The 56,749-nt window shown below is 36.8% G+C and carries 58 protein-coding genes and 2 tRNA genes (2 of these 60 cut by a window edge); 28 read left to right on the forward strand and 32 right to left on the reverse strand.

The window, feature by feature from the left end; all coding sequences use genetic code 11:
- From Q763_RS01090 to Q763_RS01105, 4 genes are all read right to left on the reverse strand, one after another.
- On the reverse strand, positions 1-1,323 hold the 5' portion of the coding sequence (locus tag Q763_RS01090; protein WP_035130174.1) for a S9 family peptidase. Its footprint begins 669 nt before the window's first position; only the first 1,323 of its 1,992 coding nucleotides appear in the window; the start codon lies at positions 1,321-1,323; its stop codon lies off the left edge, out of view.
- Between the two features lie 162 nt (positions 1,324-1,485).
- Entirely contained in the window at positions 1,486-2,772 is a 1,287-nt protein-coding gene (locus Q763_RS01095) for a hypothetical protein (RefSeq protein ID WP_035130176.1), read from the reverse strand.
- A gap of 189 nt (positions 2,773-2,961) precedes the next feature.
- Positions 2,962-4,293, reverse strand: coding sequence for an APC family permease (locus Q763_RS01100; protein ID WP_035130178.1), 1,332 nt, complete (start codon positions 4,291-4,293; stop codon positions 2,962-2,964).
- Between the two features lie 102 nt (positions 4,294-4,395).
- Positions 4,396-6,003: a DUF6377 domain-containing protein gene (locus Q763_RS01105; RefSeq protein ID WP_035130180.1), complete on the reverse strand. Its 1,608-nt coding sequence runs from the start codon at positions 6,001-6,003 to the stop codon at positions 4,396-4,398.
- A gap of 424 nt (positions 6,004-6,427) precedes the next feature.
- Here Q763_RS01105 and Q763_RS01110 point away from each other — a divergent pair, with 424 nt between their 5' ends.
- From Q763_RS01110 to Q763_RS01135, 6 genes are all read left to right on the forward strand, one after another.
- Entirely contained in the window at positions 6,428-6,946 is a 519-nt protein-coding gene (locus tag Q763_RS01110) for a DUF5004 domain-containing protein (RefSeq protein ID WP_035130644.1), read from the forward strand.
- A gap of 7 nt (positions 6,947-6,953) precedes the next feature.
- Positions 6,954-8,030, forward strand: coding sequence for a hypothetical protein (locus tag Q763_RS01115; RefSeq protein WP_035130645.1), 1,077 nt, complete (start codon positions 6,954-6,956; stop codon positions 8,028-8,030).
- Positions 8,031-8,060: 30 nt separating this feature from the next.
- Positions 8,061-10,991, forward strand: a complete 2,931-nt coding sequence (locus tag Q763_RS01120) for a SusC/RagA family TonB-linked outer membrane protein (RefSeq protein ID WP_052123172.1) — start codon at positions 8,061-8,063, stop codon at positions 10,989-10,991.
- A 25-nt stretch (positions 10,992-11,016) separates the two neighbouring features.
- Positions 11,017-12,519, forward strand: coding sequence for a RagB/SusD family nutrient uptake outer membrane protein (locus Q763_RS01125; protein ID WP_232297488.1), 1,503 nt, complete (start codon positions 11,017-11,019; stop codon positions 12,517-12,519).
- Positions 12,520-12,610: 91 nt separating this feature from the next.
- A complete protein-coding gene (locus tag Q763_RS01130) occupies positions 12,611-13,864 on the forward strand; it encodes a glycoside hydrolase family 71/99-like protein (protein ID WP_035130184.1) in 1,254 nt (417 codons plus the stop codon).
- 21 nt (positions 13,865-13,885) lie between these two features.
- Positions 13,886-15,907 (forward strand): glycoside hydrolase family 97 protein, encoded by a 2,022-nt coding sequence (locus Q763_RS01135; protein WP_035130186.1) that lies wholly within the window; start codon positions 13,886-13,888, stop codon positions 15,905-15,907.
- 56 nt (positions 15,908-15,963) lie between these two features.
- On the opposite strand, the gene Q763_RS01140 is transcribed toward Q763_RS01135, so the two are convergent.
- The 6 genes from Q763_RS01140 to Q763_RS01160 form a co-directional block, all read right to left on the reverse strand.
- Positions 15,964-16,569, reverse strand: coding sequence for a 5'-methylthioadenosine/S-adenosylhomocysteine nucleosidase family protein (locus tag Q763_RS01140; protein WP_052123173.1), 606 nt, complete (start codon positions 16,567-16,569; stop codon positions 15,964-15,966).
- A gap of 181 nt (positions 16,570-16,750) precedes the next feature.
- On the reverse strand, positions 16,751-17,302 hold the full coding sequence (locus Q763_RS01145) for a Na/Pi symporter (protein ID WP_052123174.1): 552 nt from the start codon (positions 17,300-17,302) through the stop codon (positions 16,751-16,753).
- Positions 17,303-17,363: 61 nt separating this feature from the next.
- Positions 17,364-17,564 carry a hypothetical protein gene (locus Q763_RS17310; RefSeq protein WP_052123175.1) on the reverse strand — a complete coding sequence of 67 codons (201 nt, stop codon included), beginning with the start codon at positions 17,562-17,564 and terminating at the stop codon, positions 17,364-17,366.
- 107 nt (positions 17,565-17,671) lie between these two features.
- A complete protein-coding gene (locus Q763_RS01150; protein WP_035130188.1) occupies positions 17,672-18,436 on the reverse strand; it encodes an SDR family NAD(P)-dependent oxidoreductase in 765 nt (254 codons plus the stop codon).
- Between the two features lie 112 nt (positions 18,437-18,548).
- On the reverse strand, positions 18,549-19,487 hold the full coding sequence (locus tag Q763_RS01155) for a helix-turn-helix domain-containing protein (RefSeq protein WP_035130191.1): 939 nt from the start codon (positions 19,485-19,487) through the stop codon (positions 18,549-18,551).
- Between the two features lie 97 nt (positions 19,488-19,584).
- Complete coding sequence (locus Q763_RS01160) at positions 19,585-20,772, reverse strand: TlpA disulfide reductase family protein (RefSeq protein WP_035130193.1); 1,188 nt, start codon at positions 20,770-20,772, stop codon at positions 19,585-19,587.
- 243 nt (positions 20,773-21,015) lie between these two features.
- On the opposite strand from Q763_RS01160, the gene Q763_RS01165 reads away from it, so the two are divergent.
- Entirely contained in the window at positions 21,016-21,573 is a 558-nt protein-coding gene (locus Q763_RS01165; RefSeq protein WP_157499256.1) for a M949_RS01915 family surface polysaccharide biosynthesis protein, read from the forward strand.
- On the opposite strand, the gene Q763_RS01170 is transcribed toward Q763_RS01165, so the two are convergent.
- Together Q763_RS01170 and Q763_RS01175 are read right to left on the reverse strand one after the other, a co-directional pair.
- The gene (locus tag Q763_RS01170) at positions 21,574-22,542 is read right to left on the reverse strand and encodes a phosphotransferase (protein ID WP_035130195.1); all 969 of its coding nucleotides are present in this window, start codon (positions 22,540-22,542) and stop codon (positions 21,574-21,576) included.
- A 42-nt stretch (positions 22,543-22,584) separates the two neighbouring features.
- Positions 22,585-23,052: a DinB family protein gene (locus Q763_RS01175; protein WP_035130197.1), complete on the reverse strand. Its 468-nt coding sequence runs from the start codon at positions 23,050-23,052 to the stop codon at positions 22,585-22,587.
- A gap of 227 nt (positions 23,053-23,279) precedes the next feature.
- Between Q763_RS01175 and Q763_RS01180 the strand changes: the two genes are divergently transcribed.
- Positions 23,280-23,888, forward strand: coding sequence for a hypothetical protein (locus tag Q763_RS01180; protein ID WP_035130199.1), 609 nt, complete (start codon positions 23,280-23,282; stop codon positions 23,886-23,888).
- Positions 23,889-23,990: 102 nt separating this feature from the next.
- Here the strand turns inward: Q763_RS01180 and Q763_RS01185 are convergent, their stop codons facing one another.
- Positions 23,991-24,242: a GIY-YIG nuclease family protein gene (locus Q763_RS01185; RefSeq protein WP_035130201.1), complete on the reverse strand. Its 252-nt coding sequence runs from the start codon at positions 24,240-24,242 to the stop codon at positions 23,991-23,993.
- A 52-nt stretch (positions 24,243-24,294) separates the two neighbouring features.
- Positions 24,295-24,369 (reverse strand) — tRNA-Pro (locus Q763_RS01190).
- A gap of 162 nt (positions 24,370-24,531) precedes the next feature.
- On the opposite strand from Q763_RS01190, the gene trxB reads away from it, so the two are divergent.
- Positions 24,532-25,485: a thioredoxin-disulfide reductase gene (gene trxB, locus Q763_RS01195; protein WP_035130203.1), complete on the forward strand. Its 954-nt coding sequence runs from the start codon at positions 24,532-24,534 to the stop codon at positions 25,483-25,485.
- Positions 25,486-25,554: 69 nt separating this feature from the next.
- On the opposite strand, the gene Q763_RS01200 is transcribed toward trxB, so the two are convergent.
- From Q763_RS01200 to Q763_RS01225, 6 genes are all read right to left on the reverse strand, one after another.
- A complete protein-coding gene (locus Q763_RS01200) occupies positions 25,555-26,391 on the reverse strand; it encodes a GIN domain-containing protein (RefSeq protein WP_035130205.1) in 837 nt (278 codons plus the stop codon).
- An 81-nt stretch (positions 26,392-26,472) separates the two neighbouring features.
- Positions 26,473-26,952: a nuclear transport factor 2 family protein gene (locus tag Q763_RS01205; RefSeq protein ID WP_035130208.1), complete on the reverse strand. Its 480-nt coding sequence runs from the start codon at positions 26,950-26,952 to the stop codon at positions 26,473-26,475.
- A gap of 84 nt (positions 26,953-27,036) precedes the next feature.
- Positions 27,037-27,759: a head GIN domain-containing protein gene (locus tag Q763_RS17770; protein WP_035130211.1), complete on the reverse strand. Its 723-nt coding sequence runs from the start codon at positions 27,757-27,759 to the stop codon at positions 27,037-27,039.
- Positions 27,760-27,781: 22 nt separating this feature from the next.
- A complete protein-coding gene (locus Q763_RS01215) occupies positions 27,782-29,485 on the reverse strand; it encodes a PspC domain-containing protein (RefSeq protein WP_052123177.1) in 1,704 nt (567 codons plus the stop codon).
- On the reverse strand, positions 29,482-29,820 hold the full coding sequence (locus Q763_RS01220; RefSeq protein WP_035130213.1) for a PadR family transcriptional regulator: 339 nt from the start codon (positions 29,818-29,820) through the stop codon (positions 29,482-29,484). The genes Q763_RS01215 and Q763_RS01220 overlap by 4 nt, the downstream gene beginning before the upstream one ends.
- Positions 29,821-29,913: 93 nt before the next feature.
- Positions 29,914-30,366, reverse strand: coding sequence for a DUF4870 domain-containing protein (locus Q763_RS01225; RefSeq protein ID WP_035130216.1), 453 nt, complete (start codon positions 30,364-30,366; stop codon positions 29,914-29,916).
- A 156-nt stretch (positions 30,367-30,522) separates the two neighbouring features.
- Between Q763_RS01225 and Q763_RS01230 the strand changes: the two genes are divergently transcribed.
- Together Q763_RS01230 and Q763_RS01235 are read left to right on the forward strand one after the other, a co-directional pair.
- On the forward strand, positions 30,523-30,975 hold the full coding sequence (locus Q763_RS01230; protein WP_035130217.1) for a DUF4442 domain-containing protein: 453 nt from the start codon (positions 30,523-30,525) through the stop codon (positions 30,973-30,975).
- Positions 30,976-31,067: 92 nt separating this feature from the next.
- Complete coding sequence (locus Q763_RS01235) at positions 31,068-31,976, forward strand: TIGR01777 family oxidoreductase (protein WP_035130220.1); 909 nt, start codon at positions 31,068-31,070, stop codon at positions 31,974-31,976.
- Between the two features lie 49 nt (positions 31,977-32,025).
- Here Q763_RS01235 and Q763_RS01240 read toward each other — a convergent pair whose 3' ends face one another.
- Positions 32,026-32,697 (reverse strand): YceI family protein, encoded by a 672-nt coding sequence (locus Q763_RS01240; protein WP_035130223.1) that lies wholly within the window; start codon positions 32,695-32,697, stop codon positions 32,026-32,028.
- A gap of 147 nt (positions 32,698-32,844) precedes the next feature.
- Here Q763_RS01240 and Q763_RS01245 point away from each other — a divergent pair, with 147 nt between their 5' ends.
- The 3 genes from Q763_RS01245 (at position 32,845) to Q763_RS01255 (ending at position 35,152) form a co-directional block, all read left to right on the forward strand.
- The gene (locus tag Q763_RS01245) at positions 32,845-33,402 is read left to right on the forward strand and encodes a nucleotide exchange factor GrpE (protein ID WP_394331003.1); all 558 of its coding nucleotides are present in this window, start codon (positions 32,845-32,847) and stop codon (positions 33,400-33,402) included.
- A 31-nt stretch (positions 33,403-33,433) separates the two neighbouring features.
- A complete protein-coding gene (gene dnaJ / locus Q763_RS01250) occupies positions 33,434-34,558 on the forward strand; it encodes a molecular chaperone DnaJ (RefSeq protein WP_035130225.1) in 1,125 nt (374 codons plus the stop codon).
- Positions 34,559-34,696: 138 nt separating this feature from the next.
- On the forward strand, positions 34,697-35,152 hold the full coding sequence (locus tag Q763_RS01255; protein ID WP_035130227.1) for a hypothetical protein: 456 nt from the start codon (positions 34,697-34,699) through the stop codon (positions 35,150-35,152).
- 53 nt (positions 35,153-35,205) lie between these two features.
- Here the strand turns inward: Q763_RS01255 and Q763_RS01260 are convergent, their stop codons facing one another.
- Both Q763_RS01260 and ribD read right to left on the reverse strand, forming a co-directional pair.
- On the reverse strand, positions 35,206-35,823 hold the full coding sequence (locus Q763_RS01260; RefSeq protein WP_035130228.1) for an HAD family hydrolase: 618 nt from the start codon (positions 35,821-35,823) through the stop codon (positions 35,206-35,208).
- Positions 35,816-36,874, reverse strand: a complete 1,059-nt coding sequence (gene ribD / locus Q763_RS01265) for a bifunctional diaminohydroxyphosphoribosylaminopyrimidine deaminase/5-amino-6-(5-phosphoribosylamino)uracil reductase RibD (RefSeq protein WP_035130231.1) — start codon at positions 36,872-36,874, stop codon at positions 35,816-35,818. The genes Q763_RS01260 and ribD overlap by 8 nt, the downstream gene beginning before the upstream one ends.
- A gap of 76 nt (positions 36,875-36,950) precedes the next feature.
- Between ribD and Q763_RS01270 the strand changes: the two genes are divergently transcribed.
- Positions 36,951-37,451, forward strand: coding sequence for a GNAT family N-acetyltransferase (locus tag Q763_RS01270; protein ID WP_035130234.1), 501 nt, complete (start codon positions 36,951-36,953; stop codon positions 37,449-37,451).
- A complete protein-coding gene (gene prmC, locus Q763_RS01275; RefSeq protein ID WP_035130237.1) occupies positions 37,441-38,286 on the forward strand; it encodes a peptide chain release factor N(5)-glutamine methyltransferase in 846 nt (281 codons plus the stop codon). Before Q763_RS01270 ends, prmC begins: the two co-directional genes overlap by 11 nt.
- A 9-nt stretch (positions 38,287-38,295) precedes the next feature.
- Here prmC and Q763_RS01280 read toward each other — a convergent pair whose 3' ends face one another.
- Positions 38,296-39,537, reverse strand: a complete 1,242-nt coding sequence (locus tag Q763_RS01280; protein WP_035130240.1) for an ABC transporter permease — start codon at positions 39,535-39,537, stop codon at positions 38,296-38,298.
- Positions 39,538-39,705: 168 nt separating this feature from the next.
- Between Q763_RS01280 and hisS the strand changes: the two genes are divergently transcribed.
- Entirely contained in the window at positions 39,706-41,076 is a 1,371-nt protein-coding gene (gene hisS, locus Q763_RS01285) for a histidine--tRNA ligase (RefSeq protein WP_035130242.1), read from the forward strand.
- Positions 41,077-41,105: 29 nt separating this feature from the next.
- Here the strand turns inward: hisS and Q763_RS01290 are convergent, their stop codons facing one another.
- Together Q763_RS01290 and Q763_RS01295 are read right to left on the reverse strand one after the other, a co-directional pair.
- Positions 41,106-41,336, reverse strand: coding sequence for a hypothetical protein (locus Q763_RS01290; protein WP_035130244.1), 231 nt, complete (start codon positions 41,334-41,336; stop codon positions 41,106-41,108).
- 170 nt (positions 41,337-41,506) lie between these two features.
- Positions 41,507-41,740, reverse strand: a complete 234-nt coding sequence (locus tag Q763_RS01295; protein ID WP_035130246.1) for a hypothetical protein — start codon at positions 41,738-41,740, stop codon at positions 41,507-41,509.
- Between the two features lie 293 nt (positions 41,741-42,033).
- Between Q763_RS01295 and Q763_RS01300 the strand changes: the two genes are divergently transcribed.
- The 9 genes from Q763_RS01300 (at position 42,034) to Q763_RS01340 (ending at position 49,479) form a co-directional block, all read left to right on the forward strand.
- Positions 42,034-42,864 (forward strand): hypothetical protein, encoded by an 831-nt coding sequence (locus tag Q763_RS01300; protein ID WP_052123178.1) that lies wholly within the window; start codon positions 42,034-42,036, stop codon positions 42,862-42,864.
- A gap of 5 nt (positions 42,865-42,869) precedes the next feature.
- Positions 42,870-43,085 carry a hypothetical protein gene (locus Q763_RS01305; protein WP_035130659.1) on the forward strand — a complete coding sequence of 72 codons (216 nt, stop codon included), beginning with the start codon at positions 42,870-42,872 and terminating at the stop codon, positions 43,083-43,085.
- A 251-nt stretch (positions 43,086-43,336) separates the two neighbouring features.
- On the forward strand, positions 43,337-43,561 hold the full coding sequence (locus Q763_RS01310) for a hypothetical protein (protein ID WP_035130248.1): 225 nt from the start codon (positions 43,337-43,339) through the stop codon (positions 43,559-43,561).
- Between the two features lie 168 nt (positions 43,562-43,729).
- Positions 43,730-44,533, forward strand: coding sequence for an SRPBCC family protein (locus Q763_RS01315; RefSeq protein WP_084595989.1), 804 nt, complete (start codon positions 43,730-43,732; stop codon positions 44,531-44,533).
- Between the two features lie 413 nt (positions 44,534-44,946).
- Positions 44,947-45,483 (forward strand): AAA family ATPase, encoded by a 537-nt coding sequence (locus tag Q763_RS01320; protein ID WP_035130252.1) that lies wholly within the window; start codon positions 44,947-44,949, stop codon positions 45,481-45,483.
- A 7-nt stretch (positions 45,484-45,490) separates the two neighbouring features.
- Entirely contained in the window at positions 45,491-47,383 is a 1,893-nt protein-coding gene (locus Q763_RS01325; RefSeq protein WP_035130255.1) for a RecQ family ATP-dependent DNA helicase, read from the forward strand.
- On the forward strand, positions 47,383-48,330 hold the full coding sequence (gene fmt, locus Q763_RS01330; RefSeq protein ID WP_035130257.1) for a methionyl-tRNA formyltransferase: 948 nt from the start codon (positions 47,383-47,385) through the stop codon (positions 48,328-48,330). Before Q763_RS01325 ends, fmt begins: the two co-directional genes overlap by 1 nt.
- Before the next feature lie 189 nt (positions 48,331-48,519).
- Positions 48,520-48,792 carry an HU family DNA-binding protein gene (locus Q763_RS01335; RefSeq protein ID WP_035130259.1) on the forward strand — a complete coding sequence of 91 codons (273 nt, stop codon included), beginning with the start codon at positions 48,520-48,522 and terminating at the stop codon, positions 48,790-48,792.
- Between the two features lie 126 nt (positions 48,793-48,918).
- Entirely contained in the window at positions 48,919-49,479 is a 561-nt protein-coding gene (locus tag Q763_RS01340; RefSeq protein WP_035130261.1) for a YqgE/AlgH family protein, read from the forward strand.
- On the opposite strand, the gene Q763_RS01345 is transcribed toward Q763_RS01340, so the two are convergent.
- Together Q763_RS01345 and Q763_RS01350 are read right to left on the reverse strand one after the other, a co-directional pair.
- The gene (locus Q763_RS01345; RefSeq protein ID WP_035130262.1) at positions 49,476-50,318 is read right to left on the reverse strand and encodes an aminotransferase class IV; all 843 of its coding nucleotides are present in this window, start codon (positions 50,316-50,318) and stop codon (positions 49,476-49,478) included. The two genes, Q763_RS01340 and Q763_RS01345, sit on opposite strands and share 4 nt — an antisense overlap.
- A gap of 52 nt (positions 50,319-50,370) precedes the next feature.
- On the reverse strand, positions 50,371-50,763 hold the full coding sequence (locus Q763_RS01350; RefSeq protein WP_035130265.1) for an START-like domain-containing protein: 393 nt from the start codon (positions 50,761-50,763) through the stop codon (positions 50,371-50,373).
- Positions 50,764-50,914: 151 nt separating this feature from the next.
- On the opposite strand from Q763_RS01350, the gene Q763_RS01355 reads away from it, so the two are divergent.
- A tRNA-Met gene (locus Q763_RS01355) sits at positions 50,915-50,988 on the forward strand.
- Positions 50,989-51,043: 55 nt separating this feature from the next.
- The gene (locus tag Q763_RS01360) at positions 51,044-52,303 is read left to right on the forward strand and encodes a tyrosine-type recombinase/integrase (protein WP_035130267.1); all 1,260 of its coding nucleotides are present in this window, start codon (positions 51,044-51,046) and stop codon (positions 52,301-52,303) included.
- Between the two features lie 19 nt (positions 52,304-52,322).
- Here Q763_RS01360 and Q763_RS01365 read toward each other — a convergent pair whose 3' ends face one another.
- The 4 genes from Q763_RS01365 to Q763_RS01380 form a co-directional block, all read right to left on the reverse strand.
- Positions 52,323-53,612, reverse strand: coding sequence for a type II restriction enzyme (locus Q763_RS01365; RefSeq protein WP_052123179.1), 1,290 nt, complete (start codon positions 53,610-53,612; stop codon positions 52,323-52,325).
- Positions 53,605-54,447: a DNA adenine methylase gene (locus tag Q763_RS01370; protein ID WP_035130269.1), complete on the reverse strand. Its 843-nt coding sequence runs from the start codon at positions 54,445-54,447 to the stop codon at positions 53,605-53,607. The genes Q763_RS01365 and Q763_RS01370 overlap by 8 nt, the downstream gene beginning before the upstream one ends.
- Positions 54,448-54,785: 338 nt before the next feature.
- Entirely contained in the window at positions 54,786-55,184 is a 399-nt protein-coding gene (locus tag Q763_RS01375; RefSeq protein ID WP_035130271.1) for a hypothetical protein, read from the reverse strand.
- A gap of 14 nt (positions 55,185-55,198) precedes the next feature.
- Positions 55,199-56,749: the 3' portion of a zincin-like metallopeptidase domain-containing protein gene (locus Q763_RS01380; RefSeq protein WP_035130272.1), read on the reverse strand. 738 nt of this gene lie beyond the right edge of the window; only the last 1,551 of its 2,289 coding nucleotides appear in the window; its start codon lies beyond the right edge, outside the window; the stop codon is at positions 55,199-55,201.

Here is a 56,749-nt window from a genome sequence, read left to right on the forward strand (position 1 = left end):
TGGTCCGCCGTGAGGGTTTACTATAAGCGGAACTTTCTTCCCGTTTTTAACCTCGTTAGGTATGGTTAGGTAACCGTAAACGGTAAGTCCGTCCCTTGAGGTAAATTTCACAGGGCGCATTTCGGCCATATCTTTTTCCTTAAGGTTAGGCATCAGGTTGAATATTTCCTTAAAGGTATCTTTTTCAGCATCATAAAAGTAATAAATACCGTAAAGCTTATCACTACCTACATACAGCAGGTACTTGTCTTCGTCATCAGTTACATTAGTGATTGCAACTTCCTTGTCGCCAAATTGTTTTTTAAACTTTTTATATAGTTTTTTGTAGGTTTCGCTAACGGGTACTACTTCCGATTTTTCTCCCGTGTAGTAATAAGCATCCAGTTCATATCCTCTTTTTCTTGAAGTTTCGGTGCCACTTAGGTCATAAGTATCATTAGAGAATATCTTTTTTATGGTTTTGCCTTTTTCAAAATCATATAGTACAATTTCTTTGGTATCATTATCCAGATTGGTTAATACGTATGCATCGTGCGGATTTGGAGTAGCATAATTAAATTCCAGTATGGAAAATTGTTGTTGCCAGTTGGTTTCCTTAGCTTTTTTAAAGGGTTTGTCGTTACCAAGCCTGTAATAGAGAACATAGTCGGTGCCGTTTTGCTGCTGGGTATAGGCTTTAAGATTACCGTCCTTGTCAAAATCATAACCGCTTATAGGGTTGGAAAGATCGGTGTTTTCAAAGAGTTTTTCCAGTTCACCTGTATTGATATTGATTTTGTAGGGTTCAAATACCTGCGGATTATCCTTGTTCATTTCGATAATCATGTAATCCTTTTGGTCTTTCAGCATATTAAGCACATTTACCTTTACGCCGTCAAACGGGGTAAGTTCCTTTTGGTTAGCCCCATCAAGGTTTACGGCAAACAAGTGGAAGTTTTCGTTTCCTCCGTTATCCATAATATAGATAAGCCTGTTGTTGTTAGCCCATCCGTAGCCCCTTACGAGATCTTTACCTTCTTCAATAACACGGGTTACTTTATCGGTTGCTGTGTTTTTTACATACACATGTCTTTTCCCGTTATCATCTTTTTCCATATAGGAAAAAAACTTGCCATCGGGCGAAAACTTAAAGGAGCTTTGCATCGGTTTTTTGAAATAATCTTCTACCGAATACTTGTAGCTGCCTTTTTCCTGTGCTGCCAGTTTTTCAAGTTCCTGTTTTGATGATGGGAGGGAAGTATTCCCGGGAAGGTCTGTTTTTTCTTGTGCTGCCATACCTGTAAATATAGCAAAAGCAAGAAAGTTCAAAATTAACTTTTTCATTTCTTACAGTTTTAATAATTGATTTAATGATTGATGACTTTAAATATATCAATTATATCTGTAAAATTTTGATTTAATGAATGTTATTCGATTATATGCATAAAAAAGCACTTGTATGAATGCCACACAAGTGCTTTGAAAAACAGATAACAAAACAATCAATTAATCATAATCGCTGTATCGTACTGCAAATACGCAACGGTTGTCCTGTCCGTATTTAGAAGTTTCATATTCAGTAAGGTTCCACAGGTAACCTGTACTGCTGTCGTAGTATAGGTCTTCTGCACCATGTGGCCAACGGAAACGTGTTCCGGCACCATCACCACTGTAGTGACGTACCAAACGTGCGGTAGAACCTTCGTAGCTACTGTTTCCTGTAGTGGTTACTAAACTGGTAGAAGCCTGACCTCTCCTGTAAACACCCTGTACGCGGTATACCGGACCGTTATTTCCGGTAGCGTTATCCTGTGGCTCAAGTTGCTGTATCGTTTGTCCCATATTAATCTGTCCGTTTGAGTTAAGCGCAAACCCGTATATCTTAGGGGTTTGGTTATCACTTGGCGTAAGGTACTGACCTGTCCATAGTCTTGCCTCACCATCGTTACCTGTACCTAATGAGATACATGAGTACGGATTTGCATTGTCTATATCATAATAACCAATTTGAGGAAGTACATAAGAATAGTTGAATGCTTTTAGCGTACCGTCTGCCTCACGACCTATACGGTTTTTGGTGCTGTCTCCCGAAACTGCAATAAGTTTTCTGATATCAAACACACGCATACCCAGTTTGGTATCCACAACATAAATTTTGTTGTTAGAATAAGCTACGCCACCTGCGTGGATGGTAACCGGACAAAACAGGTCTAACTGATCGTAAGAGTTGGTAGATCTGTACAGGTTGCTGTTGCTCATGTTGTTTTTGTCCTGCACTAAAAGGATGTGCCTGTAAGTGATATTATTCATATCGGTAATATCAACAAGGGCAATACGAACACCTTTGTGCTGGTTGTAAACTCCCGAAATAGTACCGGGACCAACACCATACCATGTAGCCAAAAGGAATTTACGGCCGCCCCAGTTAAAACCGGTTAGTCCCTGTGGGCGCCATTCTTCTGTACTTTCGTCACCACTGTTCCATTTGAAACCGGTAACCTGGTTTGCTGACGGAATGTTAAATCCGTATACGCTGTTGTAACCGCTTTTTGTACCAGAGCGGTTAAGATTAATGTCGTCTGGCTCTAAGAAGCCATACGATGATAGTGAGTTTACAAAGCTACTTTCGTCTGTGTAACTAATCGGCAGACTAAGAAAGGCCTTTGTTGTCACTTTTGTGGTGTCCTGAGATGTTGCAGCATCTTCAGAAACGGGCTCAAAGTCGTTTGAGCATGAACAAATCGCTCCAGCCATAAGCAGGACCGCGAACTGTTTCAAGTAAGTGGTTTTCATTTTTATGGTTTTTAATAATTATTCGGCTTATAAGCAGCAGAACAATTTTCCCATCAGCTCCCGCACTTCATGAAAATGTTATTGCCTGTAAAAATTCAAATAAAAGTAAAATATCCAGTAAAAAATGTGTTTGTTTATTATTAAAATATTAATAATGAAACATAAAATTTTGAGATAAATAACAGATGTTTAATTTTCAGCGTTTTTGTGTTGTATTTTTTTCTGGTGCCTTTTGGAGTAAAACCATGCTCCGGCTGTAAGCAATAGGTAAAGCACTACAATGGCAGCCATTTGTTCCCATTTGTTTTTGAGTTCATAGTATAAAATTAGGATGCTGCCTAAAGAGAGTCCGGCAATGGCTAACACGGTAATAACCGCCGATGATTTAGTTTTGTCTTTTATTTTATAATTGGCAATAGCCATTAATAATGACACCAGTAAAAAGGTAACGCTACCAAACTCCAGTATAAGTTCCAGTCCGCCAATAAGGATTAACACACCTGCAAAAGCGGCCATAAAAAGGGTAGCGTTTTTAGGGATTTGGTTTGTTCTTTTGGTTAGTATATCCGGGAAATAACCATCATCTGCAATTGCAGCTAACTGTCTTGATGCTCCAAATACGGTTCCGCTAATGGCGCTGCTGGTTGCCAGTAAAGCCCCTGCTATAACTATGGTGCTGCCCAGTTTACCCAATACTTCGCCCGCGCCCGATGCCAAGGCGTATTCTTTGTTCTCAATAATTTTTTCGGCAGGTATGGCAAATAATGCCCCCATTGATATTACCACATAAATCAATACTGCCAGAACTATGGCACTGTATATGGCTCTCGGGATATTTTTGTCGGGGTCTTTCATTTCGTTAACGGCATTAATAACGAGTTGAAATCCTTCAAAAGCAACAAAGGTTACTGATGAAACGATAAGGATATTCATGATGCTGGATCTTTCGGCATCCACAGCCATTGTCTCCATAAATTTGGCAAAACTGGTGTCTCCGTTTTGCATAAGTACCACCGATATTATGGTGAGTAAAACCAGTTTGGTATATACCATTATATCTTCAATTTTTCCCATACCGTTTACACTCCAAAGGTTAATGGCTGTAAACAGGCCTATAATTCCAAGTGCAATTGCTTTACGAACCCACATGTTGTCTGAAAAATCAGTACTACTTATAGCATAAGAGGAAAAGGTATAGGCATAAAGCGCGAGTGTACTTATATACCCGAATATTACATACCACCCGATAACAGAAGCAAGAAAAGGTGTTTTAGGGTAGGTTTTTTTATAAAAGGCATAAGTTGCACCTTCATCTTTATAATATACGCCAAGTTTTACATAAGAGTAAGCGGCGAGCGAAGCTATAATACCACCCACTATAATGGCAAAAGGGGTTACGTTTCCTATTATTGCTACAGATATTCCCAGTATGGTGAATATACCACCACCTACCATTCCTCCTAAAGCAATGGCAATGAGTTCTGCCAGCCCCAGGTTTTTAGTTTTTGATTGTAGTCCCATGTAAGGTAATTTGAGGTAAGTATAACAAAGTTACCCATTTGTAAGAAAAGAAAACATTAAAATTAGCTTAAATGCTTCTGAAAAAAATGTGAAGTGATAAAGTTATATGGTTTTTATAGCCATGATTTTCTCCTCAAAGGTTTCCTTACAATGTGATTTACTCTTAATACGGGTTTTGTAAGTGTAAACAGTTGATACCGATAGTTCGAGGAAATCGGCTATCTGGTTACTGTCCTGTATGCCCAGTCTGTAAAGGGCAAACAGTCGCATTTCGGTATTTAGGAGTTCCCCTTTTTTGATAACGGTTTTATGGTCATCGGGGAAAAGCGCATTAAAGTCCTCAATAAAAGTAGGGAACAGTTTCAGGAAAATTTCGTCAAATTGGCGAAACAGGTTTTCTCTTTCCTTTTTTACATTATAACGCTTAAGGCTGCTAATAACTTCGTCGGTTTTTTTGGAAATTATTTTCTGTATAGTACTTTTTTGTAAGTGGTCAATCTTATTGATAAAGTCGGAGGTAGCCTTTATAAAGTAAGCAATATACTCTTCCTTAATGATATTAGCTTCGCTAAGACTGTTGTTCATTTCCTGTAGTTTAGCATACGATTCGGCCATTGCCTTTCGTGAAGCATTACGTTCTTTAAGCTGCCTGAAGATAATAACCAGAAAAATAATAATAATGACCGATAATACAGCGAGTAGTATCACTACGGCTTCCAGTATATCGTTCTTATCTTTAATCTTATTAAGCTGAGCCTTTTCTATAATAGGTAGTATGGTTGAGATTTCAATTTTACGGTGTCGGGCATCATAAAATGTAGCATCGTCCATTGCCAGGTTAATGTACCTGTTGGCTTTTTCAAGGTCACCGCTTTTAAATAATTCGTTAGCTAGATTACGTAGCGCAACGGTTTCCTTAGTGGCATTCTTTACATCGGCAATAGCGGCGAGGCACAGGTAATGAATTCCTTTTTCCTTTAAACCCTGTTCAGAATAGATATAACCGAGGCTTGATGTGGCAATACCATAATATTCTGTAGGGAGTTTGTAATTGTTAATCCAGTAACTAAAAGCAAATTCGGCACCTTTGCGATCCTGTTGTTTCATGCGCTTCAGGCTAATGGCTGCCCAGTACTCATTAGTATTGGTGTCTACAATCATTATGGCCTGCTCAATATACTTTGTGCCTTTTTGTATGTAATTGATGTTATAACGGGGATCGCGGGTATAATCGGCAAGGTCATAATAAGCACGTGCCTTTACCGAGAAATATTCATAACGGGTTTTTATATCCAGTCGGTCTTCATTTTTAATACTGCAAAGCGTGTCTATAGCCTCTTTAAACAATCCGGAGGATAGTAGTACAAAGCCCTCTTTTATTTTGGCTTTGGCAAGCAGCTCTGAATCTTTTAAATGAAAAGCCATGTCTTTTGCCTGCTCAATATAATAATAGGCAGAATCATATTTAAACGATTTGTATTCGTCAAAAAGAGACATATAGGTATTGTACAAAGCTTTTTTGTCATCGCTAAGTTTAAACTTTTCTATATGTACTTTCAGTTCACCTATGGCAGCATACTTCTTTTTTACATACTGCTCCTTGTTGGCTAGAACTTTATCCAGTTCCTGTAATACGGGGTCGGTCTCTTTTGGTGTACTGAACAAAGAGAAACAGGTAAAAAGTAAGAGAAAGGTGATGTATTTTTTCATTGCTGCCGTAATAGCGCATAACAAGGTGTTATAACCTCATCATTACCTCGCGCAGTTGTTAATCAAGGTAAAATTTAGTGATTTTTTTAACAGATTGTTTCGGTAGGGTAAAAATACGGTAAAAATTTTCAACTCAATAAAAAAATCATTTAATATATAAACAATTAGGAAAAATATACTTATTAAATTTTGATATTCTTATTAATTTGATTTTTTATCTGCTTGAAATTGTCTAAACATCTTCTTGATTTTTTAGATATTTATAATTTATTAATTATCTGTATATCAATTTTTTATTTTAAAAAATAGCCTTGATTTATCTTGATTTTTGTTGAATGTTTTTTTTAAGAGTTTTTTAAGACCTAGTTTCGTCATATCCTTTTTGTGGGGAGTAACTAAATTACCTAACAAAACAACAACATTTATGAGAAGCAAAATTATTTATGGGTTAGCTATCATGGGGCTTATTGCAGTAGGCTGTAATGATCCTGATGATGGTAGTTATGTAGATCCTGTTACCATTTATGAGAAAATGGATGGCGACTGGGGTTTAATGAGTTTAAATATGGTAGATGAGTATGCTAAGGCAAACGCTATCGAACCGTCTGAACAAAACATGGGAGCTTATTTTAATTATGAAGATTTTAAAATAAGGTTTAGTGTTGACGATAATATGGAACCTACTACTTATGAAGTAATGGGTGATGTGCCTCCTTTATTTCCGGCAAACGGATACTGGAAGCTGAGCTCTGCTTTCCAACAACCAAACGGCGAAGCAGTAAAGATCTATTTATATAGTGATGCTCAAAAAACACAAATGACCGATGAACTTAAACTGGTTGCCGTACCGGGTAGCGGTGAGCAAATGGAACTTCAGTTGGTAAGGAAGTCAGGAGGCATTGCGTTTGTGTCTTATTCGTTTAAGTTAAATGCAGTTAATTAATGACAACATGAAAAAAATTATACAATTTATAGTATTAGCCTTTGTTTTACTGCCGGGCGTTGCCAGGGCACAGGAGGCAGCAGGGTCTATAAACGACATGTGGTCGTTCCCTGTAGTATATGCTTACGACGAAGAAGTGACTTGGTTTTTTGATCTTTCCACTACAACGTTTGCGGCAGAATCTGATGTTTATTTATGGATTTGGTCTCCGTCTGAACCGGATGCAGGAAACTGGGAAAACTCTTCAGAATTTGCAAAACTTACTTATGAAGGGGATATGATATGGAGCTTTACGCTTACTCCTACAGAGTACTTTAACATGACTCCTGAAGATATTGCAGCCAGCGCCGGATTTTGGTTCAGGTTAAAAGATCTTACAGGATCGCTACAGTCTGAAGTACATAGCATGGCGTATACTGATTATTCATCGTTTGCAGGTTCGGGAGAGTTATGGAGATCATACCCGTCATCACCGCTTATTGATGAAGGTGTAAGTATACTTTTCAATGCCAATCTGGCCGAAGGTTTTGAAGATGCCACAAGTATACATTTCCACAGCGGACTTAACTTTTGGGATATAGCTGTTGAATATCAGTCATGGATCCCGGAAGTGGTTGAGAAAACCCAGTTAAAAAACATGGGTGGAGGTATCTATAAAATGGATCTTATACCGCAGGAATATTATGAAGCTCCCGACGGATATGTAATGGAAAACATTGCTTTTCTTTTCGTTAAGGATGACTGGGCTGGAACAACAGCCGATCAGGTACTTTACGCAGGTGAGTTTATTCCACCACCACCACCGGTATTTACATTCTTCCCTCAGCAAATCAGTAAAAAAGACTTTTTAGGGATAATAAGAACTAACAACGAACCGGGAATTAATACCCTTATCTATACGGTTACTGCAGGTACGGTAGAGGTTACGGGCGAAATTACAGGTGGTGTAAGTGAGATTAAAGGATTTGTAAATCTGGTGTCTGCACTGCAAAATGTTGATGTAACCGAAATACATGTACTGGTTAAGGATAATACCGACAGAACAATTTCAGACACTACCATCCCGCTTAAGCAGCTGGACTAATAAACCACAATCAATTTAAAAAACCATTCGATGAATAGTAAAAATACTAAAGCAGGCCTGGACAAGGTGTGGACTAATAAATCGCTGGTACTCACATTTGTCATGCTTTTTCTTTCGGTTGCTGCATTTGCACAGGGTAAAAAGCAGGTATCGGGTACCATTAACGACAATACCGGTATGGGTATGCCGGGGGTCTCGGTAATTGAGGTGGGTACAACAAATAGTGTAGCTACCGATATTGACGGAAAATTTGTTATTACAGCTACTGTGGGCAGTACGCTGGAAATCTCTTTTATAGGTTATGAAACACAAAGCGTAACCGTAGATGAAAATACATCAAACATTGAGCTTACTTTACAGGAAGGTACTTTAATACTTGATGCTGTAGAACTGGTTTCTGTAGGTTATGGTACCATGAGAAAACAGGATTTAACAGGAGCTATATCAACAGTAGGAGAAAAAGACCTTGTAAAAGGTAACGTTACTTCTACCGAGCGTGTGCTGCAGGGTAAAGTTGCCGGTTTAGCAGTTGTTCAGGATACGGGTGATCCAAGTAGTGGTTCGTCACTTCGTTTAAGAGGTGGTACTTCGCTAACGGCAAGTAACAGTCCGCTTATCGTGGTAGACGGTGTGGCTGGTGTAGATATTAACGTTGTACAACCTTCAGATATTAAATCGATAGATGTACTTAAAGATGCTTCGGCTACAGCCATTTATGGATCAAGAGGAGCTAACGGTGTTATTATCATTACAACAAAAAGCGGCAAAAAAGGACTTTCTGTAGTATATAACGGTTTTACCAGTGTTGGTAAAGCATCAAATAACTTAGACCTTCTTTCTGCAAACCAGTGGAGAGCTTATGTTCGTGATAATAACCTAATGGACGCTGTTGATTATGGAGGAGATACGAACTGGCAAAAAGAAATTCAGCAAACTGCTTATTCACAAAACCACAGCCTTAGTATTAATTCGGGTTCTGAAGATGGCGGGCTTCGTGCATCGCTTCAGTACTTTGATAACGAGGGTATCATTAAGCGTTCGGGAATGGAGCGTTTAAGCGGTAACATTAGTGTTTACCAGTATGCTTTAGACAAAGCTATTAAATTTGATATGGGCTTAATGGCCAATATTGACAAATGGCATCCCGTAGATTACAGAATTTTTGAGCGTTCGTTCAACCTTAACCCTACAATTCCTGTTTATGATGAAAACGGTGATTTTACATCAGTAGGAGGAACATTATATGAAAACCCTGTTGAGATACTTACTAACCGTACAGCCGATAGTAAAAGACACAGGTTATTAGGCTACTTTAAAACAGAAGTTAACCTGTTTAACGACTTTAAAGCAGTTGTGAATACTTCGTTAGAACACAATGCTCTTAATGCCGATCAGTACAAACCATCGTATGCTGTACTTGAAGGCAGAACCGAAAACGGTTACGGACAAAAAACATATGGTGAGTACACTACAGCACAGATTGAAGCGTACCTTAACTATAATAAAATGTTTGGTAAGCACAGTGTAAACGGTATGCTGGGTTACTCTTACCTTGAAAATGTATACGAAGGTTTTGGAGCACAGCGTAGCGGTTTTGAAACAGATTTATTTGGTTACAATAATCTTGGAGCGGGTTACAACTACCGTTTAGGTGATGTTTACTCTTACAAAGGGAAATCAAACCTGGTTTCTTTCTTCGGTAGGGCAAACTATTCTTATGATGGTAAGTATATGGCAACAGCAACTGTAAGACGAGATGGTTCAAGCCGTTTTGGTGCAAACAACAAATGGGGTGTATTCCCTTCTGCATCGGTAGCATGGAGAATCTCTGACGAGAACTTTATGGACTGGTCTAACGACTGGTTAGGAAACCTTAAAATAAGAGCAGGCTACGGTGTTACCGGTAACCAGGATGGTATTGGAGAGTACAAATCACTTTCAATACTTGGTGTAGGCCAGGATAGCTACTACAACCCAGCTACAGATTCATGGAGCCTTGCTTATTCGCCAACACAAAACCCTAACCCTGATCTTAAATGGGAGGAAACTCAACAGCTTAACTTAGGTTTAGACTTTACTTTATTTAACAGAATATCAGGTTCGTTTGAGTACTACTCAAAAACAACTAAAGATTTATTATACACTTATCAGGTACCTCAGCCACCTTACTTAGTGGGTACTATGCTTGCAAACGTAGGTGAACTTTCTAACAAAGGGGTAGAACTTACATTAAGTGCAGATATTATTAATAACGATAAGTTTACATGGAGTGTAAACACCAACTTTTCTCATAACAAACAGATGATTGAAAAATTATCTAACCAAACGTATGATACAGATGTAATTTACAGTGGTTCACTTCACGGACTTTCGGGTATGTCTAACCAGTTTTCTCAAATCATTGCCGAAGGTTATCCTGTAGGAACATTTTGGGGTAAAGAGTTTTTAGGTTTTGATGAGAACGGAGAGTTTATTTTAAGTGAGGAAGATAAAGCTATTGGTGATGTTCAGCCGGATCTTATTATGGGTCTTAGTATGAACTTTACTTACGATAACTTCGACTTTGGGTTTACCAGCTACGGTATGTTTGGTCAGGAAGTGCTTAATGCAACAAACATGATGCTTTATACTCCAAACAGATTACCGGCATACAACGTTCCGGATGACTTTATCGGTTCGGGTATCAACTCAGCGCCAACATTCTCAAGCTACTGGATAGAGAAAGCATCTTTCTTCAGGCTTCAAACGGTAACGCTTGGTTATACTTTTCCGTTTAAGGACAACGGTTCTAAGCTTAGAATATATGTGTTAGGTGAAAACCTTGCAGTATTTACAAATTACGATGGTACAGACCCAGAGGTTAACCTTACAGGTCTTGATAATCCGGGTATGGACAGGTTTAATAACTTTCCAAGACCAAGAACTTTCTCTGTAGGTCTAAACTTCACCCTGTCTAAATAAGTGATTTGATAATCCTAAAATTAAAATGATGAAAACCAAAATAACAGCATTATTCTTAACGTCTCTTTTTGCACTGTCGTGTACAGATCTTGATGAAGATTTGTATGACAGAGTTAAAGACGACAACTTTGGTAATACACCAAGTGAAGTGGAAGCTCTTGTGGGTGGGGCCTACTCATCCCTTAGAGGGTTTAGCGACGGAATCTCAAATTCATTTCCGGGTAGCGAATATGTATTCTTTTTAAACGCAGTAACTTCAGACGAGACTGTTATCCCTACAAGGGGTACCGACTGGTTTGATGGCGGGCAGTGGCAAAGGGCACAAACCCATACATGGCTAGCTAGTGATGGTATGATACTTTCGGCATGGCGTTACTGTTATGCAGGTATTGCTAAAGTAAACTCTATTATTTACCAGATAGACAAATCAGGACTTACCGATGAGGCTAAAGCTCCTATATATGCAGAACTTAGATCGGTTCGTGCTTATTACTACTACATGTTGTTAGACATGTTTGGTAATGTGCCAATCGTAACAGATTTTGAAGATCAGGGATTACCATCTAACTCAACACGTCAGGAAGTATATGACTTCGTGGAAACCGAGTTACTGGAGTCGTTACCTTACCTGAAATCAGAAATTGTATATTCTAAGTTTACTAAAAATGTAGCTTATGCTTTATTGGCAAGATTATACCTTAATTCAGAGGCGTTTATTGGTCAGGCCCGTTGGCAGGATTGCATCGATATGTGTCAAAATGTATCGGGCTATTCACTAACGGTAGATTACTTTGCCAACTTCGCCACAGAGAACCAAACATCAGGAGAGATAATCCTTTCTATACCTTACGATAATGCAGCAGGCACAGTAGGTAACTATATGTCTTCAATGAGTTGTCATTATCTTCACAGGTTTACTATTTCGCCAACAGGAGATTATCCTTGGAGTGCTAATGGTATGGCTGCAGAGCCGGGTGTTTTCTCGAGCTTTGAAGAAGGCGATGTGAGAAGAAATGCAATGGTGGAAGGTGAGCAAATTAATCTTGCAACAGGTTCGGTTATTATTATGGATAGTGGTGAACCGCTTATCTATACCGAAGAGATTCCTGACTTTACCAATTCTGCACAAAATGTAGGGGTGCGTTTAGGAAAATATGAAATGAAACCGGGAGAACAATGGGAAAGAGATCACGATCTTGTTGTTATCCGTTATGCTGAAATACTTATGATGCAGGCAGAGTGTTATGTTCGTTTAGGTTCGCCTGGGCAGGCACTTCCGTTTGTGGAGCAGGTAAGGTCGCGTGCAGGGCTTGAAACTCCCGATGCAATAGATTTAGACTTCATTGATCAGGAACTTCGCAGGGAATTCCTATTTGAGGGAAGAAGAAGGACAGATAATATCAGGTTTGGTACATTCTTCCAGCCTGGCTGGGAATTAGGTACAACAGAACCTTTCAGAGCCATCTTCCCTATACCGGAAACCGTATTGTCTACCAATACGAATTTACAACAAAACCCGGGTTATTAAGAAGTTAGTAGTAGTGCCGGTCTTCCATGTTAGGGTTAGTTCATGGCAGGCCGGCATGTTTTACTTTACTGAAGCTTATATTTTTTAAATAATGAACAGATATTTTACACTATTATTAAGCGGTGTTATTGCTATAGCCATAAGCTGTAACAGCTGTAGTAAGGACGATAGCGGTACTGAAAATGTTGGGGTAAGTCAGGAGGAAACATTTGATCCTGTTGCTGTTACCAAAACAAACAGCACCAAAATCTATATGCATTACATGCCGTGGTTTGAAACTAAAGAAAGCAGTGGGAACAACCAGTGGGGCTACCACTGGACCATGACAAATAAAAATCCTGATAACGTTAATGCTAACGGGCAAAGAGAAATTGCTTCACATTATTACCCTTTAATAGGGCCATATCATTCGGGAGATCGTGATGTTATTGAGAACCATTTACTGCTGATGAAGTATTCAGGAGTAGATGGTATTTTAATTGACTGGTACGGAACCTACGATATTAATGACTTTAAGGCTTTAAAGGAAAACTCAGAGCAGTTAATTGATATGCTGGATGAGGTAGGATTAAAATTTGCCATAGTATATGAAGACAGGTTTTTAAATGATATTGTACAGGCAGGGCTGGCCCCTACAGTTACCGGTGCAGCAAAAACCGATTTAGGTTATATGCAAAGCAATTACTTTAATACTGATGAGTATATCAAAGTAAACAACAAACCACTGTTGCTAAACTTCGGGCCTATTGTGATGCAGACTCCGGAGGAATGGACAGCCGCTTTTAGTAATCTTAGTACCAAACCAACTTTCCTTACTTTATGGAATGAATCAAACGAGGCAGGTGAAAATGCTTCGGGCGAATACTCTTGGGTTTATGAGAATAATGCCAATCTTAATAATTTCTATGTAAATAATCTGCCTAATCTTGATGTGGCAATGGGTAGCGCTTATCCGGGCTTTCATGATTACTATGCCGAAGGCGGTACATCTACCGTTATTGGCTGGACAATAGATCATAACAACGGAGCAACGCTCGACGAAACTCTTAGTATGGCACAAAATGCTAACCTTGATTACCTGCAACTGGTAACCTGGAACGACTTTGGCGAAGGTACCATGTTTGAGCCTACAGCAGAGTTTGGTTACAGCTACATACAAAAAGTAAAAACATTTGCCGGAGTGCAAAACACCGGAGATGTATTTAATGAGATAAGTAAACTTTACGACTTAAGAAAAGAGTATAAAGGCAATCCTGATATTCAGAAAAAGCTTGATAAGGCATTCAATTATTTTGTTTCAATGCAAGCAGATAAAGCGATAGAGCTACTAAACGAAATTCAATAACAATTGTAATTAATGCAAATAATGAAAAATAAATTATTCAGGTTGTGCCTTACGGCTTTTGCTTCGGTAATGGTATTATCATGTGGTACCGAAGAGAAAGTATATACAATATCTTCTCCGGGAAATACAAACGAACTGGTATTTAAACTAACAGAAAAGGGAGAGCCACAATATAGTTTTTCCTCAAACGGAAAAACGGTTATAGAGCCTTCGTTAATGGGGTTTGAATTTCAGGAGGCCAATAAAATGACTGATGGTTTTGAGGTGGTAAACACCGAAGAGAAATCGGTTGATGAAAACTGGGATCAACCTTGGGGAGAGTTTAAAACTGTAAGGGATAACCACAAAGAATTAGTAGTTCACTTAAAGGAATCTAAAGGTGATGGTCGTTTAATGGATATCATTTTCAGGGTATTTGACGACGGACTGGGTTTTAGATACTACTTCCCGGAACAGCCTAATATGGGTGAGGTTAAAATAGCCGATGAGGTTACACAATTTACATTCCCTTTTGATAATGATGTATGGTGGATACCTGTGCATAGTGAGAATAGCTACTATGAAAGCTTTTACCGCAAAACACCAATAAGTAAAACCGATACCATAAATACTCCGGCGACTTTTGAAACAAAAGATAGTCTGTTTGTTGCTATACATGAAGCAAACTTAACCGACTTTGCCTCCATGACACTGCTTAAAACTAATGGGAATAGTTATAAAAGTGATTTAGTGCCATGGGCAGATGGTGTTAAGGTATATGCAAAAACACCTTTCCAAACGCCTTGGAGAACTGTTATGGTAGGAATAAAAGCAGGAGATCTTGCCATGTCTACATTAACGTTAAACCTTAACGAACCATGTAAGATTGAAGATACATCGTGGATTACCCCAATGAAATATGTGGGTATATGGTGGGGTATGCACCTTGATAAATACACCTGGGGACAGGGAGAAATACATGGTGCTACTACCGAGAATACCAAAAAGTACATTGACTTTGCTGCTGCAAATGGTTTTGATGGTGTTTTGGTGGAAGGATGGAATGAAGGATGGGACGGCGACTGGACTGCCGATGGTACTGCCTTTAGCTTTGTAAAGCCTTATCCTGATTTTGATTTGGAAGAAATAACAAGATATGCTGCTGCAAAAAATGTACGTCTTATAGGGCATCATGAAACTGCAGGTGCAGCAAGTCACTATGAAAGCCAGCTGGAAGATGCATACAGCCTTTACAATAAGGTTGGTGTTAATTCGGTAAAAACAGGATATGTAAACAAGTATCTTGATAAAAAAGAATGGCATGACAGTCAGTTTGGTGTGCGTCACTACAGAAAAGTGATAGAAACAGCTGCGAAACATCATATCATGATTGATAACCACGAACCGGTAAAAGGAACCGGGCTTTGGCGTACGTATCCTAACCTGATGGCTCAGGAAGGAGCAAGAGGACAGGAGTACAATGCATGGTCGGCAGACGGAGGTAATACTCCCGAGCATACTACCATTATGCCGTTTACAAGAATGCTTGCAGGTCCGTTTGACTTTACTCCGGGTAACTTTAACTTTGATTACGAAACGCCAAACAAAGCGATGGTTCAAACTACGGTTGCAAAGCAGCTTGCTTTGTATGTGGTACTATTCAGCCCGCTACAAATGGCTTCCGATTTACCTGAAAATTATAAGGGTAGGGCAGAGTTCCAGTTTATTAAAGATGTTCCGTGCAATTGGGAAGAGAGTAAAGTACTAGATTCCAAAATTGGGGAATATGTAACTATTGCCCGTAAGGATCGCAATAGTGAAGAATGGTTTTTAGGTTCTATAACTAACAGTGATGCACGTAAAATAGCCGTTCCGTTAAACTTCCTGAAACAGGGAGTGCCTTATAAGGCAGAAATATACAGGGATGGTGAAGGTGCTGATTATAAAGAAAACCCTTATCCGGTAAGTATAGATGTAATGACGGTTAACAGTACTTCTGTTCTTGACCTGAATTTAGCTCCGGGTGGAGGTACGGCTGTTCGATTCATACCAATCACCAATTAGAGAATTGCATTTGTGATTTTGTTTAAGGAAAACGGGGCTATAAGCCCCGTTTTTTTTTATTCTGTAATGATATTGTTTAGTGTAAGCTTTAGTGCTTTGGCAGCATTTTTTACCATTTCGGGCCAGTCAACCGCAGCGGTGTCATCGGCTCCGTCTGAAATGTATTTCAGACATAAAAACGGAATGTTTTCCTGTTTGGCTATAAGTGCTAACGGGTAGGCTTCCATGTCTATTACATTGTAATCTTCGGTGTTATGATTCATTACAAAACTGTCTCCGGTGCCACATATCCCGTGAGGTAAGGTTTCTATTTTAATACCATATTCCAATACAGGTAAATGTACAGAGAAAGGCGTTTGGTACTTTTCAAAACCCAGTGCGGTTACATCCATGTCACGCTGTACAAAATTAGTGCAACAAACTACATCGCCTCTTTTATGTAAAGTGCTCCCTGCTGAACCCAAGTTTATTATGATTGAAGGCTTGCTGTCGTGTATGCTCTTCATTAGGTTATACATAGCGTTTAGTTTACCTATGCCTACAAAAAGGGTGTTTACATCTTTAAACTCATGTGTAGCTTCTGATTCCAAAGCAAAAACATATAAAGGCTTTTGCAGTAACTCTGATGTAGAGGGTAATGTATTGTGGGTAGTAACAGACATGATTCTTGATAATTTCTGCAAATTTAGCTTAAATATTCAAAACCATAGTTATGTAAGGTTAGGGTAACATTTCTCCTTTAGGTTTAAACAATGATGCAAACTGATGGCAAACCGGCAATAATACAATAGCGATAATTAAATTGAATATTAAATGTGCCAGTGCTGCCTGATAAGTAATGCTTTATGATATGCTTAATATGAGGTTTTCAAACAGTTTGTAAAACGGTAAATATATCACTACGCCTATAGCATTAAAGGCAAGGTTAGCCAATGCCGTTTGTTTGGCTACTTTACCAAGTTTTAACGATGCTATAAAGGCTGTGGTGGTTGTACCTATGTTAGAACCTACAATGATACCTATAGCGCTATCGAGTCCTAAAATATTCTGAGAACATAATATTATAGTTAAACCAACGGTAACCGAACTTGACTGGCAAATAGCTGTAATAACAATACCGTACAATATTCCTATGAACGGATTTGAAGCGTAGCCAAGGAAGTCTATCAAATCAGGACTGTCTTTAATAGGGGTGAGATTCATGCTAATCAGCTCAAGACTAAAAAGTATAAGTCCCATGTAAAATACGGGTTTGGAATACAGTTTTATCCTTTCGGGGAAATACCCCATTACAAAACCTAAGGCAAGCAGTATAATGCCCAGTGCTTCCATTTGGAAGGAAACCAGCCATGCTGTAACTGTTGTACCTAAGTTACTCCCTAAAAGTATAGGCAAGGAACTCTAAAACAGTAATACCCCCGAGTCTACAAACGAAACCACTATGGAAATTACTGCACTACTGGACTGTATGAGTGGTGCCTACAAACCCCAGTAAAAAAGCTTTTATTTTGGAGTGTGACAGGGTTGTAAGCAGTGATTTTATCTTTGAGTTGGCTTCACTTTTTAAAGTGTCTGAAAAGCCTTCAAGACTATGAGTAAATAACCCGATTGCAGCAATAACCGATATAAGGATTTTCAGCCAGTTTAGTTCTTCCATGTTGGTATTGGTTGGTTAACAGGAGTGATGTATTTAAAGATAGAAAATTTTTATAAACAAAAAGCCGGACGTTCGTCCGGCTCATTCTAAAATAAAGAAATTATGTTTTACAGCATCATACCGCCCGATACCTCTATACGCTGTCCGTTTATCCAACGGGCTTCGTCGGTACATAAAAAGGCAACTACTCCGCCAATATCGTCCGGTAAGCCTACACGCCCTAAGGCAGTAACAGAAGCTATTTGATTGTTAACCTCTTTGTCGTCTCTTACATGGCCACCGCCAAAGTCGGTTTCAATAGCACCCGGAGCTACAATGTTAGCAGCAATTTTACGCGGACCTAATTCCTTAGCAAGGTATCTTGTAAGTACTTCGATAGCACCTTTCATAGATCCATAGGCAGATGATCCGTTAAAAGAGAAACGAGCCAGTCCGGAAGATATATTTATAATACGCCCTCCCTCATTGATATAAGGTAATGCCTTTTGTGTAAGGAAAAACACTCCTTTGTAATGAATGTTGAAAACCTCATCTACCTGTTCTTCGGTAGTGTCTTCAAAGCTGGAATATAATGCTGTACCTGCATTGTTAATAAGAAAATCGAAGTTAGGACTTCCTGTATTTTCCTCCAGATGCTTGGTAGCCTCTTTAATAAAACCTTCAAAAGATGATATATCGGCAGTGTTTAGCTGATAGGCAATAGCTTTTTGTCCCAATGATTTGATTTCTGCAACTACCTCATCAGCTTTTTCTTTATTGCTGTTATAAGTAAATATTACATCAATTCCTTTTTGTGCAAGGCTAATTGCCATGTTTCTTCCTAAGCCACGGCTACCGCCTGTAACTATAGCTATTTTGGTTCTTGTTTCCATATTAATAAACTCAATTTTTAGTTGTTATTATTTTATGGTACAAAGTTCCGTCAAAAAGCTACGGTGCGGTTTGCAAACATCAATCGGTTATTTGTAAAATTCAAATATAGGGTTATGATCTAAAGGTAAGCGGAGCCAGTGAGGTTTGTTTTTTAAAGAAATTAGAGAAATGAGCTACCTCTTCAAAGCCCAGGCTATCGGCAATTTCAGATACGTTCCAGTCGGTTTGCTTTAAAAGAATCTTTGCTTCCTGTAAAATACGTCCGGTTATAATATCGGTAGTGGTTTTACCCGTACTTTCCTTTAGCACCTTGTTGAGGTGGTTTACGTGTATGGCAAGCCGTTCGGCGTACTCTTTTGCTGTGCGTAATTGTAGTTTTTGGGTAGGAGACTCTATAGGGAACTGGCGTTCCAAAAGCTCTATGAAAAGAGAAATGATACGTGTTGATGCATTTTGCTCTGACCGAAGGGTAGAGGCAGGCTGTAGTTTTTGCCCGTAATGAATAAGCTCTGTAAGGTAGTTGCGTAACAGGTCGTACTTGAATTCGTAATTAGAATTGATTTCTTTTTGCATCTTCCTGAAAACGAGTTCTATTTCATCTGCCATTGCATCATCTATTTCAAAAACAGGATACCCACCCGACTGGAATATTGGCAGATCATCTATTACCAATCCGCTTTTATTTTTGATTAGGAACTCATGGGTGAAAACACAAAATAATCCTCCCTGATTTTCGTCTAACGGATACCAGTGGTAAGGCACTTTTGGTGTGGCAAACAGCAGGGCATTTTTCTCAACGTTAATTACCTTATCGGCATACTCGGCGCGGTTTTTTCCTCTAATCAGGCTTATTTTGTAATAGGCTCTCCTATTATAAGGCATTACATTTTTTTGCTTTACCTGTTTTATGGTTTCCGAAATATCAAACACATTAAAATGCCCTACCTCTTTACTTATACCCGGAGGTAAAAGAGTATCTAAATCCTTGCCGGTAAAGTTTACGGCTTCTTTATAGAATTCTTCGAGCGATGTGTTTTTAATGGTTTTCATAACTACCGTTGTTTGCAAAATTCAAAGGTAGTGAATGTTTTGTAGATATGTTTTAATAAAAAAGACCTCCTGAGTAAGGGAGGTCTTTTTAAATGTATTAGTTGAGTGTTTTTTCTAAATGTTGCCTTACTTCTTCGGCTGTTGGGTTTACTGCTAAAACAGTTCCGGTTTTATCAATAAGAATTAGTTCTCCTCCACTGTTTGGGATACCGTATTTTTGCCATATTTTATTTTCTCCGTCTAAATCGACCAGTTGTTGCCAAGGCCATTTTTCTTTTTCAAGAAATTCAGTAAGTCTTTTTGTATCATCCTTTTCTCTTGCAACGCCAATTACGGTAAACCCTTTGTCTTTATAATCATTATATACAGGTACCATGCTCTTGCTTTTTGCAATACAAGGGGAACACCAAGTTGCCCATAAATCAAGTAAAGCTACTTTTCCTTCAATTTGGGTTGATAGTGTTATTGGGTTACCGTTCAAATCAGGTGCTGTAAAGTCTATAAATTTTTTGCCTGCTTTAATACTTTTTCCTTTTATAAGATTAAGTGCTACCTCATTATAAGGATGGTTAGGAAAGTTATTTGATAACTTTTCGTAAAGCTTGTAGGTTTTGTTAACGTCAATAATGTCTTGGATTAATATATTTTCTAAAAACAGATAATAGGAAACAATAGAGGAAGGATTGTTTTCTGCCCATTTTATTTTACTTTCATAAATTTTTGAAGCTTTTTCATTAAAAGCCTTTCCTTTAGGAGTATATACTTGATCGAGGCTTCTTAGACTGTCCATTTTATGTTTGGAATTATTTTCATTGTTTAGAGCATTGAGGTATGCTTTTGTCATATAGTTTCCTTCTTTCCTAAGCTTTTCTAACTCTTGACTAAGCTTTTCAGCTTCAGCATTAATTGTTTTATACTCTTTATTTAATGGCCCTCCTTCTACTGTGTTTTTATCAAAATTTTCTTCTGAATGTACAGTAATATTTATATCTGCGTTTTCAAGGAATATCAATGTAAATTGACCTCTTCTCGTCTCCTTTGCTTTACCTGAAAAAAGCTGATAGCCTTCAGGGTTTTCTATGTGGGCTATATACTCAAATTTACCATCAATAACTGGTATCTCTATAGCAGGCTCAGTTAAGTCTTCATAGGGTCTTACGAGTATTACAGACTCAGTGTCAGTGTCAACAACAGTGCCGTGTATATGGCAAACGTCTTCTTTTTTAGAACAGTTAATTAATAATAATGCAGTAAATAGTAATACTAATTGGTTTGAAAATTTCATTTTGTTGGTTTTGTAAAGTGTGATGTCAAAAATAGGTCTTTTCTTATGTAATTATATAATTAAAGTTGATTGAAATTATTTTTAAAGTTTAAACTGCTGTGATTTTATTCTTTATAACTTAGTACTAAAATTTATTTATAGCTGTATATGATTTATAGGTTTTTAATTGTTTTTACTTTTTTGGTTTTCGTACAGGCATACTCCCAAAATAGTTTTGATGTAAAGTTTATTAATCAAGAAACATTGCCAAAAGGTATTTTGTTTGAAGGTAAATTTCTTGATGCTGTTAAGTGGACTGACGGTATAGGGGATAACATTGTGGTGCGTACCGAAACAGGTATACATGTAAGTGAAAAATATACACACGACTATAATGATGGTTATGATGCAGAGGTTTTTGCTTACCATTATCTGGTTGAAAAAGATACTGTGAAATTGTTATGGAAGGTTTACGATTATATAAGTGATTGTCCTGTGGATATAGAGGCAAAATTTTTTAAAGATACATTCCCTGTAACCGACCTTGATAATGATGGTATAGCCGAAGTGTGGTTAATGTATAAAAAGGCATGCCACGGAGATGTGAGTCCATGCATTATGAAAATAATAATGTATGAAGATGGGCAAAAATATGCTATACGTGGAGAGAATAAGGTTTTTGGAGGAACAGATAAAAAAGGTAAAAAGTATTATATAGGTGGAGATTATACTTTTGATTCTGCATTTGAGAAGGGGTCTAAAGAGTTTTTGGATTATGCTAAAAAACTTTGGCAAAAAAATATAATGCAAAAATGGGACTAGTTAATATTTTTGATATTTCATCCAGCTTTGAATCCTGCCTACATACATTTTAAGGTAGTTTTCCGACAGGAAAATATTAGACCAGTCAAAACGTTGTGACTGTACGCCCAGATAAAAAATAAAAACCGCAGCTGCTGCATGAGGAATAATATTCAGTTCCTGCTGTGAAAGTGGATTTATACTTTGATATCCGTTTATAAAAGCCTGGACTTTTTTGCTATATACCTCTTTGTTCGGTTCAATAATAAACAGGTGTTTACAAAAGTATGCTACGTCTAATATAAGTGGTCCGTTGCCAAAAAAGTCAAAATCAAATACCGTTACTTCATTCTCATTAGTAATCGCCATATTTTCGTACCACATATCCAGGTGTACCACACCCTGCTCCAAAGGTATTTGTTTAAACAGTTGCTTTATGTCGTTACCCAAAGCTTTTAGGTACTGCATTTCAGGAAGATCTTCATGAAAATAGGCATTAGCATATTGGTACGGTAGTTCGGTAAGTATTTCTGTATTATAATTAATTCGCTTATAGGTTTTACTTTTTGTTGCCTGATGAAATTTACCCATTATCGTACCGATGTAAAAACAGGTGTCTTCGTCTATAAAGCGGACTTTCCCTCCCTCAGCAAATGAAAATACAACTGCGTAGCGAATTCCTTCGGGTGTGTTTATTTCCTGAATGTAATTGCCGTTTGCATCAGGAACAGGGTGGGAGATGTCCAGTCCCTTTTCTTTTAAAGATAAAAGCAGGCTTATTTCTTCTTCAATTTCCTGTTTAGTGCGCCAGTTATGACAATATAACCTAAGTACGTGTTTGGTACTGTTATCTGTTAACATATAGGTATGATTCATTCCGGTACGGAAAAGAGAACAACCTGTGCTGTTGTCTAAATCATATTGCGAAATGATATAGTCGCCAAGCTCTTTTGCGTTAAGGATGGATCTTGTTACAGGGAAAGTATTCATGTTGGATTTTGTTAGAGGGCGGCAAAAATAGTAAAGATTAGTTTAATCCCATATAAAAGGACGATCTATACCCATTGCTCTTAAATAGGAAAGAAACTGACCTGCATGAACAGATTCATGATAACCTATGCGAAGTAAATATGCTGCAAGGTTCTTTTTTTCTCCGTTACCGGGATGTATTATTTGTGTTTCTTCAAGTTCTTTTTGGGTAAACTTTTTAATACTATCTAAAAACGTTTGGCGATGAGGTAATGCAAATTCAAGCTCATCCTGTACGCTTGTATAAGGAAGACTTTCCCATGGTGTTGTATAGTTTGTCATGTCTCCCTGATTAATTATTATATTCCATCCGTAGTCAGCCTGTAATACATGACGTATTAGCTCTATTGCTGTCATGGCATCATTATCAGGTTTCCAGTTGTAATATTCTTTAGGGAGGCTTTCCCAAAGAATAATACTCCTTCGTCTTACTTGTTTCAGGTGATTAATAATAACTTCGTTAAGTGTCATTTTTGGTTGGTTTAGGTATGTAAGGTGTTTGTGAGAGCTGTTGTAAAATTAAAATATTAGCATAAGTTTAAAAACAATAAAGTAAAAAGTTCAGGTTTTCATTGTAGTTTTTTATTTTTAGAGGCAGAATGATTAATTATCACTATTTATTTTGTTATGTTTCTCATACTTTTCCTTTAATAGCAAAAAATAGAGATATAAAAGATTTTATCAATCAATTTTTATAAATGAATCTTCAGCCATTAAAAATACCATCGGGTTGGTCGGTAGAATGGAATTTGTTAACCGAAACAGATCCGACGGAAGAAACTATACATGAATTTACAGGTAGTTTACTGCTGGTAAATTCAACAACACGATTAAAAGCTATTGATGTATGCTGGCAGCCGGAAGCCGATATTAACGGTGCATACCAACTACAGGTTATTTTACTATTGCCAAAATTTAACAGTATAACAAATACAATGGAGTATGAAGGTGTTTGGGAAGCTCCTGAACTGGAATTTACAACCCAAAACCGACTGGAGTTAGTAGAAAAGCTGAATGATTTACTTTTTACTTTAAAACCATATATTGATACTCGTATTTTATTAAAACCAGGCGTTGTAGATGAACCTAATGAGTCTATGAGGCAGAATTTGTTAGCTAATGGTTTAACGAAAGAGATTACAGCAAGCATCATAGCATCTAACCATAAAAAACTTCAGGAGTTGATTTTAGATCATAAAGATATCTCTAAAGAAGTTGTAGAAGAATTATTGCAACGCGGTGCAGGGAAAGGTGTTAAAAACAAAGCGAAACAGTTATTGAGCAGTAAGGCTTTTAAAAACGATTAAAATAAAAAAAGCTCCAGTTTTCACTGAAGCTTTTTTGTCGGGGTGGCAGGATTCGAACCTGCGACCTTCCCGCCTTAAGCGGGACGCATTTTCCGTTGTACGCTATATTTCATAGTTGAAATTTATATCCTGAAGGTATCTTTTAGCTCCTCTTTTCTTAATTTTTGTTTCCAGTAAAACAGCTTCAGAGCGTGTTTGTAATTTTTTAGTGTAGATAAGTTTCCAAGGGACTCCATTTTTTGTTGATAAGGATTGTTTATTATTGTGTCTTTTAATCCTGTCGTCAATATTATTTGTCTGACCGACGTAGTATTTGGATTTAGACAAGCTGTAGATTATATATACTGTATACATTTTGTAAGGTGATTAAAATAAAAAAAGCTCCAGTTTTCACTGAAGCTTTTTGTCGGGGTGGCAGGATTCGAACCTGCGACCTCCTGGTCCCAAACCAGGCGCGATAACCGGGCTACGCTACACCCCGTTTCTCGGTTAAGAGGTTGCAAATATACTACTAAAAATCAATTTTCAAAGCCTATAGCGAAAATTTATTTTTGCATAGTCAAATCTGATATATAAGTGTAGTTATTTTTTTAATTAAAACTTACATTTGCAACTCTTTGAATTAAAACTAACAGTTAAAACTATGTCTGATTCTATCGAAAAAATAAAATGTCTTATCATCGGTTCAGGTCCTGCAGGTTATACTGCGGCTATTTATGCAGCAAGGGCAGATATGAATCCGGTTATATATACAGGTATGGAGCCTGGAGGTCAGTTAACCACAACTACAGAAGTTGATAATTTCCCGGGATACCCTGAAGGTATTGACGGACCTACCATGATGGTGCAGCTACAACAGCAGGCTGAGCGCTTTGGTACAGAAGTACGTATAGGGATGGTTACCGCTATTGAACTTAGTAAAGAACATGGCGGATGGCACAAAGCTACCATTGATAATAACAAGGAAGTACATGCACAAACTGTAATTATCTCTACAGGGGCTACGGCTAAATATCTTGGGTTACCAAGTGAGCAACGCCTTAGGGGTGGTGGAGTTTCTGCCTGTGCGGTTTGTGACGGTTTCTTTTACAGAGGTCAGGATGTGGCTATCGTAGGGGCAGGAGATACTGCTGCCGAGGAGGCTACTTACCTTGCTAACATCTGTAAAAATGTTACTATGCTTGTAAGAAAAGATTTCATGAGAGCTTCAAAAGCAATGCAACACCGCGTTGAAAATACTCCTAACCTAACCGTACTTTATAATACAGAAGTTGATGAGGTGCTTGGTGAGCAGGTTGTTGAAGGTTTAAGGACAGTAAATAACCAAACAGGTGAGAAAACCGAAATCCCTGTAACAGGTTTATTTATTGCTATTGGTCACAAACCAAATACCGATATTTTTAAAGGTCAGCTTGATATGGATGAAACAGGTTACCTTATCACTCAGGGTAAATCTACCAAAACAAACCTGCCGGGTGTATTTGCTTCCGGAGATGTTCAGGATAAAGAGTACCGACAGGCTATTACAGCAGCCGGTTCAGGTTGTATGGCAGCTCTTGATGCAGAGCGTTACCTTGCAACACTTGATAATCATTAATAGTCATTATAATGAGATAAAAAAAGCAGTGCAACAGCACTGCTTTTTTGTTTTATAGATGTTTTACTTTTATAGCTGTCTCTTGTAAATAGAGGCACTGTCGGCAAAAGTTTTAAGTTCTATTTTGGCGTCTCCATAAAAGCCTATTTCGGCTTTTCCTTTGGCAGTGATTATAGCTGTTTCGGCTGCCATAACGTTTGTGTTTGAATAGCCTTCTGCAACCAGTTCAAGATTTTTAACCGTAAATTTAGCTCCGGTAAACGAAGCGCTGTTGTCTACTCTTAACAAAGCGTTTAAAGCATCGCCTTCAATTACTGCTACACTTTCCTGATATAAGTCAAACTTAGAAGAGTTTGATGCTGCAACCAGCGCCTTGAGGTTAGCTTTTTTGCTTAACTCAAAAACACAATCATTTCCTTTATAATTTATTTCGGCTTTGGTCTTATCATTAAGATATAAGCTAAAATTAGAAGTTTTTACGTTTAAGTAGGATTTAGAGTAATCAAAGTTTTTAACGGTAATAGTATCTACCTCAAGGTCGGCAAGGGCATTGATAACAGTTTCATGCCTGCCCGTAACACTTTTAAGATTTTCGGTATAGGTTACCCTAACAATAAACTTGTCAAAACGGGTAACATCTTTAGAGGTGAATATCCTTAGTGTACTTCCGTTTACATCTGTTTGAATAACTTCGTGCAGGTTGTCGTCTGCTTCAATCTCAATACCTTCTCCGGCACCTTTAACAAGAAAGATTTCTATGTTATCTTCCACTTCAATATTTTCAAAAGCTGTTACTTCCCTTTGGGAGACAGTAACATTTTTGGTTCCTTTTATTTTGTCTTTACGCTGGGCGAAAGCTGCTGTGCTAAGCAGTACAGAGAATACGATTATTATAAACTTTTTCATATTATTATTTAGAAACGGTTTGTCGCAAATATATAAAAAAACACCGGCGATGACCGGTGTTATAACGTAGTAAAGTATAATTTATTCTGCGGGTTTATGCTCATAGCTAAGTATGCGCGACATTTTCCACTTTCCGTTTTCCAAAATCCACAAGTGAGTGAATTTTGCCGTTCCGGTTTTTCTTTCCACACCGTTTTCTACAATATAGAATTCGTGGTCACCACTAAGTATGGCTCCATATCCAAACATAGGATATACTTCAAAAGTGCTTAGTATTGGCTTACGCAGTATTTTTTGTGAACCGTTGCAAATGTGCTTGCGCATATTTTCCATCAGCTTATCACAGCCTTTACTAATACCTCCCTTATCGTGATAAAATTCTACATCGTCAGTGAAAAAAGTTCTCGACTTTTCAAGGTCACAGGTGTTGTAGGCTTCAAATGCCAGGCTATCTAATGCAATTATTTTAATTTCCAGTTCTTTTTGTGTTTCGGGGAATTTGTCCTGAGCAGTAACAATGCCTGTTGTTAATGCAGCAATAAGGATGATTAATTTTTTCATGACTGGTAGTTTTTTGATTGATGATTGATGAGGAAATAAAAAAAACACTGTGGTCAGCAGTGTTTTTTAGAAATGGCCGGGAGGTTAATCCTGTTTTACAGTGCCCCCCGAAGAAGTATTTTTATTTACTGTTGCAGGATTTCCTGCAAATAATACCGATCCTCCGCTTGATGCTTCGGCATCAAGACTAGTACTTGTGTTAACCAAAACCGAACTACCACTTGAAGCTTCGGCGTTTGCAGCGTTTACCGCTAGGTCTTTAGCATTAAGGTTACTTCCGCTTGAAGCATCAGCTTCCAGTTTTTGAGCTTTTCCTTTTACTTTAAGGGAGCTTCCGCTACTTGATTCGGCTCTTACATTTACAGCTTCTATGCTTACTTCAAGCTGACTGCCACTGCTGGAAGATAAACTCAGGTTTTCACTTTTAATAGTGTTTTTGCTAATAATATTAGCACCCGATGATGAAGCTATTCTTTCTATAACCGGCATGGTAACTATAACCTTTTTAGAAGTTGCTTTTTGTATACCTACATCGGTTGTGATAACAAGTTCGCTGCCTTCAATTTTTGTAGATATGTGTTCCTGTAAATTTTCGTCGGCTTCAACAGTTATTTTTTTTTGGTTTCCCTGTTCAATAACAACTTCGAGTCCGCGGTTACCTGATACCGATGTGAAATTGCCATCGGCATTTCTTTCGGTGGTTACAACGTTACCGTCTCCGTTTATACCAAATCCGCAGGATGAGAATAATAAAGCGGTCACTACGGCTATAACGGCTTTTGTGATATGGGTTATAATTTTTGTCATAATTCTGTTTTTTTTAGCTGGTTTAATTGATTGTGTCTTTTTGTTTGCCTTTTATCTGGATACTTATATCAGTACTGCCATTAGATACTTCTATATGACCATGAGCTTCAAGATTCTTGTCTTCTTCGGTTCCCTCATCGTTAACTTCTTCTTCAGGACAGTCAAGACAGTTAAGATCATCACCATTTAACTGATACAAATGACTTTCATCATTATAAGGAATGTACAATGAGTAATCGCTCCTGTGGTAGTGCCTGATGCTTCTGTCAGCATTTATAATAGTACCTTCCGGTAGATATACATATATCTTAACTCTTTGACCCCTGAATTTGTTTTTCAAATCGGTAACCAAATAATTGTCTAAAGTTAATTTATTTCCTTCTAAATCAAAATTATAGTTAACTTTTTCAGCTCTTTCTCTAGCGTCGCTTATAGAGCCTCCTTCGGCCACTTTTTCAACCTGTAGGTATGGAGTTTCGGCATCTGTTTTCATAAAGAATAACTGTACACTGTTTGAGAATATAAGGTTATTCCCCATTGTGTCCTGTGTAATTCTGAAATCAGTATTGCGGTCTACAGTTTTGGCATAAAACTCATTGAACCTAAATTTAATGTTCAAAGTATCTGTAGGACTAATCAGTATCAGTTCTTTTTTCATGACTTTACCATCATAAGCCACTTCGGTAGCCTGCCTGATACCTAAATATATTGAGAAAGCAATAGAAATAAGCCATATTCCTAATAAAGTATATTTGGTAACATTGCCTATAGGTTTAGGATTTTCTACCAGTATTTTAAGGCCTAAAAGGAACAGGAAGAAAAACGGTATACCTATAGTTAGTAGCCCAATTAAAGCTAAAACCCATAATGGCACCTCGGTATAATTAGCAAAGTTCATAACATCATGCCACGGTCCCCCGGGTAAGGCTGATGTAAACAAAACTGTGAAAAAGAATATTATTAGCCCCCCAAGTGTTATGGCTGAAAATATAAGTATAATAGCCCCAATTACTTTTGAGATGGCTTTAAAAATAGCCATAAATACACTGCCTATACCGTTACCTATTCTTTCGGCTCCGGTTTTTGCATCGTTTCCCAGTTTATTATAGTCTACATTTTGAAGTTTTGAGGAAATACTGTCTATTTCCTCACGAACCTTTTTTTCGATATTGGAGATGTTTATCTGTTCGCCTTTCATTTCAAGTTTTTCGGTAGTGGTAATGGCTTTTGGTATAAGTATCCAAAGCAGGATATAAACCAGTAAGCTGGTACCGAATGAAATAAATGGAGAAATGATAAAGATTATTCTTACCCATAACGGATCTATCCTGAAGTAATGCCCAATACCCGCACATACACCCGCAATAATGCTTGATTCTCCGTCACGGTAAAACTTCCTTGTTTTGTGTTCCGGATTATAGTAGGTACTGCCCGAATATGATGATGAGCTTCCTGTGGTGTCTTCATCTATCTTGTAATCTTCCGGTTGTCCCATAATAGCAATAACTTCGTCTATTTCTCTAGTGCCTACAACCTGTTTGTCGTTTTTGATTTTGTCAGACAAAAGCTCCGCAATTCTGGCTTCAATATCATTCATGATCTCTTCTTTGCCGTCCGGAGACAGAGATCGTTTGATAGCATCAAAATAACGATTTAGTTTTTGATAGGCATCTTCGTCTATATGAAAGAAAAAGCCTCCTAAATTTATACTTACTGTTCTGTTCATGACTGTGAGTTTTGACTTGTGATTACGTTTACTGCGTCGGACAATTCTGTCCAGGTGATACTTAGTTCTTTTAAAAATTCTTTGCCTTCATCGGTTAAACCGTAGTATTTTCTTGGTGGCCCCGATGTTGATTCTTCCCAGCGATAGCTTAGAAGTCCGTCGTTTTTAAGCCTGGTAAGTAAAGGGTAAACTGTGCCCTCTACCACCAGCATCTTTGCGTTTTTTAAGGTATCAAGAATTTCTGATGTATAAGCATCTTTCTCTTTTAAAATGGAAAGGATGCAAAATTCCAGTACCCCTTTACGCATTTGCGCCTTTGTGTTTTCAATGTTCATAAGACTCCTGTGTTTTAATTGAACTGTTCATTTTTTGATCGATGATTGATGATTGATGATTGATGATGATTGAAATAGGGTTGGCTGATTTGTTTATTTTATAAATTTTATTGTCAAAGGGTAATTGTAATTTTCCCCGTTACTGTTTCTTACTGATGCATACATTATTAAAAAGAATTCCAAAACTTTCATTGCTATCAGGATTAGTACTGCTAATATAGCTATGGTTGCAATGCCAGTTATTTTTTTGGCACTAAACTGTTGGTGTACAAAATGAAGTTCATTAACAGCATTAAAGCTTAAATCACTTAGTGTAGTATATAGTAAAAGTGGTATGGCTATAATGATAAGTAGTAATGAGTATAGAAAAAGACTAAGCTGAAAGTTTATTATTTGTTTACCATTATAGTCTACAAATTTTGAATCCTGCTTTTTAAGGCTCCATATTAACGTAGGGAATATAAAGTTTCCAAACGGTATAAAATACTGAGTATATGCACTAAGTTGCATCAATATGGCTGTGTTTCGGTTTGCTGTGGTTTCCATAGTATATGGGTATGTCTATTAATATTCTATGCAAATATATGTTTAAAAGAAGGTATTGTGCAATACAAAGTACCTAAAATTAACATAATTTTAACAAATCAAAAAAGATAGAATATTCACTATTTAATTGTTATATTCGCATGTAAACCAACTACTATGAACTTCACACCATCTAAACTCAATACCTTTTTAATGGTAAAATTACCTTCGGCCTATTTATGTGGGGTGAGGGTAAAACACATTACAAAAGAGCAGTGCGTAGTAAAAGTAAGGCACCGCTGGATGAACCAAAATCCGTTTAACTCTATGTATTTTGCCGTTCAGGCTATGGCTGCCGAATTAACTACAGGAGCCCTAGTAATGTATCATATACAAAATAGCGGTAAAAAAATATCAATGCTCGTAGCAAACAATAAAGGGAATTTTACCAAAAAGGCTAAGGGACTTATAACCTTTACCAGTAATGATGGTAACCTTATCGAGGAGATGATTCATAAAGCTATTGAAACGGGAGAGGGGCAAACCTTCTGGATGAAGTCAATAGGGACAGATGAGGCAGGAGATCAGGTCTCTCAAATGGAGTTTGAATGGAGTATTAAGGTTAAATAATTTGTAAGGATAAAATCACAAAATTCAGTTAAAGCTTTTTTGTTTAACTTTTATTTAAATAATCAGGTTTTAACTTTGTTAAAAAAGCAACTATGAGAGTTTTGATAACCGGTGCTACCGGGCTAGTAGGAAACGAACTGGTTTCTTTACTGCTTAACAGAGGTATTCAAATAAACTATCTTACCACATCAAAAAGCAAAATAAGAAAAGATGATTCTTATTCAGGGTTTTATTGGAATCCTGAAAAAGGAGTTATAGATGAGGATTGTATTAATGGAGTTGATGTTATAATTCATCTGGCAGGTGCTCCTATCGCTAAACGATGGACAGAGAGTTATAAAAAAGAAATATTAAACAGCAGGACTGCAACTACAAATATGCTCTATGATTTACTTAAGAGCAAGGAGAATAATGTGCACCAGTTTATAAGTGCATCGGCAATAGGAATATACCCAGACAGTATGGATGAGGTTTACTCTGAAGATAATACAGGGGTAGACGATTCTTTCGTTGGAAAGGTAGTTGAAAAGTGGGAAGAAGCGGTAAACAGTATTAAAGAACTAAAAATAAGGGTAGCCAAAATAAGAATTGGACTTGTGCTTTCGGCTAAAGGCGGTATGCTTGCAGAGCTGGCAAAGCCCGTTAGTTATGGCGTGGGCTCAGCGTTTGGTTCGGGTAAGCAAATACAATCCTGGATTCATATAGAGGATTTGGTAGAGATATTTTTCTATGTATTGAATAATGAAATGGAGGGTGTATTCAATGCCGTGGCTCCTTATCCTGTTAGTCAAAATGATTTGGTAAAATGTGTGGCTAAGGTTTTAAAAAAGCCTTACTTTATGCCTAATGTGCCTAAGTTTATAATGAAAATGATGCTTGGGGATATGAGTATGCTAATGTTTACAAGTCAGAATGTCAGCGCAAAAAAAATAATAGCGACAGGGTATCAGTTTAAATTCCTATCGTTAGAAAAAGCAATAGCTAACGAATTAGTAAAATAAAAAAACCTCCTGTTTCGCAGGAGGTTTTTATTTTTAATGATAAAAGCTATTATTTAGCAGCTTTTACATTTACTTTAATTTCAATTTCATCATCTACATATTTGTCACCCAGGTTGTCAAATATACTTTTAGATGAGTAGTTTACTTTCCATAAAGTTCTGTCAATTTTAAAGCTTTCGCTTACAAGAGTAACAGCCTCCGGAGTAACTGTAATAGTTGCAGGGAATTTAATGTTTTTAGTAGTTTCCTTAAGTGTAAGGTTACCTTCTACCATTGTTTTACCTTCTTCCTGAGTGATACCTGTAATTTCAAAAGTACCTGTAGGGTATTTGTTTACGTTAAAGAAGTGGTCTGCGGTTTCTTCTTTCCCTAAACCTTTAAGGTGTCCTTCAAGATCCTCTTTACCGTTACCTGCCTCAAGATCGGTTACAGTGATAGAGTTCATGTCTAAAGTAAATTTACCAGACTCAACAGAATCATTTTTTACGGCAAACTCACCTTCACTGATTTTAATTGTACCTGTATGCTTTCCTGTTGGTTTAGAACCAGTCCAGTCAATTACAGACTCTTCAGTGTTAACATTGTATTTTACGGCTTCAGCAGTAGCTTCTTTAGCTTCAACTGCTTCTGTTGTTTCTGCATTTTCTGTATTATCTTTTTTACAAGATACAGTTAGAGCAAGTGAAGCACATAACATAAGTAGGGTAAACTTGTTTTTCATATTATTTTAATTAGATGAATAATAGATGCAAATCTAAACAAATTCCTTAAAAAATAAATGTGACAATTTGACATTTATATCTATTTGGCAATACATTTGCATTCGGTTTTTCACTATATAATAATGTTTAAGAAAATATTCAAAAATATGAGCCAGGAAAATTCAGAAAATGCTGAAAAAGATTTAACACAGGAAAATGTGATTAATGAGAGTGAAGAAACAGTAAATGAAGGTATTGCCTCTGCCGAAGAGTTAACCGAAGAAGAGAAGCTTAAGGAAGAGCTGGCTAAAGAAAAAGATAAGTTTTTAAGACTGTTTGCAGAATTTGAAAACTATAAAAAAAGAACATCAAAAGAAAGAATAGATCTTTTTAAAACTGCCAATCAGGAAGTACTGCAGGCTATGTTGCCGGTACTTGACGATTTTGACAGGGCGATGGCTCAAATTTCAAAAACTGAGGATGAGGTAATGCTAAAAGGAGTAGAGCTTATACATAATAAGCTTAAAGATACGTTAGTATCTAAAGGTCTTGAATTAGTTGATATTAAAATTGGTGACGATTTTAATGCAGATTATGCAGAGGCTATTACTCAAATACCTGCCCCAAGTGAAGAACTTAAAGGGAAAGTGGTTGATGTAGTGGAAAAAGGTTACAAGCTTGGAGAAAAAATTATCCGTTTCCCTAAAGTGGTTATAGGTAACTAATTTTAAGGAACAGAAAAAAGCAAACACAAGGATGAAAAAAGATTATTACGAAATACTTAGTATTGAAAGGACTGCTACTACAGAGCAGATAAAAAAGGCTTACCGAAAGAAGGCTATAGAGTATCACCCTGACAAAAACCCTGGTAACAAAGAGGCTGAGGAAAATTTCAAACTCGCTGCTGAGGCTTATGAGATTCTTAGTGACCCTAATAAAAAAGCCCGTTACGATCAATATGGTCATGCTGCTTTTGAAAATGGTGGCTTTGGCGGTGGCGGTGGTATGAATATGGATGACATATTCAGTCAGTTTGGCGATATCTTCGGGAGTGCTTTCGGCGGAGGATTTAGCGGCTTTGGTGGTTTCGGTGGTGGTGGAGGCCAGCGCAGAATGAAAGGAAGTAACCTTCGTATAAAAGTAAAACTTACCCTTGAAGAGATTGCTAACGGTGTAGAAAAGAAAATCAAGGTTAAGCGTAAAATACAGGCGCATGGAGTTAGTTTTAAAACCTGTCCTACCTGTAATGGTACCGGTCAGGTAATGAAAGTTACTAATACCATATTAGGTAGAATGCAAACTGCTTCAAGCTGTCACTCATGTGGCGGTACCGGTCAGATCATTGAATCTAAGCCAAACCATGCCGATGCTCAGGGTATGATAATGGAAGATGATACCGTTTCAATCAAAATACCTGCAGGTGTTGCAGATGGTATGCAGCTTAAAGTTTCAGGCAAGGGTAACGATGCACCGGGGAACAACAGTATACCTGGTGATTTAATTGTTGCTATTGAAGAAATAGAGCACGAAACATTAAAACGTGAAGGTGAAAACCTGCATTTGGATCTTTATATTAGTTTTGCGGAGGCAGCTTTAGGTACTAATAAGGATATCGATACTGTAAACGGAAAGGTTAGAATTAAGCTTGAAGAAGGTATTCAGTCTGGTAAAATATTGAGACTTAAAGGTAAGGGTGTACCTAGTATAAACAGCTACGGAAGCGGGGATTTACTGGTACATGTTAATGTATGGACACCTAAAAAACTGACTAAAGAACAAAAGCAGTTTTTTGAAAATTCATTAACTGACGAAAACTTTACTCCTAGTCCTGAAAAATCAGATAAATCTTTTTTTGAAAAAGTTAAAGATATGTTTTCGTAATTTAAGATAAATTTATATATTTGAAATTCACTAGGTAACTAGTGGATTTTTCTTTTTCATAGCAATTTTTCCCATCCTTATGCCAATAGGGGTGGGTTTTTTTATTTATCTTTATAACGCATCAAATACTGTTTTATTATGAAGAAAAATATTATTAAATCAATTTTTGTCCTTAGTGTAGCAATATTTCTTACAAGTTGCGGAAAAGATAAAACCAATAAAGTACACTGTGGTGTTGAAATGTCGGCATTTCAGGCTATGGAGCTTAAAAAAATAGGTAATGGTGGTTATACCTTTTCTGATGACGATAAAAAATTAGCTGCAGATATTATCGAAACCTTAAAAGGGCTTTTTGATAACAAATACGACATCAATTTAGGTTTTATAGAAAGAGATGATCAAAAAATAAGCCTTTATGTAATTGTGCCGGATGATGAGGAAGTGATTGATAAAGTAAGTTGCTATTTGATGCAGCATGATTTTGATGGCAGATTGCCTGAAACAAGAAACCTGTTGTTTTATACAGATTCTTATGATAAAATTCTGATAGGTATCAAAACCGATACTTCTGCAGAAGAAGAAAGTGCAGAGTAATAACAAGATATAAAATTATTTAAAGGCAGTACACAGCAATGTGTGCTGTTTTTTTATACCTCTTCGAGGGAAATGATTTTTTTATTGAAAAGCTCTGTTACATCCTCCATTTCCGGGTTTATGGTCCATACTTTAAAGCCTAATAGTTCGGCGGCATCAGTGTTAAACTTTTTGTCGTCTATAAGCAGTGTGCGTTTTGGCTGAATATCGTGATTGTTTATAATGTAAGTGTACGCTTCAGATTCCGGTTTTCTAACACCTATTTCATGAGAGAAATATACACGTTCAAAACACTGATAAAAATCCATGTAGAATGATGCTCCAGCATCATGCTCAAATTTTTCTATATGTATAGGGTCGGTATTACTTAGAAGAAATAATCGATAGTTTGCCGATAGCTTTTGTAAAAACTCCAATCTGTGTAAGGGGAAGTCACCAATACCGGCATTCCATGCTTCTCTAATTGCAATTGGATCGGCATTTGGTATATAAGCCTTAATTCCTCTTATAAAATCATCTTCTTTAACTCTGCCGGTTTCAAATTTTTTTTCCAGTAGGTCCAGTTCTTCTGTCCATTCTTTTAGTCCCAGCTTTTTCAGCGCATTGTCGCGGGCTTCATTATCTTTATTGATAAAAACGTCGCCAAAATCAAATATTATAGTATTAATCATGATTTCTGAAAATTAAAAGTTCGTCATTGAGTACAAAGTACTTTTCTTTTGCTGTGGCTTGTAATGCCGGCGCTTTTGTTCCTTCATGAAAAAGGGTTTTACCTTTAAAAACCCTTGCTTCGTCCCACAGGTTTGCATCAATAAACGTTTGCAGGGTTTGCCTGCCGCCTTCAATTATAACCGACTGTAAGTTGTAATTATAAAGTACATTAGCAATCGTTTGTGGGAGATTACTATCAAAATTTATTTTTTCAAAAAGGAAATTCCCTAAATTAGGTAAATTCTCTTTTTCTGTCAAAATAATTGTGTTTATTTTTTGTTTTTTAACAAAATAATTATCAGATATTCGGTTTTTTCTGTCTAAAATTATACGTGTTGGATTGTTTCCTGTCCAGTCTCTCACGTCCAGTTTAGGGTTGTCGTCTAAAACAGTAGTGGTTCCTGCCACTATAGCCATCTCTTCACTGCGCCATTTGTGAACCAGCTGGCGGGAGTAGGTATTGGTAATCCATACGGGTTTTTTATCTTCATTATTTCTCGTTTCCGGTAACGGACTCAAAAAACCATCGGCTGTTTCGGCCCATTTTAAAATAATGTATGGTCGTTTTTTTTCATGATAAGTAAAAAAACGACGGTTAAATTCACGGCATTCCTTTTCAAGTACGCCAACAATCACTTCCCTGCCGGCTTCTTTAAGTTTACGTATACCGTTGCCTGCTACTTTTTCATGCGGATCTGTAGTACCTATTACTATGGTTTTTATCTGTTCCCGTATTATCAAGTCGCAGCATGGCGGAGTTTTACCATAATGGCTGCACGGTTCCAGGCTTACATAGAGTGTGGAAAGCGGTATTAAGTGTTGGTTTTCGGGCTTTACCGAATTGACACAGTTTACTTCGCCATGGGGCCCGCCATAGGGAGAGGTGTGTCCTTCTCCTATAATAGTATCATTGTATACCAAAACAGCACCTACCGATGGGTTAGGCATTGCTTCTCTTAATCCGTTTGCTGCCAAATCCAGGCAGCGCTGCATGTATATTTCGTGATTCATGGGCGATGAAGTAGTAAGAAATCAAAGTTACAAAGTTTTGTGCAGCCGTAAATCCATTATTGGTTAGTTTTGTAGTATGGATTCAGTTATCATCAGACCAATAGCACTTGCCGACAATAAAACGGTGGCAAAAGTAATACGCGATGTGCTTATAGAGCACAATGTGCCTAAGGTGGGTACGGCATATGCCGATGTGTCACTTGACAGTATGTTTGAGACTTATACGCAAAATAACAGTGTTTACTTAGTTATTGAGAAAAATGGCAAAATTATTGGAGGTGCTGGTATAGCACCGTTGGAGAACGGACCCGCTGATGTATGCGAGCTGCAAAAGATGTATTTTCTTGCTGAAGCACGCGGACTGGGTTTAGGAAGCCTCATGATGAAAAAATGTCTTGAAAGCGCTTCGGGTTTTGGTTTCAAAAAATGTTATCTTGAAACTATGCCTTATATGGAAGATGCACAAAAACTGTATAAAAAGTCAGGCTTTGTATATCTGGATGCTCCAATGGGTAATACCGGACACAATTCGTGCCCTGTGTGGATGATAAAAGAACTAAACACAAATGAACATTAGAGAATATCGCGCCTTTTTTTTAGATACGCTAAGCAAAGCCTATGATGCAGCCGAAGCGGAGAGTCTTTTTTACATATGCCTTGAAGAACTTAAAGGCTGGAAAAAAGTTGACTTGGCAATGAACAGCAATGCCGAACTGGATAGGGTAGAACTTGTTAAATGGAATGAGGTATTAACTCAACTGGAGCAGGAGAGGCCTATACAGTATATTTTTGGTAATGCTCATTTCTATGGGCTTGAGTTTTTTGTTGATGAGAATACCCTGATACCACGACCTGAAACGGAGGAGCTTGTAGAATGGATTATCAATGAAAATAAAGGGAAGAAAGATATTAAAATACTGGACATAGGTACCGGTAGTGGCTGTATCGCCATAACTCTTGCTAAAAATCTGCCACAGGCTAAGGTCTATGCCATAGATGTTTCTAAAGATGCGTTGGCTAAAGCCAGAGGTAATGCTGTGCGTAATGAGGCCGATGTAACCTTTATTGAGAAAGATATTCTTGTGGCAGACTCATTGCCGGAATCTTTTGATGTTATCGTTTCAAATCCGCCTTATGTGCGCAATCTGGAAAAGCAGGAAATAAAGAATAATGTACTGCAGTATGAACCTCACCTGGCTCTTTTTGTAGATGATAATGACCCATTACTTTTTTACAGAAAAATAGCTAAGCTGGGAGACAGGTCACTTACCGGTAACGGGAAAATCTATTTTGAGATAAACCAGTATTTAGGACCACAAACTGTTACCATGCTTCAGGAAGAAGGGTACAAAAACGTTATCCTTAAAAAAGATATTTATGGTAACGACCGTATGGTGTCGTGCGATGTTTAAAAGAGTTTATTATTCGTATCGTAAAGACTCTACCGGGTCTAACGAAGCAGCTTTAATAGCCGGGTAAGCTCCCGATATTATAGTAACAACTATAATAGTGGTTAAGGCAGCTATTGTGGCTCCCCAAGGCATTGGAAAAGCGGCTTTCATTACAATAGATGCTCCGTAACCGGTTAGTAAACCTAATACGATTCCTAATAATCCACCCAAAAAGCTTATTATAAGGGTTTCTGTAAGAAACTGTCCCGCTATAGTGTTCTTTTTGGCACCAAGAGATTTACGCACTCCAATTTCACGGGTTCTTTCGGTTACCGATACCAGCATGATATTCATAAGTGCTATTGTAGAACCAAAAACCGTAATAATACCAATGCACCATGCGGCATAATTTAATATGTTGATTTGCGACATCAGGCGTTGTAACAATTCGTCGCTTCTGGCAATACCAAAATTATTTTCTTCTACAGGGTTTAGTTTTCTAACTCTTCTCATGGTAATGGTGGCTTCGTCTATAGAACCGTCCAACATATCCTTATTTTGGGTTTTAACCTTTATATCATAATTAATGTTTGGAGCGGTAAATAACGATCTTGCTACCTGTATAGGTAATAAAACTCTTAAATCCTGCCTGTTGCCAAAGGTAGATCCCTGTTCTTTTAATACACCTATTACTTTAAATCTTGCGCCTCTTATAGAGATTGTTTTTCCTATTGGATTAATATCTTTTAAAAGCCCTTTTTCAAAATCAGAACCTACAATACAAACATAGTTGTTATTTTGTATGTCAAAAGTGGTAAAGTTTCTTCCCTGTGTTGTTTCCAGTCCGGAGTTACCCATAAAATTATGGTCTACACCAAGTACGCTGATTTCAGGGTCTGTTTTTTCCGAACCGTATTTTACCTCTATATCACTCGCTGCGGTAAAAGATAATGATACTGCCGAAGCGGGGAAATGGTATTTGTCCTGAAATGATTTTGCCTGCGGATAGGTAATATTCGGGTTTATTTTCGCAGTTCTGTCGTTTTGTCTTATTTGTTGGGAAAAGTCATAACGGCTGATGGAGAAGGTATTGGTTCCCATTGCCGAAAAGTTACCGGTAATAGTATTTTCAAGCACCTTAACGGTAGCAAGTATGCCTACCAGTGCCCATATACCTACACCAATAATAATTACGGTAAGTATGGTGCGCAGCAGTTGCGTTTTAATGGAACTAAAGGCGATTTTGGTATTTTCCCTTAACAGGCTAAACATAGGTTTTGCAATTTAGCCACTAAAATACATAAATTGTTTTAGCTATTTGGTGTAAAAATTACCAAGTATGCTTAAAGCGTTACAAAACCTTATAATAGAAACATAAACTGTAAGCCAAAAAGGGTAAACTGTATTATATTTGCACTTAAATTAAAAATAAGATTTACTATGGCACAAAAACCGGGAATTCCAAAAGGAACAAGAGATTTTTCACCTGCTGAGGTGGCTAAGCGTCAATATATAATATCGGCGATAAAGCATCATTTTGAGACTTTTGGATTTCAGCCAATAGAGACTCCTACCTTCGAAAACTCATCTACCCTTATGGGGAAATATGGGGAAGAAGGAGACCGACTTATTTTTAAGATACTTAATTCAGGTGACTACCTTGCTAAAGTTGATGCTGCACTTCTGGAAAATAAAGATAGTGTTAAGGTAGCTTCACAAATATCTGAAAAAGCACTTCGTTATGATTTAACTGTACCTTTTGCACGTTATGTGGTACAGCATCAAAATGATATTGTATTTCCGTTTAAGCGTTACCAAATTCAACCGGTATGGAGAGCAGACAAGCCTCAAAAAAGCCGTTACAGGGAATTTTACCAGTGTGATGCTGATGTTGTAGGGTCTAAATCGTTATGGCAGGAAGTAGAGTTTGTACAGCTTTATGATGGTGTGTTTACGTCGCTTGGACTAAACGGAGTTACTATTAAAATCAATAACCGTAAAATACTTTCGGGAATTGCTGAAGTTATTGGGGCTAAAGATAAACTGATTGACTTTACTGTTGCTCTTGATAAGCTTGACAAAATAGGTGAAGACGGGGTTAAAAAAGAGATGCTTGAAAAAGGCATTGGTGAAGATGCAATACAAAAAGTACAGCCGTTATTTAACTTTACCGGAAGCATAAATGAAAAGCTGGATAAGTTAAACGAGCTACTGGCCACATCAGAAGAAGGTTTAAAAGGAGTTGAGGAACTTCGTTTTATATGTGATAATGTTGCTGCTATTGGCTTAGGAGAGTCAACTCTTGATCTTGATGTAACACTGGCACGCGGACTTAACTATTACACTGGTGCGATATTTGAAGTTTCGGCACCTGCCGGAGTTAAAATAGGCTCTATAGGTGGTGGCGGAAGATATGACGACCTTACCGGTATATTCGGATTAAAGAATATGAGTGGTGTAGGTATATCTTTCGGTCTTGATCGTATATATGACGTGATTGAGGAGCTTAACCTGTTCCCTGATACTGTTACAGAATCGACTAAAGTACTATTTATCAACTTTGGAGATAAAGAATCACTATATGCTATGAAAGCTGTAAAACAATTAAGAGCTGCAGGTATTAAATCAGAGCTTTATCCTGATTCGGCAAAGGTTGGTAAACAATTCCAGCACGCTGATAAGCGCGGAATACCATTTGCGGTATTAACAGGTGATGAAGAGATAAACAATAATACCTTCACACTAAAAAACCTTGCTACCGGAGAACAGGAGCAGGTAAGCTTAGAAGAATTAAAAAATAAAATCCAATAATAAAAAGGCCTCCCTTTCGGGAGGCTTTTTTATATTTCAGCTGTTTCGATTTTGTTTCGTGATATACTTCCTGTTGTGTCTTCCAATATGGTTATTCCTAATATTTCAAAAGGACGCTCCATAAAGCCATGTTGTGAAATATAATCCATGGCCAGGCTGTCAAAACTATCAGGGTGTAATACAATTGCTACACTGTCTGTAAGTTCATTTTCCAGAATATAATCACGTATTCCTGCAAAATTTATTTTATCGTTATGCATAAAGTTGTTGGTTTGCTTAAGGTATTGAGTAGGGGAGGTTGTATTGCAAGTTGCAACTTAATTGTTATGCTTGACTTATAGTTTTATGTTTTAAAGATTACAATATTATGTATACAATAAAACCCCGCTTTAAGCGGGGTTTCGATTGTTTTTTGGTCGTAAAGTGAAAATTATTGAGCGTTTTCCATAATATGGATTTTGCTTTTAGGAATGTCTCCAGAGTTATCCTGCAGGATTTCAATTCCAAGAATTTCAAACGGACGTTCAATCTGATTGTCGTTAAAGTCCAGATAATCCAAAACAAGTTCGTCGAAATTGTCCGGATGCAGCGTGATAGACACGCTGTCTGTTAATTCATTCTCAATAATAAATTCACGCATAGCGTTAAAAGTAATTTTCTCCATAAGCGTTTGGTTATTTATTTATGTTTCGATAAAAATAGATATTCTACTGAATTAAGTTTAGTTAAAATTGTTAAAACTTTAAATTTTAACACTTAAAAAAACGATGTAGGTAAAATATTGTTAGAGAAATGTTAATAAATTTTGAGTTTTTAACAGAAGTTAAAAAGCTGACAATCTGTTATATTACTATATTTTTTGTTAAAAAATATTTTTAACAACCAATTTTTAAATAAAATTCATGCTTGCCATGTGAAAATTAATTAAAATTGCTTTTTCTTTAAATAGCATACCAAATGAGGTTTATTTCCAAACTTACTACTTTATTACTACTTACAATTTTTTGTCCAACAAGCTTGTTTTCACAACATAATGAGAAAGAAATCATGGAGCAGGGCAAGCTTCTTTATAAATCAGAAAAGGCATCATGGCAGGGGACAGATATGTTTTTAGACCGCTTTCCTGAAAAAAGTAAACTTGCAGGAGGGTATTTTTCTTATACAGAGAATGACAGGAACATTTGTGTTTTTTATGACAGGGATACTGTGCCTAAAACCGTAGCAGTGTTTTCTTTTGATGATACTTATTTATCTGTAAGAGCTCAAATTGATACCGTTGCCAGGGAGTTTAGTGATTATGAAAATGACCTGTACAGTATAAGAAAGGAAGCAATGGCAGAACTTAACAGAAATCCTGTTTTTGAGTTTTACAACTATACTTCTTTTAATCCGGTGCCTCTTATATATAAAGAGAAAAAAATGGTTTACTTTTTTACTGGTCCTAAAAAAGGTAATGTAGTTATTTTTGGAAACGATTATCTTATTACCTTTAATGATGATAATACGGTTGATAATGTTGAAAAACTGCATAGTAGTATGACTCCGGTAAACTATAGTGGTAATTCTTCAGAAACAAATTCATTGCATGCCCATACCGAAGATGATATTATAACTGCTACAGATGTTTGTGTGCTGATGCTTTACAGTCCTTATACCAATTGGGAAAAACATTACGTATTATCTAAAACGAAAGTGTCGGTTTGGGACTGTTATAAAAATGAGTTTTATATTATAGATCGTTCGGCTTGGGAAAAAGGGCTTAACGCCGCCAGGCAAAAGAAAGAGTAATGATTATGAAAAAACTTTTACTGCTATTGTTGCTTGTTCCTCTTACTGCTTTTAACGGAAGCGGGGAAAGTGATGTGTATATATGTACGGGTAAAAGTTCAAAGCGATATCATTACAATAAAAACTGCCGGGGACTTTCAAACTGTAAAGCCGATATTAAAGAAGTTACTCTTAAAGAAGCTAAAGATAAGGGACGTACTTTATGTGGTTATGAAGACTGATTTTTAAGGTGCAATTAATTCAGTTTGTTAAAAAAGACTTAAAATTTAAGTTTTTCGGATAAGGTTCTAAAGTGTTAAAAATCGTCTTTTTACTGTATTTTATTGATTATTATGGTAGTTAAAAGATAAAATCAAGTGTTTGGTCGATAAAATAAATTTTTAGGAAAATTTAAACATTTATTGGCTTTTTCTTACCAAAATTTTAAAGGTTTAAATCTCATCTTTGTAACATTAACCAACTCCACGTTACCATGAGAAAAAACATCGACCTTGCTACCATTAAGAGATTTATTCTAACAAATGCCCTTAAAGGAAATGTAATGCTAATGCTTCACCCGTCTAACTTTGAAAGACTGGTAAAAGCAGGAAAAAACAAAGTGAAATCATTACGCGTTTCGGGAATCAATATCATTGCCGATAACAATAATGAGGTGAAAGAAGACGAAATAGACATACTAGAGGTACATTTCGGTTAAATAAATACAACAAAAATATTTTAGATAGAAAACCACCCAATAGGGTGGTTTTTAGTTTTTTATCACATCCTTAAGAATACTTTATCATATAGTTGGCTATTGCTGTTTTGAATATTAAATAACTTTATATGAGGCAATTAATCAAAACAATCTCAAAAAAGTGAAGTCATGGAAACAAAAGTGATACAGCGAAAAGAAACAGGGAACTTAAAAAGGAATTTTTCTAAATACGACCCCTCTGGTACTGATCCCAACCGATATGCTTCGGTTACTAATCATGAGGAGGCAGATGAATACCTGCATGGGAAAAAGAGTATAGTACCCGGACTGCATGTTAATGTAGGGAAAGCAGAAAGAGCTTTAATGATTGCAGGAGGTGCTTATTTATTATACAGAGCACTTAGTAAAAAAGATGAAAGAAAAGTACTTGAGGGTATTACGGCAGGTACAATGCTGTTTAGAGGTATAAGTGGTTACTGCCCGGCATATGACGCTTTGAGTAATTCAAAATTGTTAAAAGGCGGTAGTGTGACTATCTCATCTGCTTTTACGGTTAATAAACATGTTGCTGAGGTGTACCATGCCTGGAGGCAGTTGGAATCATTACCTCTGTTTATGGAGCATCTTGATAGTGTAAGGCAGGTAAACGAGGAGATATCTGAATGGAAAGCAAAAGTTCCGGGAGAACTTGGTACTATTTCATGGAATGCCGAAATACTTGACGATAAACCAAATGAATTGTTAAGTTGGCATTCGCTTGCAGGAGCTGCTATTCATAATTCAGGTAAAGTGAGGTTTAAAGATAACGGTAGCAGCACAGATGTAGAAGTAACCATTTCCTATAAAGCACCAATGGGTGCTGCTGGTGAAGCGGCTGCTAAACTACTAAGCCCAGTATTTGAGAAAATGATAACTAAAGATATTGAAGGTTTTAAAAGTTATATGGAGGCCGGAAATGCACCTATGCCTTAATTTAACCAGTGCCAATTTCTGCATCTTGCCTTATTGTATAAAAAAACTCCCCTGTTAAAGGGGAGTTTTTCATTTAAAACGAATTGGCAAAATCTAGTTAAAAATTCCATATAGACCGCCAATTACCATTATCGCCATAATGGTAATCACGGCAATTTCAATATATCGTATAATTGCATCCTTTCTTTTAAAAGAAAAATAGTGTGCATACTTCTTTTTTCGCGTTAATGTGTTTCCTGTGTCCTTCATAGCATTTATCCTTTATTACGTCATTAAATATATATAACGCGTTTTTTTAGTAAAAAACATTTAACATTGCGTTAAATATAATGTTTTGGTTTAAAATATTCAAATAACGTGCCATGTTTAGCTATTTTGTAAGTTTGATTAATTTTGTGCTTTAATACATTGTTTTGGAAAAGGAGATAGTAGTAATAATAGGAGGACCGGGTTCGGGAAAAACATCTTTGATTAACGAACTTGCTAAAAGGGGGTATATCTGTTACCCTGAAATTTCACGTCAGGTAACGCTGGAAGCCCGTAGGCAGGGTATAGAGCAGTTATTCTTAGAGAAGCCTTTGCTGTTTAGTGAACTTTTGCTGGAAGGTCGTAAAAAACAGCACTCACAGGCACAACAGGAAACGGTTCCGGTAGTTTTTTTGGATAGAGGTATACCGGATGTATTGGCTTATATGCACTATATAGGCGATGCTTATCCTGCTTTTTTTGATGAAGCGTGTAAAAATCACCGCTATACCAAAATATTCTTTTTACCGCCCTGGGAAGAAATATATACTCCTGATGAAGAACGTTATGAGAATTTCGAACAGGCTAAACTGATTGCTGATCATTTGGCTGAAACCTATACAAATTACGGCTATAACTTAATAGAAGTGCCAAAAGAAACGCTGGATAACAGAATTCTTTTTATCTTAGAGCATCTTTCGTAATATAACTATGCAACAACCTCTTGATATTCTTAGTAAGTACTGGAAGTACGAAAGCTTTAGGGATCCTCAGGAACAAATCATACAATCTGTTTTAAACGGAAAAGATACACTCGCGGTAATGCCTACCGGCGGGGGTAAATCGGTTTGTTTTCAGGTTCCGGGGATGATGCTTCCGGGGCTGTGCCTTGTAGTGTCTCCACTTGTAGCGTTAATGAAAGATCAGGTAGAGAATCTGTCGCGCATCGGGATAAGAGCAATTGCGCTTACAGGAGGTATCTCTACCGATGAGATTAGTGATTTACTGGATAACTGCCGTTACGGTAATTATAAATTTTTGTACCTGTCTCCAGAGAGGCTTCAGGCCGACTGGATACTGGAGAGAATTAAAGAGCTTCCCATAAATTTAGTAGCTATAGATGAGGCACACTGTGTGTCACAATGGGGGCATGATTTCAGGCCGGCATACCTTAAAGTTTCGGTCTTAAAAAAATACCTGCCTAATGTACCTTTTATGGCCCTTACGGCATCGGCTACAAAGCGGGTTAGAGAGGATATGATAAAACATTTGGAGTTACATGATCCGGCTGTTTTCATCAAATCGTTCGCAAGGAAAAATCTGGCTTATATGGTTTTTGAGGCCGAAGATAAGCTACGCCGCATACAACAGATGTTGGTTAAAAATCCGCAACCTTCTATCATATACGTAAGGAACAGGAAAGCATGTTATGATGTTTCCCGTCAGTTGGAATCATTAGGTTTCAGAGCAACTTTTTATCACGGAGGTTTAACCTCTTCCGAAAAGCAAAAAAATATGCAGCTCTGGATGAGCGAGCAGGCTCAGGTTATGGTAGCGACAAATGCTTTTGGCATGGGGATAGATAAGCCTAATGTTCGAACTGTAATCCATATACAGTTGCTTGATAATATGGAAAGCTATTATCAGGAAGCTGGTAGGGCAGGACGTAATAACGAGAAAGCTTTTGCGGTATTGCTGGTTAATAAGGCTGATACCCAGATAGGGAAAAATCAGTTTTTAGAAGTATTGCCTGATAAAAAGTTTTTAAAACAGGTGTATGTAAGGCTTAATAATTATCTCCAGATAGCTTACGGAGAAGGGATAAACGAAAGTTTTGCTTTTAATCTTAATATATTTTGCAGACAGTATGATTTGCCTGTGGTTAAAACGTATAATGCGCTACAGTTTTTGGACAGGCAGGGGATTGTTACTTTGTCTAAAGAATTTTCTGAGAAAGTAACCATACAGTTTTTGATTCCGAGTAAGGAGGTGATGCGTTACATAAGTCTTAACAGAAATGATGAAGAGGCTATATTGACTATTTTAAGGAGTTATCCGGGAGTGTTTGATATGGAGACCAGTCTCAATACCGATTTAATTGTTAGAAAAGCTAAAATAAGCGAAGAGGAATTAATGCAGGTACTTAAAAGGCTTCATGAAAAAGAGGTGATATCTTTTAGGAGTTTGGGTAACGACAGTAAACTGACTTTTAATGAGGTTAGGGAGGACGAGTTAACTATTAACAGGGTAGCTAAATTTCTGGAAAAGCAAAACAATATTAAAACACAGCAGTTTGATGCTGTTATTAGTTACATTGAAAATTTGCAAACCTGTAAAAGCAGACTCATACTTACCTACTTTGATGAGGAGGCTACTCAAGATTGCGGAATATGTTCTTACTGCATAGCAAAAAACAAAAAAGTAAAAGATCCTTCGCAGGTGGCTTTACAGGTTTTAGAGCTGATAAGTAGTGAGGCTTTATCTTCAAGAGATATTGAAGAAAAGCTTGAGCTTACGCCCGATGAAGTTATCTTTGTAATACAAATACTTTTAGAAAACGATAAGATTAAGATTAATACCAATAATCAATATATATTAAAATAATGAATAAGCTGAGAATCGTGTTTATGGGTACGCCGGAATTTGCCGTTGGAATACTCGATACTATATATAATAATAACTATGATATTGCTGCTGTTATTACAGCGCCCGACAAGCCTGCCGGAAGGGGGCAAAAGGTAAAGTATTCGGCAGTTAAGGAGTATGCAATGGAAAAAGGTTTACAGGTGTTACAGCCTACTAATCTTAAAGATGAATCTTTTTTAGCCGAACTAAAAGCGCTTAATGCTAACTTGCAGGTGGTAGTAGCTTTCAGGATGTTGCCTGAAGCTGTATGGAAAATGCCTGAGTTGGGGACTTTTAATCTTCATGCATCGTTGCTACCTCAATACAGAGGGGCTGCTCCAATAAACTGGGCTGTTATAAACGGTGAGTCAAAAACTGGTGTTACTACGTTTTTTATAGATGAAAAAATTGATACCGGTGCTATGATACTTAAAGAGGAGGTTAGTATTGGGGAGAATGAGACAGCCGGAGAGCTACATGACAGGCTTATGGAGCTTGGTAAGGGCGCGGTTATAAAAACCCTTAGTCTTATTGAGGAAGGTAAGGCCGCTACTACAATACAACAGGATATTGCCGATATAAAAACAGCTTATAAATTAAATAAGGATAACTGCAAGATAGACTGGTCTAAAACCGGAATTGAAATTCATAACTTAGTGAGAGGACTAAGCCCTTACCCAGCTGCCTGGACTTATTTTACAGATAATGGGCAGGAATGGAATGTAAAAGTGTATGAAACAGCTTTTGAGTCGGTTACGCCAAATGAAGAGGTAGGTGCTATAGTAAATGCTAAGAAAGAGATAAAAATTGCGGTTAAAGACGGTTACTTAAATGTTAAGAGTTTACAGTTTCCGGGTAAGAAAAAAATGGCGGCTCATGAATTGCTTAACGGAATGCAGTTTTCTGATACTGCTAAGGCGCTGTAACCCTTGTGAATACTGATATTTTAAGAAAATTTTAATAAAACAAACAAGTTTATTAACATTTATCTTGAAGTTATCAACAAAAAAACGGAATTAACCTATATTTACTTGCGTAATTTGATTTTCCTATTAAATTTGTAGTACAGGATTAGAAAAACAATAATTTTAACCAAACAATTAATAACATTTATTATGAACAAATCAGAATTAATCGACGCAATGGCTGCAGATGCAGGAATATCTAAAGGTGCAGCAAAAAAAGCTTTAGAATCTTTTGTTGGTAATGTAGGTGATACATTAAAAAAAGGAGGAAGAGTATCTTTAGTTGGTTTTGGTTCTTGGTCAGTTTCTAAAAGAGCTGCAAGAGAAGGTAGAAACCCTCAAACTGGTGCTACAATCAAAATCGCTGCTAAAAATGTAGTTAAATTTAAGCCGGGTGCTGAGCTTGACGGTTCTGTAAACTAATATTATATCTTGAAAATATAAGTTAAAAAGCCTCCTGTTTGGAGGCTTTTTTAATTAAATCTTTAGGTAATTATTTTGGAACTAGGTATTTTTTCTTTAAATTTATTTTAATAAAAAGGTAAGCCCATGATTACACTAAAACCCAAAAAAGGGTATTTGCTGGTAGCAGAACCCTCATCCATTGGAGATCTGTCATTTAGCAGGTCTGTAGTTTTACTAGCTGATCATAATGATGAAGGTTCTATAGGTTTTATACTCAATAAACCTTTAGGATATTCTATAAAAGATTTGCTTCCTGAGGTGGAAGGAAACTTCAAAATTTATAACGGTGGACCTGTAGAACAGGACAATCTTTACTTTATTCATAATATCCCCGATTTAATACCTGATAGTATTGAAATTTCTAATGGCATATACTGGGGAGGTGATTTTGAGTCTACAAAACACCTTATCAATCAGGGTAAGATTAAAAAGGGTAATATTCGTTTCTTTTTAGGATACACGGGTTGGGCTGCTCATCAACTTGAAGATGAACTTGAGGATAATTCCTGGATAGTATCTGAGAACCGTTATGAAAATAAAATAATAGGTAAATCAAGCACCTCTTTCTGGAAAGAGAAAATAATGGAGCTTGGAGGGGATTACCTTATATGGTCTAATTCTCCTGAAAATCCTTCATTAAACTAGCCTAGTCTAATAAGTACATTAAGTTTTTTTATCAGTTCGGAAGCCAGTGTGCTGCCGTATTCCTTCTTGCGGTATTTTGTTATAGGTTGTACTCCCTTAATCACATTGGTGATGAAAATTTCATCTGCTTTTTGTAGTTCAAAAGGTGAAATGCTCTCTTCGCTAACATCAAGGCCTTCAGTTTTGTGGGCAATAGCAAGAATCTGCTTTCTCATTATCCCGTTAAGGCATCCGTCTGTAATAGGAGGGGTAACCAGTTTTTTGCCTTTAAGCATAAATATGTTGCCCTGAAGCGCTTCAATAACATTTTTCTCATCATTGATAAGCAGGCAGTTGTCAAGGCCATTTTCGTGTGCAAAAATACTTCCGGTTATCTGTACCATTTTGTTGGTTGACTTAATGGTCGATAAAAGCTGTTTTGTTACATAAAAATCTTTAAACAGGTCTACCTCATAAGTAGAGTTTTCGGTAAAACTGTATAAGGGTTCCTGTAAAGCTTCGGCAGTAATGATGAATTCAGAATCGTTTGTGGTTGGCAGGTAAAACCCGCCTGATTTTCTGAAAAAAGTAAGTCGGGCACGGCAGGAAGCGCTTATGTTTAAAGCATTAGCCAGATTTTTGACCTGTTCCTCCATATATTCCATAGTGAAATACATAGGGATTTCCATTCTTACAATTCGCATAGAAGCCATTAGCCTGAAGTAATGATCTTCTGCAAACAATATTTTTCCGTCTACAACTTTTAAGGTTTCAAAAACGGCATCGCCGTATAAAAATCCTCTGTTTTGTTCTACTGAAATGTTTGTGTTTTCTGTAAGATTGCCGTTGTAATTAATCATAAAAAAAGCCCTGAAAATTCAGGGCAAATATAAGTCTTATATAAAAGAATTCCTAAACAGAACCTATTACATGTTTAAGGTCGGAAATTTGGTTGTCCCAAAGTTGTTTTGACTCCTCTACATCGTCTTCATCTGCAAAGTCAACAACTACTAAAGAGACATCTTTTGTGATCTCGTCAACTATAATACGAATCTCAAAATAGTAATCAGTGTCTTTATTGTCTTCATCAAGCCAACGGAATTTTACTTTCTCGCCGCTTTTTTTTGAGGCAAGCCTCGCTTTCTCTTCAGAGCCATCCCAAAGGAAGCTGAATATTTCTCCTCTTGAATTAACATTGTCGGCAAACCATTCTGATAAGCCTGAAGGTGTTGATATATATTGATATAACAACTGTGGGGAAGATGTTATAGGAAACTCCAGTTCGTATTTTACTTTAACGTCCATACTTTGTTATTTTTTTTGAAATATATAATTTTTAGTTTTGAAATGAAAGCGTTTTGAAAAATAATTTTTTTTCTTGAAAATATATTTGCAACCTTTAAATTTAGTTTTATATTTGCACCCGCATTCAAGGACGTAATGACCGAGAATATCTGGCGAGGTAGCTCAGTTGGTTAGAGCGCAGGATTCATAACCCTGAGGTCACGGGTTCAACTCCCGTCTTCGCTACAGAAACGCAATATGCAGCCAAGCGGTTTTAAAGCAATTTAAAACCGCTTTTTTTATGCCTTCAATCAACAGGATATTACGCAATGAATACGATTTTGAATACGTTTTTGAATACGATTTGAAGAAACAAAAACAATACGGAGGACCAACTATTTACGACGGAGGCGGCGACCTTAATAGAAGGTGGTACGTTTACTATTCTTTTAGAAACCCTGAAACGGGAAAGTTAGAGCGCCAACCGCCTATATATGCAGATTTAGATAACTACAACACTGTTAAGGAAAGACTTTTGCGCGCCCGGGCTTTGTGCAAGTCTGTAAAGTTAATATTGGAGGAAGGTTTTAACCCTTATACTCCTGAACCCGATAACAGCATTTTATCCGGCCAGTCAGATAAAGAACCGGTTAATATCAATTCAGCAAAGAAAGTTGCTGAAGCAATTGATTTTGCACTCGCGTACGCAAAGAACCTACATTCGGAAAGCTCCTATAACGATTTTAAAAGCCGTATTACGAGGTTTAGGGATTGGCTAGTAGATAGCAAGCCTGCTACTGCAAAAATGAATGAGATAGAAAGTATTGATGCTATTGGATTTCTAAATGATATATTGCAACGCACAAGTCCTAGAAATCGAAATAATACTCGGGCGGCATTATCGTCGTTATACAAAATCCTTAAAAATAATCAGATTGTTAAGGAGAATATTATTGAAGGTATAGACATACTAAAAAGCAGTCCGAAAAAAAACAAAACCTATACGAAGCAGCAGGAAGAAGATATTCTCAAATTGATGGCCGAAAAAGACAAACATTTATTGTTGTTTGTAAAGTTCATATCTATTAATATGCTACGGCCTGTTGAAGTTTGCCGACTTCAGAAAAAGGATATTCATATAATTGATAAAATTTTGAAAGTACGTGCAAAAAATCAGCCCGTAAAAACAAAGATAATTCCTGATATTCTGTTACAGGATATTCCAGATTTAACACCCTTTAAAAATACTGATTTTATTTTTACACCCAATGGGGTGGGTGAGTGGGATGCGAAAGAAGTAAATAGGCGTAATCATTTCGGAAAACGATTTAAAATTATTAAAGATGAATTAGGTTTGGGCGAGGAATATGGCCTTTATAGTTTCAGGCATACTTATATTACAAGGATTTATCGTGAGCTTAGAAAGGAATTAACACCATTTGAAAGTAAAAGCCGGTTAATGCTTATTACCGGGCATAGCACTATGGATGCTTTAGAAAAATATTTACGTGATATTGATGCTGAATTGCCTGACGATTATTCTTATTTAATTAAAGGCTAAAAAATGAGTTTTGTAATAATTATTCTTCAAGTTGATTCATTATCCAATTAACCCATCCAGTTATGGTTGAAGCTCGTCTAAAATATGTTTTTTCTGCACCAATTTTATATAGTTTTGATCCTTTCATTATTTCAACAATTTGATTTTGGTTTGGAATTTCTCCATTTTCAAGATAGAGTTGCAAAGTTTTTTTAAATGCAGAATGAGAAACTATTAGTTTAACAAACTCTTTCTGCCGATCAATTAAATTGGTATTGAATATATATTTTCCCTGACGTGTTAATTGGCACCCAATTTGTCGAGTTATAGGATCTCTAGCAATATCTAATAATCCCAAATACTTACCTGCATTTGAATAATAGTCAGTCTGTCTATCCGCAAAGTCATAATTTTGAGTGATTTCTTCTTTTGTTAAGAATTCTTTTTGATTGAGAAGTTCACATAAATTAATTACTCTTTCGAAGCTGTTTGCTTGAGGGAATGGTATTTCAGGTTCTTTAACGGTTTTTGTCCTCTCTAAAATTTCTTGAAGAATTTCAATATTAAAAGTTCCGTCTTGAACTACATATTTTTTATGCTTTACTAAAATAAGTGAATTATAATGATTTATATCGTCGAAAGCATATTCACGAAGATGAAAAACACCATTAGTATAAGTTAAAAAAATTGGACGAACTTGTTTCTGTATTTTATTGCTCCATAATTTGTAGGGATAATAAAGCTGTCGGATTAAGAAATCGTCAGAAATGTAATTTTTTGCCTCTATTAGGCTTAAGGAATTGTCACCTTCATAACCACCATCAATCTCTACTTGTGAATTTTCAACATTAATTTTAAATAAACCCTTCGATGAATTTATACCGAAGTCAAATGATAAAGAACTCATACGGCCACTAACGGTAGGTAATAAATTGTCTTCTTCTGTAAAGTCGTGAAGTATCTTAGATACAAATGCGCAGTTTATCGCTGTCGCCTCACTGGTTATGTTTCTATAGTCTAAACTTTCTAAAAATGATGGAAATTCAATATGCGAAATATCTATTTCATCTTTGTTAAAGCTACTAAAAGTCTCAAAAGAACCAATTACATATTCACCTCTGGAAATTGGGAGAATAGATAAATTATTGTCGCTAAAAAGTTTTGGAAGTTGAGATCTATGATCGAATTTAGTCATTAAACGAGCTTCCCTAAATTCATTTATAGTGGAAGAGGAAATAACTGTATGGCCATTGGTCAAAACTTTATTAATGATTTTGTGTTTGTCAAATATTTTTTCCCAAGCTATATCGTTTTTAGATCTACTACTCATAGTTACGAATTAAAACTTCATCAACTTCGCCACGGTTGGAGCCATTAGAATTAATAGCCCTATTTGCCTTGACAATTGTAATATTGTAATGTGCGTATTGTTCTTTGATAAGTGGTGCAGATGAATTAGAAAGTAAAAACTTAACGCCTTTTTTAGTAAGAAGGTCACAATTTTCTCTTAATCGGATCTGATCTAAAGCATCCCATCCTCCTTGCACATATCCTGTAAAGTTAGAACTTTCAGAAAGCGGGTGATATGGTGGATCTAGATATATAAAAGAGTTTTGAGAAGCATTATTAATAATATCTGCGTAATCCTCACTTCTTAAAGTAATATTGTTTGAATTCAAGTATTTGCTTACAGCTTTTAATGTAGGTTCATTAACAATATTAGGATTTTTATAGCGGCCAAAAGGAGCGTTAAATTCTCCAGCATTATTAACTCTATATAAACCGTTGAAACAAGTTTTATTTAAAAAAATAACTCTGGAAGCTCTTTGGATAGGTGATAAAGTATTAAAATCCTCGGTTCTGTCTAAACCACGTATTTTGTAAAAATAATCAGCATTATTTTCGTGTTTTTTCAAATCATCTATTAGCTCGGAAAGATTACTTTTTATAACTTCATATACGTTGATTAACTCTTTATTGTAGTCATTAACTATTGCATTCTTAGGCTGTAAGTGAAAAAGCACGGCACCACCACCAATAAAGGGTTCAATATAATCTAAATCTTTGATGTTTTTTGGTAATAAATTAATAATGGAAGGCATAAGCTGTCTTTTACCTCCAACCCATTTTAAAAAAGGAGCTACTAATTTACTGTTCTTTACCATTTTACGTCTGTTCAGATTCTTGAATTTTCGATTGCTAAAATACTAATTTGTTAGTAAGTAGGTTAGCTTTTTAACTGATTATTTTTAATAAAAAGTCTATTCTAAATTACAAAAAGCTAGCAGTTAATTTGTTTAACTGCTAGCTTCATCAATATAAAGATATTATAATAAAAGTTTTCTAATTGAGTGGTGATTAAAAAATTAAGCCCCGAGTACAGAAACCACATCTTTAACGGGGCTTTAATTTAATTGACACACCTTACCTTGTCAATAGTGAAACTAATATAATAAAAAAAATGCTTAAAAAGCAATTTTTTTATCCGTACGAAGAAAGTCTTTTACCATCTTACTAATTTTCCGGAACTGTTTATATACTCCAGTGTATTACTTGGAATTTGGTTAAATTCACTTTGAGGTAGGTCATAAGTTTGTCTTGAACCATCAGCGTAGTACCCCTCTATACTTTGATATACCACTCTCTTACCATTAATCACCCTATACCAACCGGCATCGTTCGGGGTTCTCACTACACCACCTTCGTATTTAGCTGCAATAGCATTATTATTGCCATTAGTATTTCCAGTACTACCAGTATTACCTCCGGTGTTTGTGTTACCTCCGGTACTTATATTTCCGGGTGTGTTTTGAGTGCTGGAATCGCCAAAAATCTTGTCTTTAAAGGTTAACAAGGCTGCACCGGTTAAAAGTGTTACGCCAAGAATCATTTTTTTATTCATAACTTAGTTTTTAATTATATAACTTCAAAATTTAATTCCTCTATATCCGTTGCAACGGGTTCGGCCTCTCCTTCATTTTCAGTCGCAATGGGGTTGTAAATCGTACCGGTTGCTATATTGTACCTAATAGTTTCGATAGGTACTTTAGTGTACCTGTTTTTATCGAAATAGGCATAATTATCAGCAAAACGCGGTTCTTTCACCATTTTTATAATTATATCACCATCAAAGACAACTTCAGCACCTCCTTTGGTTCTACCGGTGGTAGTTTGCTGAAAAATTATTACGAAAACTTTACCGTTAAACTTCTTTCGTAAATCTTCATCGAGGTGAATAGTACCTACCATTCTTACAAGCTTTTGCCAACTGTCAATAAATATTACCTCGTAATCTTTAACAAGGCTGTATAAGTCTTGTGTGTCCTTTACGTCGGCAACAGTATCAATATTTGATTGTGCTGTGGGAGTTAGATACTTATCTACTTTTTCCTTTGCTAAGGAACTGGCCGGATGCTCTTCACCCGAAATAAACAAACAACGATTACCAGGAGTAGCAAAAGCGTTCATAAACTTGTATAGTGTCGTGGTTTTACCTGCTCCCTGCTCTCCATCCATTGTAATAACTACACTATGTTCGGGCTTACGTTCTACAGCTTGAAGGAACTTACCTGCTTCACCATCAACAGTATAAAATTCTGCCGGCACTTCATTTGCCGCTGCACCTATATTTAAAACTCGTGGGTTTTTAGTTGATGGTTGTACAACGGACGGTTGTATTACTTGCGGAACTGTTATGAGTTGTTGCGGTTCTGCCGGTGCTATACCATTAAGAACAGAACGTTTTTTATTACCGTTTAAACCAAAAAGGTTTAACTGTTCCGATTTAGAAGGTTGTTTTTTGCGAGTAGTGGCCGGGGTAGGCTTCAGAACTTTTTTTGATTTGGCTTTTGCTGCTTTTTCTTTTTTCTCTTTAGCCTCTTTTTCTTTGGCTATCTTTTTCAAATCATTGAAGTATTTAGGCTCTCCTGATTTATTGTACTCTAACACATAATCAGCTGCGGCCTGTGCCTTCGTTGCAGCACGCATTAAAAAACGGTTATCGTCTTGAAGGTGAGTAAGTGCTGTATTCCATGATTTAAGGTAAGCCGGATGATTTGTATTAGTATGCCATAATATACCAGCCTCGGCACTCAAAAAGGTTGCTGTAAATTCGGCAATCAATTCTTCAAAAGCATATTTCTTTGATCCTTTACGTCCGGTTAAATCCCTGTCCAGTCTTTTATTATATCCCGTACTATGGCCATATTCATGAAATAGCGTTCGGTAATAATCCTGTGAGGTTTCAAAATCCACAATATGTGGCATTTGAATACGGTCGGAGGTAGGTGAGTAGTATGCCCTGCCACCGCCAAAACCTAATTTTGGTTGTGGTGAAGGATAAGCTTTGATAATGGCTTCAGCTATTGGCATTTTATGCTCTTCGGTTGCCGGTAACTCATTTTCAATATATCCGTGTTTAAAGTTGTCAAGGTCAAAGTCGATGCCTTCAACGTCTTTCCCATTGAA

Origin of the sequence: Flavobacterium beibuense F44-8, from assembly GCF_000769915.1 — a bacterium.
Taxonomy (GTDB): Bacteria; Bacteroidota; Bacteroidia; order Flavobacteriales; family Flavobacteriaceae; genus Flavobacterium; species Flavobacterium beibuense.

What these genes read in the sequence shown, in the direction of transcription:
- Q763_RS01095 (WP_035130176.1), bottom strand. Translation starts at nt 2,772, where the DNA reads ATGAAAACCACTTACTTGAAACAGTTCGCGGTCCTGCTTATGGCTGGA.
- Q763_RS01100 (WP_035130178.1), bottom strand. Translation starts at nt 4,293, where the DNA reads ATGGGACTACAATCAAAAACTAAAAACCTGGGGCTGGCAGAACTCATT.
- Q763_RS01105 (WP_035130180.1), bottom strand. Translation starts at nt 6,003, where the DNA reads ATGAAAAAATACATCACCTTTCTCTTACTTTTTACCTGTTTCTCTTTG.
- Q763_RS01110 (WP_035130644.1), top strand. Translation starts at nt 6,428, where the DNA reads ATGAGAAGCAAAATTATTTATGGGTTAGCTATCATGGGGCTTATTGCA.
- Q763_RS01115 (WP_035130645.1), top strand. Translation starts at nt 6,954, where the DNA reads ATGAAAAAAATTATACAATTTATAGTATTAGCCTTTGTTTTACTGCCG.
- Q763_RS01120 (WP_052123172.1), top strand. Translation starts at nt 8,061, where the DNA reads ATGAATAGTAAAAATACTAAAGCAGGCCTGGACAAGGTGTGGACTAAT.
- Q763_RS01125 (WP_232297488.1), top strand. Translation starts at nt 11,017, where the DNA reads ATGATGAAAACCAAAATAACAGCATTATTCTTAACGTCTCTTTTTGCA.
- Q763_RS01130 (WP_035130184.1), top strand. Translation starts at nt 12,611, where the DNA reads ATGAACAGATATTTTACACTATTATTAAGCGGTGTTATTGCTATAGCC.
- Q763_RS01135 (WP_035130186.1), top strand. Translation starts at nt 13,886, where the DNA reads ATGAAAAATAAATTATTCAGGTTGTGCCTTACGGCTTTTGCTTCGGTA.
- Q763_RS01140 (WP_052123173.1), bottom strand. Translation starts at nt 16,569, where the DNA reads ATGTCTGTTACTACCCACAATACATTACCCTCTACATCAGAGTTACTG.
- Q763_RS17310 (WP_052123175.1), bottom strand. Translation starts at nt 17,564, where the DNA reads ATGGAAGAACTAAACTGGCTGAAAATCCTTATATCGGTTATTGCTGCA.
- Q763_RS01150 (WP_035130188.1), bottom strand. Translation starts at nt 18,436, where the DNA reads ATGGAAACAAGAACCAAAATAGCTATAGTTACAGGCGGTAGCCGTGGC.
- Q763_RS01155 (WP_035130191.1), bottom strand. Translation starts at nt 19,487, where the DNA reads ATGAAAACCATTAAAAACACATCGCTCGAAGAATTCTATAAAGAAGCC.
- Q763_RS01160 (WP_035130193.1), bottom strand. Translation starts at nt 20,772, where the DNA reads ATGAAATTTTCAAACCAATTAGTATTACTATTTACTGCATTATTATTA.
- Q763_RS01170 (WP_035130195.1), bottom strand. Translation starts at nt 22,542, where the DNA reads ATGAATACTTTCCCTGTAACAAGATCCATCCTTAACGCAAAAGAGCTT.
- Q763_RS01175 (WP_035130197.1), bottom strand. Translation starts at nt 23,052, where the DNA reads ATGACACTTAACGAAGTTATTATTAATCACCTGAAACAAGTAAGACGA.
- Q763_RS01180 (WP_035130199.1), top strand. Translation starts at nt 23,280, where the DNA reads ATGAATCTTCAGCCATTAAAAATACCATCGGGTTGGTCGGTAGAATGG.
- Q763_RS01185 (WP_035130201.1), bottom strand. Translation starts at nt 24,242, where the DNA reads ATGTATACAGTATATATAATCTACAGCTTGTCTAAATCCAAATACTAC.
- trxB (WP_035130203.1), top strand. Translation starts at nt 24,532, where the DNA reads ATGTCTGATTCTATCGAAAAAATAAAATGTCTTATCATCGGTTCAGGT.
- Q763_RS01200 (WP_035130205.1), bottom strand. Translation starts at nt 26,391, where the DNA reads ATGAAAAAGTTTATAATAATCGTATTCTCTGTACTGCTTAGCACAGCA.
- Q763_RS01205 (WP_035130208.1), bottom strand. Translation starts at nt 26,952, where the DNA reads ATGAAAAAATTAATCATCCTTATTGCTGCATTAACAACAGGCATTGTT.
- Q763_RS17770 (WP_035130211.1), bottom strand. Translation starts at nt 27,759, where the DNA reads ATGACAAAAATTATAACCCATATCACAAAAGCCGTTATAGCCGTAGTG.
- Q763_RS01215 (WP_052123177.1), bottom strand. Translation starts at nt 29,485, where the DNA reads ATGAACAGAACAGTAAGTATAAATTTAGGAGGCTTTTTCTTTCATATA.
- Q763_RS01220 (WP_035130213.1), bottom strand. Translation starts at nt 29,820, where the DNA reads ATGAACATTGAAAACACAAAGGCGCAAATGCGTAAAGGGGTACTGGAA.
- Q763_RS01225 (WP_035130216.1), bottom strand. Translation starts at nt 30,366, where the DNA reads ATGGAAACCACAGCAAACCGAAACACAGCCATATTGATGCAACTTAGT.
- Q763_RS01230 (WP_035130217.1), top strand. Translation starts at nt 30,523, where the DNA reads ATGAACTTCACACCATCTAAACTCAATACCTTTTTAATGGTAAAATTA.
- Q763_RS01235 (WP_035130220.1), top strand. Translation starts at nt 31,068, where the DNA reads ATGAGAGTTTTGATAACCGGTGCTACCGGGCTAGTAGGAAACGAACTG.
- Q763_RS01240 (WP_035130223.1), bottom strand. Translation starts at nt 32,697, where the DNA reads ATGAAAAACAAGTTTACCCTACTTATGTTATGTGCTTCACTTGCTCTA.
- Q763_RS01245 (WP_394331003.1), top strand. Translation starts at nt 32,845, where the DNA reads ATGAGCCAGGAAAATTCAGAAAATGCTGAAAAAGATTTAACACAGGAA.
- dnaJ (WP_035130225.1), top strand. Translation starts at nt 33,434, where the DNA reads ATGAAAAAAGATTATTACGAAATACTTAGTATTGAAAGGACTGCTACT.
- Q763_RS01255 (WP_035130227.1), top strand. Translation starts at nt 34,697, where the DNA reads ATGAAGAAAAATATTATTAAATCAATTTTTGTCCTTAGTGTAGCAATA.
- Q763_RS01260 (WP_035130228.1), bottom strand. Translation starts at nt 35,823, where the DNA reads ATGATTAATACTATAATATTTGATTTTGGCGACGTTTTTATCAATAAA.
- ribD (WP_035130231.1), bottom strand. Translation starts at nt 36,874, where the DNA reads ATGAATCACGAAATATACATGCAGCGCTGCCTGGATTTGGCAGCAAAC.
- Q763_RS01270 (WP_035130234.1), top strand. Translation starts at nt 36,951, where the DNA reads ATGGATTCAGTTATCATCAGACCAATAGCACTTGCCGACAATAAAACG.
- prmC (WP_035130237.1), top strand. Translation starts at nt 37,441, where the DNA reads ATGAACATTAGAGAATATCGCGCCTTTTTTTTAGATACGCTAAGCAAA.
- Q763_RS01280 (WP_035130240.1), bottom strand. Translation starts at nt 39,537, where the DNA reads ATGTTTAGCCTGTTAAGGGAAAATACCAAAATCGCCTTTAGTTCCATT.
- hisS (WP_035130242.1), top strand. Translation starts at nt 39,706, where the DNA reads ATGGCACAAAAACCGGGAATTCCAAAAGGAACAAGAGATTTTTCACCT.
- Q763_RS01290 (WP_035130244.1), bottom strand. Translation starts at nt 41,336, where the DNA reads ATGCATAACGATAAAATAAATTTTGCAGGAATACGTGATTATATTCTG.
- Q763_RS01295 (WP_035130246.1), bottom strand. Translation starts at nt 41,740, where the DNA reads ATGGAGAAAATTACTTTTAACGCTATGCGTGAATTTATTATTGAGAAT.
- Q763_RS01300 (WP_052123178.1), top strand. Translation starts at nt 42,034, where the DNA reads ATGAGGTTTATTTCCAAACTTACTACTTTATTACTACTTACAATTTTT.
- Q763_RS01305 (WP_035130659.1), top strand. Translation starts at nt 42,870, where the DNA reads ATGAAAAAACTTTTACTGCTATTGTTGCTTGTTCCTCTTACTGCTTTT.
- Q763_RS01310 (WP_035130248.1), top strand. Translation starts at nt 43,337, where the DNA reads ATGAGAAAAAACATCGACCTTGCTACCATTAAGAGATTTATTCTAACA.
- Q763_RS01315 (WP_084595989.1), top strand. Translation starts at nt 43,730, where the DNA reads ATGGAAACAAAAGTGATACAGCGAAAAGAAACAGGGAACTTAAAAAGG.
- Q763_RS01325 (WP_035130255.1), top strand. Translation starts at nt 45,491, where the DNA reads ATGCAACAACCTCTTGATATTCTTAGTAAGTACTGGAAGTACGAAAGC.
- fmt (WP_035130257.1), top strand. Translation starts at nt 47,383, where the DNA reads ATGAATAAGCTGAGAATCGTGTTTATGGGTACGCCGGAATTTGCCGTT.
- Q763_RS01335 (WP_035130259.1), top strand. Translation starts at nt 48,520, where the DNA reads ATGAACAAATCAGAATTAATCGACGCAATGGCTGCAGATGCAGGAATA.
- Q763_RS01340 (WP_035130261.1), top strand. Translation starts at nt 48,919, where the DNA reads ATGATTACACTAAAACCCAAAAAAGGGTATTTGCTGGTAGCAGAACCC.
- Q763_RS01345 (WP_035130262.1), bottom strand. Translation starts at nt 50,318, where the DNA reads ATGATTAATTACAACGGCAATCTTACAGAAAACACAAACATTTCAGTA.
- Q763_RS01350 (WP_035130265.1), bottom strand. Translation starts at nt 50,763, where the DNA reads ATGGACGTTAAAGTAAAATACGAACTGGAGTTTCCTATAACATCTTCC.
- Q763_RS01360 (WP_035130267.1), top strand. Translation starts at nt 51,044, where the DNA reads ATGCCTTCAATCAACAGGATATTACGCAATGAATACGATTTTGAATAC.
- Q763_RS01365 (WP_052123179.1), bottom strand. Translation starts at nt 53,612, where the DNA reads ATGAGTAGTAGATCTAAAAACGATATAGCTTGGGAAAAAATATTTGAC.
- Q763_RS01370 (WP_035130269.1), bottom strand. Translation starts at nt 54,447, where the DNA reads ATGGTAAAGAACAGTAAATTAGTAGCTCCTTTTTTAAAATGGGTTGGA.
- Q763_RS01375 (WP_035130271.1), bottom strand. Translation starts at nt 55,184, where the DNA reads ATGAATAAAAAAATGATTCTTGGCGTAACACTTTTAACCGGTGCAGCC.